Source organism: Paenibacillus sp. FSL M7-0134 (assembly GCF_038007865.1).
Lineage (GTDB): Bacteria > Bacillota > Bacilli > Paenibacillales > Paenibacillaceae > Paenibacillus > Paenibacillus polymyxa_B.
In genome coordinates this window covers 2363357-2421027 of the sequence record NZ_JBBOXV010000002.1, presented here as the reverse complement: position 1 = coordinate 2421027, position 57671 = coordinate 2363357, and the positions used below count along the sequence as shown (strand labels likewise).

At 42.4% G+C, this 57671-nt stretch carries 54 protein-coding genes and 1 riboswitch (2 of these 55 running past the window's edge); of the genes, 12 read left to right on the top strand and 42 right to left on the bottom strand.

From position 1 onward, the window contains the following. The 4 genes in view from NSQ58_RS26295 to nikA are tightly spaced (at most 19 nt apart) and all read right to left on the bottom strand, a layout consistent with a single transcriptional unit that may run on beyond the window. Positions 1-479 carry the 5' portion of an ABC transporter ATP-binding protein gene (locus NSQ58_RS26295; RefSeq protein ID WP_048481501.1) on the bottom strand. It extends 337 nt beyond the left edge of the window, so the window shows 479 of its 816 coding nt (coding positions 1-479); its start codon is at positions 477-479; its stop codon lies beyond the left edge, outside the window. Then, complete coding sequence (gene nikC / locus NSQ58_RS26290; RefSeq protein WP_023988651.1) at positions 442-1323, bottom strand: nickel transporter permease; 882 nt, start codon at positions 1321-1323, stop codon at positions 442-444. Before nikC ends, NSQ58_RS26295 begins: the two co-directional genes overlap by 38 nt. 4 nt (positions 1324-1327) lie before the next feature. Then, positions 1328-2269 (bottom strand): ABC transporter permease subunit, encoded by a 942-nt coding sequence (locus NSQ58_RS26285; protein WP_023988650.1) that lies wholly within the window; start codon positions 2267-2269, stop codon positions 1328-1330. A gap of 19 nt (positions 2270-2288) precedes the next feature. Continuing rightward, complete coding sequence (gene nikA / locus NSQ58_RS26280) at positions 2289-3914, bottom strand: nickel ABC transporter substrate-binding protein (protein ID WP_068938412.1); 1626 nt, start codon at positions 3912-3914, stop codon at positions 2289-2291. A 197-nt stretch (positions 3915-4111) separates the two neighbouring features. On the opposite strand from nikA, the gene NSQ58_RS26275 reads away from it, so the two are divergent. Then, positions 4112-5815: a helix-turn-helix domain-containing protein gene (locus tag NSQ58_RS26275; protein ID WP_341058507.1), complete on the top strand. Its 1704-nt coding sequence runs from the start codon at positions 4112-4114 to the stop codon at positions 5813-5815. Here NSQ58_RS26275 and NSQ58_RS26270 read toward each other — a convergent pair. The 3 genes from NSQ58_RS26270 to NSQ58_RS26260 form a co-directional block, all read right to left on the bottom strand. Beyond that, positions 5812-5982, bottom strand: a complete 171-nt coding sequence (locus NSQ58_RS26270) for a hypothetical protein (protein ID WP_155613676.1) — start codon at positions 5980-5982, stop codon at positions 5812-5814. The genes NSQ58_RS26275 and NSQ58_RS26270 overlap by 4 nt on opposite strands. A 431-nt stretch (positions 5983-6413) precedes the next feature. Further along, complete coding sequence (locus NSQ58_RS26265) at positions 6414-7175, bottom strand: SDR family oxidoreductase (RefSeq protein WP_028541265.1); 762 nt, start codon at positions 7173-7175, stop codon at positions 6414-6416. Between the two features lie 536 nt (positions 7176-7711). Further along, a complete protein-coding gene (locus tag NSQ58_RS26260; protein WP_068938415.1) occupies positions 7712-8677 on the bottom strand; it encodes a flavodoxin family protein in 966 nt (321 codons plus the stop codon). A gap of 311 nt (positions 8678-8988) precedes the next feature. On the opposite strand from NSQ58_RS26260, the gene NSQ58_RS26255 reads away from it, so the two are divergent. Then, positions 8989-10542, top strand: a complete 1554-nt coding sequence (locus NSQ58_RS26255) for a PucR family transcriptional regulator (RefSeq protein WP_338533597.1) — start codon at positions 8989-8991, stop codon at positions 10540-10542. Between the two features lie 155 nt (positions 10543-10697). Here the strand turns inward: NSQ58_RS26255 and NSQ58_RS26250 are convergent, their stop codons facing one another. The 4 genes from NSQ58_RS26250 to NSQ58_RS26235 form a co-directional block, all read right to left on the bottom strand. After that, complete coding sequence (locus tag NSQ58_RS26250) at positions 10698-11012, bottom strand: DMT family transporter (RefSeq protein ID WP_023988641.1); 315 nt, start codon at positions 11010-11012, stop codon at positions 10698-10700. A 3-nt stretch (positions 11013-11015) separates the two neighbouring features. Then, the gene (locus tag NSQ58_RS26245) at positions 11016-11357 is read right to left on the bottom strand and encodes a DMT family transporter (RefSeq protein ID WP_023988640.1); all 342 of its coding nucleotides are present in this window, start codon (positions 11355-11357) and stop codon (positions 11016-11018) included. 94 nt (positions 11358-11451) lie between these two features. After that, positions 11452-11550, bottom strand: a riboswitch (guanidine-I (ykkC/yxkD leader). A gap of 83 nt (positions 11551-11633) precedes the next feature. Beyond that, positions 11634-12152: a GNAT family N-acetyltransferase gene (locus NSQ58_RS26240; protein ID WP_338533596.1), complete on the bottom strand. Its 519-nt coding sequence runs from the start codon at positions 12150-12152 to the stop codon at positions 11634-11636. Positions 12153-12178: 26 nt separating this feature from the next. Next, on the bottom strand, positions 12179-12631 hold the full coding sequence (locus NSQ58_RS26235; protein WP_068938417.1) for a MarR family winged helix-turn-helix transcriptional regulator: 453 nt from the start codon (positions 12629-12631) through the stop codon (positions 12179-12181). Between the two features lie 114 nt (positions 12632-12745). Here NSQ58_RS26235 and NSQ58_RS26230 point away from each other — a divergent pair, with 114 nt between their 5' ends. Next, positions 12746-13390 carry a YczE/YyaS/YitT family protein gene (locus NSQ58_RS26230; RefSeq protein ID WP_340982063.1) on the top strand — a complete coding sequence of 215 codons (645 nt, stop codon included), beginning with the start codon at positions 12746-12748 and terminating at the stop codon, positions 13388-13390. A 207-nt stretch (positions 13391-13597) separates the two neighbouring features. Continuing rightward, positions 13598-14512: a dihydrodipicolinate synthase family protein gene (locus NSQ58_RS26225; protein WP_279833697.1), complete on the top strand. Its 915-nt coding sequence runs from the start codon at positions 13598-13600 to the stop codon at positions 14510-14512. Between the two features lie 350 nt (positions 14513-14862). Here NSQ58_RS26225 and NSQ58_RS26220 read toward each other — a convergent pair whose 3' ends face one another. From NSQ58_RS26220 to NSQ58_RS26210, 3 genes are all read right to left on the bottom strand, one after another. Next, positions 14863-16725, bottom strand: a complete 1863-nt coding sequence (locus NSQ58_RS26220; RefSeq protein ID WP_023988634.1) for a beta-glucoside-specific PTS transporter subunit IIABC — start codon at positions 16723-16725, stop codon at positions 14863-14865. An 86-nt stretch (positions 16726-16811) separates the two neighbouring features. Then, on the bottom strand, positions 16812-18275 hold the full coding sequence (locus NSQ58_RS26215; protein ID WP_340982064.1) for a glycoside hydrolase family 1 protein: 1464 nt from the start codon (positions 18273-18275) through the stop codon (positions 16812-16814). Between the two features lie 21 nt (positions 18276-18296). After that, positions 18297-18737, bottom strand: coding sequence for a DMT family transporter (locus NSQ58_RS26210; RefSeq protein WP_023988632.1), 441 nt, complete (start codon positions 18735-18737; stop codon positions 18297-18299). A gap of 346 nt (positions 18738-19083) precedes the next feature. Here NSQ58_RS26210 and NSQ58_RS26205 point away from each other — a divergent pair, with 346 nt between their 5' ends. Continuing rightward, positions 19084-19977, top strand: a complete 894-nt coding sequence (locus NSQ58_RS26205) for a LysR family transcriptional regulator (RefSeq protein ID WP_023988631.1) — start codon at positions 19084-19086, stop codon at positions 19975-19977. Positions 19978-20957: 980 nt separating this feature from the next. On the opposite strand, the gene NSQ58_RS26200 is transcribed toward NSQ58_RS26205, so the two are convergent. Further along, on the bottom strand, positions 20958-21713 hold the full coding sequence (locus NSQ58_RS26200) for a helix-turn-helix transcriptional regulator (RefSeq protein WP_053325454.1): 756 nt from the start codon (positions 21711-21713) through the stop codon (positions 20958-20960). Between the two features lie 118 nt (positions 21714-21831). Here NSQ58_RS26200 and NSQ58_RS26195 point away from each other — a divergent pair, with 118 nt between their 5' ends. Next, positions 21832-23748 (top strand): right-handed parallel beta-helix repeat-containing protein, encoded by a 1917-nt coding sequence (locus NSQ58_RS26195; protein ID WP_339202181.1) that lies wholly within the window; start codon positions 21832-21834, stop codon positions 23746-23748. A gap of 196 nt (positions 23749-23944) precedes the next feature. On the opposite strand, the gene NSQ58_RS26190 is transcribed toward NSQ58_RS26195, so the two are convergent. From NSQ58_RS26190 to NSQ58_RS26170, 5 genes are read right to left on the bottom strand one after another with little or no spacing between them, the layout of a single operon-like run. After that, on the bottom strand, positions 23945-24910 hold the full coding sequence (locus NSQ58_RS26190) for a zinc-binding alcohol dehydrogenase family protein (RefSeq protein WP_053325452.1): 966 nt from the start codon (positions 24908-24910) through the stop codon (positions 23945-23947). Beyond that, a complete protein-coding gene (locus tag NSQ58_RS26185; protein WP_053325451.1) occupies positions 24907-25542 on the bottom strand; it encodes an ABC transporter permease in 636 nt (211 codons plus the stop codon). Before NSQ58_RS26185 ends, NSQ58_RS26190 begins: the two co-directional genes overlap by 4 nt. Next, on the bottom strand, positions 25539-26309 hold the full coding sequence (locus tag NSQ58_RS26180; protein WP_025723011.1) for an ABC transporter ATP-binding protein: 771 nt from the start codon (positions 26307-26309) through the stop codon (positions 25539-25541). The genes NSQ58_RS26185 and NSQ58_RS26180 overlap by 4 nt, the downstream gene beginning before the upstream one ends. 14 nt (positions 26310-26323) lie before the next feature. Then, positions 26324-27235, bottom strand: a complete 912-nt coding sequence (locus tag NSQ58_RS26175; RefSeq protein ID WP_028541278.1) for a glycine betaine ABC transporter substrate-binding protein — start codon at positions 27233-27235, stop codon at positions 26324-26326. A 9-nt stretch (positions 27236-27244) separates the two neighbouring features. Further along, a complete protein-coding gene (locus tag NSQ58_RS26170; protein WP_023988624.1) occupies positions 27245-27901 on the bottom strand; it encodes an ABC transporter permease in 657 nt (218 codons plus the stop codon). 131 nt (positions 27902-28032) lie between these two features. On the opposite strand from NSQ58_RS26170, the gene NSQ58_RS26165 reads away from it, so the two are divergent. Beyond that, positions 28033-28386 (top strand): winged helix-turn-helix transcriptional regulator, encoded by a 354-nt coding sequence (locus tag NSQ58_RS26165; RefSeq protein ID WP_075154206.1) that lies wholly within the window; start codon positions 28033-28035, stop codon positions 28384-28386. Between the two features lie 182 nt (positions 28387-28568). On the opposite strand, the gene NSQ58_RS26160 is transcribed toward NSQ58_RS26165, so the two are convergent. After that, the gene (locus NSQ58_RS26160; RefSeq protein ID WP_023988622.1) at positions 28569-28901 is read right to left on the bottom strand and encodes a branched-chain amino acid transporter permease; all 333 of its coding nucleotides are present in this window, start codon (positions 28899-28901) and stop codon (positions 28569-28571) included. Then, on the bottom strand, positions 28882-29613 hold the full coding sequence (gene azlC, locus NSQ58_RS26155; protein ID WP_341058504.1) for an azaleucine resistance protein AzlC: 732 nt from the start codon (positions 29611-29613) through the stop codon (positions 28882-28884). The genes NSQ58_RS26160 and azlC overlap by 20 nt, the downstream gene beginning before the upstream one ends. Before the next feature lie 107 nt (positions 29614-29720). Here azlC and NSQ58_RS26150 point away from each other — a divergent pair, with 107 nt between their 5' ends. Next, positions 29721-31112: an aminotransferase-like domain-containing protein gene (locus NSQ58_RS26150; RefSeq protein ID WP_028541279.1), complete on the top strand. Its 1392-nt coding sequence runs from the start codon at positions 29721-29723 to the stop codon at positions 31110-31112. A gap of 224 nt (positions 31113-31336) precedes the next feature. On the opposite strand, the gene NSQ58_RS26145 is transcribed toward NSQ58_RS26150, so the two are convergent. From NSQ58_RS26145 to NSQ58_RS26100, 10 genes are all read right to left on the bottom strand, one after another. After that, entirely contained in the window at positions 31337-31756 is a 420-nt protein-coding gene (locus NSQ58_RS26145) for an ester cyclase (RefSeq protein WP_023988619.1), read from the bottom strand. Between the two features lie 245 nt (positions 31757-32001). Further along, the gene (locus NSQ58_RS26140) at positions 32002-32355 is read right to left on the bottom strand and encodes a beta-xylosidase family glycoside hydrolase (RefSeq protein ID WP_053325447.1); all 354 of its coding nucleotides are present in this window, start codon (positions 32353-32355) and stop codon (positions 32002-32004) included. A gap of 344 nt (positions 32356-32699) precedes the next feature. Further along, the gene (locus NSQ58_RS26135; protein ID WP_025723019.1) at positions 32700-33008 is read right to left on the bottom strand and encodes a hypothetical protein; all 309 of its coding nucleotides are present in this window, start codon (positions 33006-33008) and stop codon (positions 32700-32702) included. A gap of 120 nt (positions 33009-33128) precedes the next feature. After that, positions 33129-34979: an ABC transporter ATP-binding protein gene (locus tag NSQ58_RS26130; protein ID WP_264453775.1), complete on the bottom strand. Its 1851-nt coding sequence runs from the start codon at positions 34977-34979 to the stop codon at positions 33129-33131. Next, complete coding sequence (locus NSQ58_RS26125) at positions 34972-36735, bottom strand: ABC transporter ATP-binding protein (protein WP_023988614.1); 1764 nt, start codon at positions 36733-36735, stop codon at positions 34972-34974. The genes NSQ58_RS26130 and NSQ58_RS26125 overlap by 8 nt, the downstream gene beginning before the upstream one ends. Before the next feature lie 73 nt (positions 36736-36808). Beyond that, complete coding sequence (locus NSQ58_RS26120; RefSeq protein ID WP_160790024.1) at positions 36809-37219, bottom strand: MarR family winged helix-turn-helix transcriptional regulator; 411 nt, start codon at positions 37217-37219, stop codon at positions 36809-36811. A gap of 311 nt (positions 37220-37530) precedes the next feature. Beyond that, complete coding sequence (locus NSQ58_RS26115) at positions 37531-37677, bottom strand: hypothetical protein (RefSeq protein ID WP_258296893.1); 147 nt, start codon at positions 37675-37677, stop codon at positions 37531-37533. 103 nt (positions 37678-37780) lie between these two features. Next, on the bottom strand, positions 37781-38011 hold the full coding sequence (locus tag NSQ58_RS26110; protein WP_023988612.1) for a hypothetical protein: 231 nt from the start codon (positions 38009-38011) through the stop codon (positions 37781-37783). 5 nt (positions 38012-38016) lie between these two features. After that, positions 38017-39240 (bottom strand): Ger(x)C family spore germination protein, encoded by a 1224-nt coding sequence (locus NSQ58_RS26105; RefSeq protein WP_028541284.1) that lies wholly within the window; start codon positions 39238-39240, stop codon positions 38017-38019. Further along, a complete protein-coding gene (locus NSQ58_RS26100) occupies positions 39221-40750 on the bottom strand; it encodes a spore germination protein (protein WP_028541285.1) in 1530 nt (509 codons plus the stop codon). The genes NSQ58_RS26105 and NSQ58_RS26100 overlap by 20 nt, the downstream gene beginning before the upstream one ends. A gap of 178 nt (positions 40751-40928) precedes the next feature. Here NSQ58_RS26100 and NSQ58_RS26095 point away from each other — a divergent pair, with 178 nt between their 5' ends. After that, positions 40929-42041 carry a GerAB/ArcD/ProY family transporter gene (locus NSQ58_RS26095; RefSeq protein WP_023988609.1) on the top strand — a complete coding sequence of 371 codons (1113 nt, stop codon included), beginning with the start codon at positions 40929-40931 and terminating at the stop codon, positions 42039-42041. Positions 42042-42204: 163 nt separating this feature from the next. On the opposite strand, the gene NSQ58_RS26090 is transcribed toward NSQ58_RS26095, so the two are convergent. The 3 genes from NSQ58_RS26090 to NSQ58_RS26080 form a co-directional block, all read right to left on the bottom strand. Then, positions 42205-43230, bottom strand: a complete 1026-nt coding sequence (locus NSQ58_RS26090) for an NADH:flavin oxidoreductase (protein ID WP_445671136.1) — start codon at positions 43228-43230, stop codon at positions 42205-42207. 123 nt (positions 43231-43353) lie between these two features. Next, a complete protein-coding gene (locus NSQ58_RS26085) occupies positions 43354-44376 on the bottom strand; it encodes an NADH:flavin oxidoreductase/NADH oxidase (RefSeq protein ID WP_053325445.1) in 1023 nt (340 codons plus the stop codon). A 669-nt stretch (positions 44377-45045) separates the two neighbouring features. Continuing rightward, entirely contained in the window at positions 45046-45927 is an 882-nt protein-coding gene (locus NSQ58_RS26080; protein WP_371263076.1) for a LysR family transcriptional regulator, read from the bottom strand. Positions 45928-46029: 102 nt separating this feature from the next. Between NSQ58_RS26080 and dapA the strand changes: the two genes are divergently transcribed. Then, complete coding sequence (dapA, locus tag NSQ58_RS26075) at positions 46030-46911, top strand: 4-hydroxy-tetrahydrodipicolinate synthase (protein WP_279833669.1); 882 nt, start codon at positions 46030-46032, stop codon at positions 46909-46911. A 324-nt stretch (positions 46912-47235) separates the two neighbouring features. Here dapA and NSQ58_RS26070 read toward each other — a convergent pair whose 3' ends face one another. From NSQ58_RS26070 to NSQ58_RS26055, 4 genes are all read right to left on the bottom strand, one after another. After that, the gene (locus NSQ58_RS26070) at positions 47236-47340 is read right to left on the bottom strand and encodes a DUF6254 family protein (protein ID WP_023988604.1); all 105 of its coding nucleotides are present in this window, start codon (positions 47338-47340) and stop codon (positions 47236-47238) included. A 541-nt stretch (positions 47341-47881) separates the two neighbouring features. Then, entirely contained in the window at positions 47882-48934 is a 1053-nt protein-coding gene (locus NSQ58_RS26065; RefSeq protein ID WP_071558741.1) for a glycosyl hydrolase, read from the bottom strand. 596 nt (positions 48935-49530) lie between these two features. Further along, positions 49531-50085, bottom strand: coding sequence for a cyclase family protein (locus NSQ58_RS26060; protein ID WP_233903898.1), 555 nt, complete (start codon positions 50083-50085; stop codon positions 49531-49533). A 384-nt stretch (positions 50086-50469) separates the two neighbouring features. Beyond that, complete coding sequence (locus NSQ58_RS26055; protein WP_071558742.1) at positions 50470-51384, bottom strand: arginase family protein; 915 nt, start codon at positions 51382-51384, stop codon at positions 50470-50472. 106 nt (positions 51385-51490) lie between these two features. On the opposite strand from NSQ58_RS26055, the gene NSQ58_RS26050 reads away from it, so the two are divergent. Continuing rightward, positions 51491-51832: a winged helix-turn-helix transcriptional regulator gene (locus tag NSQ58_RS26050; RefSeq protein WP_013310350.1), complete on the top strand. Its 342-nt coding sequence runs from the start codon at positions 51491-51493 to the stop codon at positions 51830-51832. Between the two features lie 364 nt (positions 51833-52196). Here NSQ58_RS26050 and NSQ58_RS26045 read toward each other — a convergent pair whose 3' ends face one another. The 3 genes from NSQ58_RS26045 to NSQ58_RS26035 all read right to left on the bottom strand — a co-directional run bounded on the left by NSQ58_RS26045 (position 52197) and on the right by NSQ58_RS26035 (position 57491). Beyond that, a complete protein-coding gene (locus NSQ58_RS26045) occupies positions 52197-53957 on the bottom strand; it encodes a glycoside hydrolase family 2 protein (RefSeq protein WP_341058502.1) in 1761 nt (586 codons plus the stop codon). A gap of 280 nt (positions 53958-54237) precedes the next feature. Continuing rightward, complete coding sequence (locus NSQ58_RS26040; RefSeq protein ID WP_341058500.1) at positions 54238-55167, bottom strand: ArsR/SmtB family transcription factor; 930 nt, start codon at positions 55165-55167, stop codon at positions 54238-54240. A 263-nt stretch (positions 55168-55430) separates the two neighbouring features. Continuing rightward, the gene (locus tag NSQ58_RS26035) at positions 55431-57491 is read right to left on the bottom strand and encodes a beta-galactosidase (protein WP_341058497.1); all 2061 of its coding nucleotides are present in this window, start codon (positions 57489-57491) and stop codon (positions 55431-55433) included. A 149-nt stretch (positions 57492-57640) separates the two neighbouring features. Here NSQ58_RS26035 and NSQ58_RS26030 point away from each other — a divergent pair, with 149 nt between their 5' ends. Next, a protein-coding gene (locus tag NSQ58_RS26030; RefSeq protein WP_053325439.1) for a helix-turn-helix transcriptional regulator crosses the window boundary here: on the top strand, positions 57641-57671 show its beginning. The gene runs 812 nt beyond the window's last position; only the first 31 of its 843 coding nucleotides appear in the window; it begins with the start codon at positions 57641-57643; its stop codon lies off the right edge, out of view.

Sequence of the window (57671 nt, the reverse complement as noted above, 5' to 3'; positions counted from 1 at the left end):
CGTTTGAGAAGTTCCAGCGGATCAGGCAGCCTTACACTTTCAAGTGCCTGCACAGCCAGTGTCAACGCATCCGTTTTACTACACCGGGCATGTGTGCGGATCGTTTCGACAAACTGGCTTCCGATGGTATGAACAGAAACCAGTGCATTCATTGGATTTTGAACAATATATCCAATATCATTTCCGCGAATGGTGCGTAACTGCTCTTCAGTCATGCCGTTCAGTTCATCACCTCTCAGTCTGATGCTGCCGTTTATGCGGATGGCAGGATCGAGTAGCTGAAGAATCGATCGACAGGTTAGCGTTTTGCCGCTGCCACTCTGTCCTGCAAGACCTACGACGCGTCCAGGCTGCAACGAAAACGAAACATCATGCAGCAATCGTTGAGAAGCGCCGTCTTCGATCACATCGGCACAGACATTATGAAGTGCAAGCAATGGTTCAGGGGTTGCCGATCTGACGTGATGTTCTTCGAACATTGCGGGTGCTCCTCTCCTTCACTTTCTTTACGCCGAGCAGTTGGGAGAGCGACTCCCCCAGTACATTGAACGCGGTGACTACAAGTAAAATACACAATCCCGGATATAGCATTAGGGAAGGGTGTTCGCGCAAATAGCCGCGTCCTTCATTAATCATCGCTCCCCATTCCGCGGTAGGCGGCTGAATGCCGAGTCCCAGGAAGGAAAGAGCTGAAATATCCATGATGGCCCACCCCATCTCTAGCGTACCGATCACCACAATTTGCGGGAAAATATGCGGAAAAACGTGTCTTCTCAGGATCGCTAATCGGCTGGAACCGCAAATGAGGGCAGCCAGCAAATACGGCTCGGAACGCAGATGCAACACCAGACCCCGAGTCATACGTGCATAGTACACCCACTGTACCAGCAGCAGTGCAATAATGACCTGATATATCCCTGGTCCAAGCATACCAACGATGCCAAGCACAAGGACGAGGTTCGGAAATGCAAGCATGCCGTCGCAAATCCGCATTAATAGCTGATCCAGCCAACCGCCTACGTAACCGGATAACATGCCAATCGATACACCAACCAGCACAGATATGGAAAAGACACCCAACACCAGTCCAAACGTAATCCGGACACCATAGATGAGTCTGGACAACACATCCCTGCCCAAATGGTCGGTACCCAGTAAATGCTCAGCCGAGGATGGAACGAGCTTGTCAGCCATTCGTATCTGATTCGGATCATGGGGAGCTATCCATGGAGCAAAGATAGCTGTTACTGCGCAAACACACAAAAAGAACAGGCACAAGCCTACGACCAGCCGCTTGCCAAAAAACAAACTTTTCAATTTCATATTCCTACCTGCTCCTTTCTTGCAAGGAAAGCCTCGGATCAGCAGCCATGTGCAGAAGATCGGTTAGGAGACTTGTACATAAGTAAAGACAGGCAGCAAAAAAAACATAGCCCTGAATGACTGGTAAATCGCGGTTGAAAATGGATTCCACGAAAAACCGCCCCAAACCGGGCCAGGAGAATACTCGTTCTACCACAATCGTTCCCGTGATAAGCCTACCTAGATTCATACCGAATCCGGTAATGATGGGGAGAATGGCCAGTCGAACCACATGTCTGAGCATGATGCTGCGCGGCTTTAATCCTCGTGTATGCGCATAGTCCACGTAAGCCTGCTTCATCTGCTCCAGAATACTCTCGCGAAACAGTCGGGCATAGGTTGCCACAAGTGCCAAAGAGAGAGTCAATGATGGTAAAATCAAATGCTGCCATGTGCCCTTTCCCTCCACGGGAAGCAAGTCCCCGTGGAGGGCAAACAGATAGATCAGTAAGTAACCCAGCATGAATTGCGGTAAGGATGCGCCGATGTAGGAAAGAATGCGCACCGCATAATCTACCCACCGCCCGGCGTGTACGGCCGAGAGATACCCTAGTGTGACAACAGCTACGAAAGCGATCAACATACTGCTCCCCGTCAACTGCAACGTTGCGGGCAACCGTTGCCAAATCTCTCCCCAGACAGACTTGGAGGACAGGTACGACGTCCCGAGGTCTAGCTGTAGCATGCGAACAGCAGATTGAACGTACTGAGACATAAAGGGATCGTCCAGCCCCAGTTCTCCCCTCTTCTCCTGTAGCATTTGCTCGTTAGGCTTGATATGAGCTGCCGAGAAGTACGCCTCGGCCGGATCAACCGGAGAGAGCCTCATTAGCACAAAAGCTACGAAGGTGGCGAACAGCACGAGTGGAACCAGCGTCAGTGCTCTTCTAAAAATATAACCTGCCATGAGTGGCCCTTCCTTTTCTTTATTTTAGGTGAATGCTATTAAATGGATGATCCCATCTGCTCTCCGGAAATGAAACGTTATCCAGTGTTTTCTGGTATACGTTATATTGACGAATATAGGACAGGGGTATAATAACCGATTCTTCCTGAACTTTTTGTAAAATCTGATCATAAAGCTCTTGTCTCTGTTTCTCGTCAACGGAAGCCAGTACTTGCCTGATCTGTTCGTCAAGCTCTGCCTTGCCTTCAATATTGAGATGTGCCTCTGCAACGCCAAAGGTAGGCTCCGCTACCGCATTGACCAATGTATGTGGATCGTAAGGCACTCCGGAGTTGAACCAAAAGTTCATGTCATAGTCTCCCTCACGGAAACGTTTGGTCTGTTCGGTCAGCTCAAGTCCCGTCAACTGAAGTTCAACGCCAAGTCCAGCCCATTCGGCCTGAAGTGTCTCGCCCATCGCTTTCTGGATGCGGTCAGTTGTATCGTACATCAGCTCAAACGACAGCTTCTCGCCATCCTTTTCCCTGGTACCGCCCGATGCCGGAACCTTCCATCCTGCCTCGTCCAGATAAGCTGCTGCTTTGGAGGCATCGTATGCAAATCCAGGGAACGTCTGGCTAACGTAAGGATAATCGGTCGTTAGCACCTGCGTCGCAGGCTGTTCCACGTCAGACGTGATGCCTTTGACCATCGCAGCCTTGTCAAATCCGTGATGCAATGCAAGCCTTACTCGCGTATCTGCCAGCTTTTCATTCTGCGTATTCAGGATTAAGTTTCGCGTGCCCAACGGGCCCGATACTTCCGTTTCGAATGCATCGTTCTTTTGCAGGCGCGTGAATTCGTCAAGGCTAATGGAACCCTCTCCGAAAATGAGATCAAGATCGCCTTTCTCGAAGGCTAGTACCCGAGTTTCGGCATCCGGTATGATGCGGACCGTGATCTTGTCCAGTTCAGGCTGTTCGCCCCAATAGTTCGGGTTTTTCACGAATACGCTGTATTCATCCTGCTTGTATTCTTCAAGCATCCATGGCCCCGTGCCGATGGGAGACTGAATGCTTTCCAGCGTATTGTCCCCTTCCGGGAAGCCTGCATCGGCCAAGAAGCGGAATGGACGCACGGTCGTTAAGTCCTGCAAAACCGGATAGTACGGCTCTGACATGACAAGCTTGACGGTGTACTCGTCAACAAGCTCGAGGTGATCCAGCAATTTGGCCGTTCCCAGCCAGCTATGCGTCGTCTTGTTTTGCAGGATCGCGTCTATGTTACGCTTGACGCTAGCGGCATTGAACGGTGTTCCGTCCGAGTATTGGACGTCCTCCCGAAGATGGAAAGTATATTCTTTGCCGTCCTCGCTAATCTCCCAACTGGTGGCCAAATGAGGCTTGATTTTTCCCCCTTCGCCGTACTCAACCAGCGGTTCGTAAATCATGGATTGTGAGAACAGCTGTGATGGATAGTACGCGTGCGGATTAGATGGACCCAAATCCCTCATCCATGAAACCGTTATTTCTTTAGCTCTTTCCTGTTCCCCGTTAGCTGACGCAGATGGTGCTGCCTCCTCTTTTTTGGAACATGCCGCTGTCACAGCAAGCAGAAGCATAAATAGCATGACAAGTATGCCTTGGAACATTTTTCTCTTTCGCATGGTAAAGCCCCCTAAAACATTAATGAGAATGAAAATCATCTTCAATTTATGTTAAGGAGTTTGGTATGATTGAACAATGGATATATTTCTGATTTTTTATAGCACAAAAAACAGAACCGGGCTTGCGACAATTGACTTGTCTATGCATGTCTTGCTTGGAACCGCGGTTCAAAATACATTTGGTTAAGGAGCACAACATGGAACGTTCAACAATTGACGGAAAAGAAATTTCCTTTTTGCCGAATGAAGGATACGACATATACATCCCTCAAAGCGTGAGCCTTTTCCGCAGGCTGTCCTGCAAACAGCTTATCCCGAGCTCGCCTGGGGCGCATCGCCTCGTCGTGTTTAAGTCGACATCCGGTGTGTTACACTTGAGGAAGCATTTCGTGCAGACCGAAAAAAACGATGTCTTACTGCTTGCACCTGATGCGCAGGCCAGCATTCAATTCGTCGATCCGCACGAAGAAACATTGGGGGCTTCATCGTCCGCCACGCAGCTGAATACCGCGGCGGCCATCGTCATCGTGTTCAGTGTATACCGGCTTGGAGAGTCGAAACCAGCCAATGAATTACTGTCCATGATTCCGTACGAGACGCGCATGAACATTACTGACGAATCAAGGTTACTTGATTTGGTAGGAACGCTCGACCTCTCATTGAAGCGCCCCACTCCCGTCCCCGAAGAGTCGAGATTGAAACAGCAGATTGCGTTGCAGGAACTACTCCTGTTCCTGATGGAAAACATTCGACGGAATACGGAAATATCCGATAACATTCAAGCGGTGAAGCATACTGTCACTTATATCGAATCTCACTATCAGCAAAACATTACGGCCCGCCAGTTGTACAGCATCGCAGGTGTGGCTAAATGGCAATACAGTACCTTATTCAAGTCCATCACAGGAAAAAAACCGTTGGACTACGTGTTGGATATTCGTATGAAACACGCCAAGCGGCTGTTGTTACAGACCGAGGACACGATTGCACAGATTGCCCAAGCCGTGGGATTCAAGGATGAGAGTTACTTTGCGCGCAAGTTTAGACAAACGGAAGGGATCACTCCCCGCCAGTACGAGGAGGCTGCTTCAGTCAGCTCATCTCCCGTGCTCATGCCCGAGGTTCCTTACAAACGGATCGTTGCCGTTGGTTATTCGCTGGGCGATCTATTGTCCTTGGGTATCACGCCGATAGGCGCAGATGTGGAGATCATAGGTAAAAGAGGTCTGTACTGGGATTCCATCAATGGTATTGAGGATATTGGATTACTGGGTGAACCGGGCAAAATACGTAAGCTTCTTCCTGACCTGATCATTCATTCTGGTTTCCGTCAAGATTGGATCGAAGAATTGGCATCCATTGCCCCAACCGTGCTCATCGATCGCTATGAACACGTCTATTCAAGAATCATGCAAACAGCAGAGCTAATGAACCGGCAGAAGCTTGCACAACAATGGATTTATCGGCATCGCGCTGCAAGTAAACAAATGTGGATAGGCCTGGCGAAGCATATGGATGTTAAGCAAACAGCAGCTGTGTTTTCCATCGTTGAGGGCAATCTCTACATCATGAGCATGAAAGGCTTTGCAGTTACTGTATACCACCCTGACGGCATGCAGCCTCCTCCGAAGGTGAAGGAACTAATCCGGGCAGGCATTCCTTTTCAACTGACGCGACCGGAACATGCCTGTAGCTATGAAGCCGATACCCATTTTATTCTCATGGATAACGATCCCCGTACGATCCGGTTATACAGAAGACTGATGCAGTTACCATACTGGAACTCGAAAAGCATCGACCGTATTATTCTTACCGAGAACAAGTACAATTTCGATGATCCGCTCACGATGGACAGATTGTTGCTAGAGCTTCCTCAGATGATTCTGAAGAAAAGTCACTAATGACCACATTGATTTCTCCACGCCAAAAATAGGGATGTAATCAATCGCCTCTTACTACGATTGGTTACATCCCTATCCCCTACAGCGTCATATCCTGCAGCCACTGCAAAACAAGCAATCATACTTCCAATATTACCGACTCCAATAAATCCAATGGTTTTTTTCATATGTCAATGTTCCTCGTCTGATGTTTGTTCACTGTAAGTTTTTTATTGATTATCTTGGCTTGGGACAAGAACTGTACCGATAAAATAAAAAAGCCGATAAAATAGCGACTTTCAATGGGACCTTGTTCTTGTCCCTCGACATCCTTGTAGTATGTATTCAGATAATATTCGCGCAAATCTCGGGGATCTGCGGTGACTAGTGTTTCCTTATTCGATCGCAAAAAACGAGAAAAACGATATGCAGCTCACATTCATGATAATGATATCTAAATATAACTAAAAAATGACGGGATCGTGTGTCAACGCTCCTGTCATTTTATAACATTATTTTTGACATTACATCTCTTTCAATTGAATATTACTTTAACCTTGCAAGGATCTTACTTCGATGATTATATATTTTGAAGCATGTGTGCTCGTTAAACAGTGGATTAGAAGCCTGCCGTCCAACCCGCGTCTGCAGCTATAACAGCCCCGTTCACAAAGCTCGATTCGTCTGATGCCAGGAAAAGGGCTACTTTTGCGATTTCTTCCGCCTGCCCTACGCGAGGAATTACGCCTTGTGTAACCTTCGTTCGGGACGCGCCAAACTCATTTAAGTTATGAATCGTTGAAGTAATGTTTGTGGCTGTCGCTCCTGGCGCAATGGCATTGCATCGGATACCTTTTTGAGCATACATGAACCCCGTGTTTTTCGTAATACCGATTACCGCATGCTTTGAGGCAGTGTAAGCAGCGCCCGCATGCGCGCCGCTGAAGCCGCCCGTAGATGCCGTATTTATAATCACTCCATTCCCTTTATCCAGGAAGATCGGGATAACTTTTCGAATCGAACGCATAACGCTTTTTGTGTTAACATCGAATATAAAATCCCATGTCTCGTCGTCCACATCTCCTACAGGCGCCATGTTATCCATAACGCCCGCATTGTTAACTAAAATATCGAGAGTTCCGAATTCATTAACAGCAGTATCGATCATAGCATGAATATCATTTAAATCAGCAACATTGGTTTTTACTGCGACGGCGGTTCCGCCAGCTGATTTAATTCCTGCTGCAACCGATTCAGCTCCTTCAATGTTCAGGTCTGAAACAATAACACTTGCGCCTTCTTTTGCAAATAATTCTGCAATTGCTTTCCCCATTCCTGATGCTGAGCCTGTAATGACCGCAACTTTTCCTCCCAAACGCATGAAAAATCCCTCCAATGTTTTTTTGAACAACCGTTCATCTGAAGTATGGATCAAATTCTAAATCAAAGTCAATTGTACGAAAGTACACGCCCGAACGGGGGATTCTCAAGAACGAGCACCTCAAAAGGCTGCCTCATGAAAGTCCCTGAAGAACTGTGTAGGTGATTAGTTCACGTATTGGAGCTAGTCTGATGAATCTTTTCGAAGGAGTTTAACGATTAGTGTCAGGTCAATTTTTAGGGATTGATCCAGGTGATGCGGTTAGTTACAGCAACAAAGGATTTATGTTCAGAAACTTATTGCATCTGACTGGTCTTTACATAACTAAGTGATATTCCAGAGTGATACTTTTTGAAGTTTTCCCAACAACTAAATTAATCATTAATGATCTTAGGTCCTATAAACCAAAAGAGTGTATAAGATGAAAAACTGACGCCGTTTAGACCAGCTCCAACCATGCCTACTTCAGCAAGCATCTTACCAGCCAAATTCGCTCTCAGCCTTTCAAAAAAAGAATAAGCACTTTATCCGGAATATCAATTACGAGCAGGTCTGGAATAAGATAAATAGTTTTTGTATTTTTTTAATCTTTCAGGCAATTCTCCAGCCTTGGAATTAGGTTTTAATGAAACTTTATATAATTCATCCGCATGCTCGAATTTCCCAGAGATTAGAACATGAGAATGCGCTCTATCTTCCTCCGCGACATTGAATTTAACTTTGCCTTGTTCAACCTCCAAAGTGCCCTTTACACCGCAAATTCCGCATATTGCAGGATAATTATCATCATGATTTCTGATTTCAACGAGTTTGGAATGACAGATTGGACATAAACCAGATTCGCCAATATATTTCGCTTCCGTATTCGGATTCATTAGTGTTTCAGCCACATGACGACCAGATTGTCTAGCTCTGTTCAATTCATTTTCTTTAAAGACTACTGATCCAGGCAAGCCAACCCAATTAACCAGCATTTTGTCTACAACATTGATTTGCATCGGCAGCGTGAAAAGATGGAGCATCGGCAGAGCAAGTGTGTCCCACTCACTCCCACCTACAGCTATAAGAGAAGCCACTCTTTGTTTAAAGCTTCTTTCATCTGGGCCTTTACCAGTAGTTATTCCTCTTTCTTCGCGTTGCTTCTTGGCAATCATTCGGAAGGCAATATCATGGGAAGGGCCCATCCGGTCATTCAGAGTCTTCAACAGTCCACTCGGACTCTTCTCATAAATGGCTGAGCTCACAATTAACCCGTCGCATTCCATTATTTTTTCTTCAATAAATCCATAATCATCGTTCTTTATCACACAATCTCCTGAGCCACACTTTTCAAGCAGGCTGACTACACAAGCATTACAACCGGTGCAAGGTTTAATTTGCAGGTCATTAAGACGTATAAGCTCTACCTCGGCACCCAGTTCTTCAGCACCCATCAGAGCTTCCTTGACAAGGATTTCTGAATTACTCATCCTTCTACCGCAACTGATCCCTAAAATTTTCATTAATATCCTCCTGCAATTTGTATTTGTTATGCATAGATCCTGAAGCAAATCCATGCGAGAGTTTCAGCTTTCTCCACTAATTTCGCATAAATTTGCTCACATAATTCCAAAACTATTCCCTCACAGAGTTTTGATTTTAAACAATATTACTCATTTTTTGATTAAAGTGTTATTTATTGCAGCGCGTAATAATTTCAGTATATATAATGAAAGCGTTATATCCTATGTGCTGGAATTTAAACCAGGGCCGATATAGTGACGATATTTTGTAATATTGCACAAGGATTAAAAAGCTTTTGGAGGCTGCTCTCGTGAAAATTCAAAAAATAATCAGAAAACTTAGCGACTGTTATCTTTCCTTGCCCGAAGAGGCCATGCAAACAAAAGAAATCAGTGAATTTACTATCCTGCGGTTGAGTTCCGTTTTCCAGGCTGACACCGCTTATATAGGCAATCTTTCGGATTTGCCAAAGGACTTTCCTACAGACACTCCTCTTTTCTGCATTCAGGATTGTGATGCACTTGTAGACTCTTATACTTGCCTTACCCTTCTGCCAAATGGACTGGACCTGCTGGATCTTTCGGGAAAGATTTCATCTATACTTGCTCATGAGAATCGGCTCATTGAGCATATGCACACTCTGATATCCGCACTTTACTCAAACAAAGGTTTGCAATACTTGACAAACGAGGCCTCACGCATCTTTGGTAATCCGGTAATCATTGTCGACGCAGGCTATAAGTTACTCGCTATGTGTCAGGCCCCCATCCCCAGCCGACCTGATATCGAACAGCAGCGAAATTTGGGTTATATTCTTGACAATAATATTGAGAGCATGAAGAAATCCAATCTGTACGAATTAACCCGTATGGCTCTTACTCCTTATTATTCACGCGATCCCGAGACCAACGACTGTTGGATAACAGCTTTTGTGTACGTACATGGTATAGAATTCGCGCAGGTCAGTGTTATGGAACTGGATCGTAAATTTACAGATATTGATTTTGAACTCGTACAATTTCTTTGTGAGTTGGTTTCGGTAGAATTGCAAAAGAACGACTTTTATAATTGCAATCAAGGAATGATGCATAGTTTTTTGCTTTCCGAACTGCTTACAGGCGAGCTCAATGATGCTAATGTCATCGCAATGCGACTGGCTCATCTGGAATGGACGCTTACACCTTACCTGAGAGTGATGACCTTGACAGACCTGAAGAACGGCTTTTTTGACGGGAAAGTTCAGTTGGTTGCACAGCATATGATCCAATTACTTCCGGATAGCCGTTGGATCGTATATCAGGGACGTATTGTATTTCTCATTTCCCTCGTTGATTCATCCTGTAAAATCATTGCTGAAGACAAACGAATTCTGGAATTTCTCCAAGTAAACGGCCTAACTGCTTCGCTGAGTGACTGCTTTAGTCATTTAACCTTTTTGCGAAAATATTATAAGCAATGCCTAACCGCCATCGAGATTGGTTTCCAACTTAATTCTAACAAGCCAGTATATATGTATGAGGACTATCTCTGCGAGCATATTGGAAAGATCATATCGGAACAGAACGATCTCGCTGACTTCTGCCATCCAGTTATCCAAAAGTTAATTGCTTATGACAATGCCCACAAAACAAGTTTGCTACCTACCCTTGAAGCCTATCTTCAATATGTGGACACTCCAAATATTGCTGCTAAAACACTTTTTATTCATAGAAATACTTTGTTCTATCGAATCAACAGGATGCGTGAGCTTTTCGAGATTGATCTAAGCGATGGTGATATTCGTCTGAAACTTCAAATGACTCTTCATTTTCTAAAACTGAAAACACAACGCGGCGATCCTAAAGATCAGAGTATAGAAGGGTAAGCAAATGCAAAAAAACATGCAGACAAAATTTCTTATCGATACTTTGTCTGCACGCTGGTCTTTTCTTTCTATTTTTAAATTTAATGATAGCCCATAAGCATTCAGATAGTTCGCTGCTGTTCTAAGATGACCAGTATGTCTAATTCCATCATTAATCAGCTTACCAGCTTTAAGCCAACTGCTGAACCGAGTACCATCGCAATGAACAGAATTCTCGCGGTATTACGCGGTTCACTGTAAAAGATCATGCCCAATATGGCCCCGCCAGAAGCCCCAATACCGGTCCAGACAGCGTAGGCCGTTCCCATGGGTAGTGTTTCCATGGCCAGGGATAGAAACAAGAAGCTCAATCCAAAGCCTGCAAGCAAGTAAAAAGCAGACAGGAAATTCCGATCTTTATGGAGCTTATTAATCATAAGAACTCCCATCATCTCAAATACGCCTGCCAAAATTAGAAATACCCAGTTCATACGTCAGTGCACCTCTTTTCCTTGTTTCTTCTCTTTGCTCTGTATTTTGAGCCCTACAACTCCGAGCAGAAGCACCCCGATTAGCAACAATTTAGATCCCTGTACCTCAGCATCAAACAACAAAATTTCTGCCAATACAGTGCCGGCCGTTCCCAACCCGACAAACACTGCATACACCGTACCTACCGGAAGCGTACGGGAAGCCATAATCATGAGTATGAAACTTACTAAAATTCCAACTAAAGTACCCCCCCACTCTAACCATCCGCTGGCATGTTTCAGGCCGATGACCCATCCAACTTCAAATAATGCCGCAATTACAACAGATAACCATGTCTTGTTCATTCTGTGCTTCCTCCTTTTTGATAATGCTACAAATGTAGTATGGATTTATAGCAGCAATAAAAAAAGCCTGAGAGAATACTGCATACAGCAGTTTTTCTCCCAGGCTTTTATCCCTCCGTGGCACAGTACGACGACTGTGAGTTTTCTCTCGGACCAGCCGATATTACATCGCGGAACCCTAGAAAACATTTTTGAATTCAATTATAGTTAACATTATACACATTAGTGAATAAATTACAATATAAAATTAATAAGAATTCGTATATCATCCTAAACTTATATTATTGTTTTGGTCATTATGAAATCAATTTGTTCTTCATCACCCATATAAAAAGAGTGCGCGCCAGTTTGAACAAACCCCATTTTCTTATAAAAAGCAATGGCGTTTTCATTTTTTTCCCATACACCGAGCCAGATTTTCTTCTTATTATGTTCCATCGCAATTTCCATAGCTTTATTTAGCAGATATTTACCAAGCCCATGTTTTTGAAATTTATTTTTTATATAAATCCTCTCAATTTCGAGCGACTCATCACCCAGTTTTTCGGATTGGGCGTCATTCATATTTACCTTTAAATATCCAGCCGGTTCTTCATTGAAATAGATGAAAAAGATTTCTGAAGAGACGTTGGACAATTCCTCCTCCAACTGTTTAAAGTTAAATGCTCTTTCCATATAGGCTTTCATATTTTCAGGTGAATTCTGATCTTTAAAAGTATCGTTGAATGTTTCAATACTTATTTCTTGGAGTATTTGTAAATCTTCACGGCTGCACTTTATTATTTTCACAGTCACTTTAATGCATCTCTCCTTCATGTAAATCAATAATTTCTTTTGTTCCCCTTTTTTACAAATTCCCAGTCATCCCCTATATTTTCTCTTACTCTTTGAAGAAGATTGAAAATGGTTTCTACTTCTCTTTCCGAAAATCCCTCTAATGCAATGTTATTGGAATAATCATTTTCTCTTTTTATAAAAGGATAAACATTGTTCCCTTTCTCTGTTGGAAAGAGTTTTTTAATTTTTTGGTTATGGTTATCTTCTTTCTTTTCAATAAAGCCATTAATTACAAGTTTTTTTATAGCACGAGATGCAGTTGTTCGATCTACTTTTATCATCTCGGCTAACTTTTCTTGAATGATTCCTGGGTTTTCACATATTCGCACAAGGTACAAATACTGCCCTTTTGTAAGGTCATATTCTTTAAATTCGATATTACTTATAGAATCTAATGCCCTTGCGATCATTCCAATTTCACGAAGCACTTCCTTCATAGTTAACTCCTTTGCCCCTATTTTATTGCAAATGCAATAAAAATGATATATATTGAATTTACCTTATTTTTATTGCATTTGCAACAAAAAAATATATTAAAGAGGTCGAGTAAAGTGAAATATATTTTTTTTGTATTAGGAATTTTTATATTATCCCTTGGAATTTCGTTCACTATACAATCAGACCTTGGGACTTCACCTTTTGATGCACTTTTGGTAGGACTGTCCATAAATGTGGGGCTTACTGTGGGAAGTTGGGAAATCATAATAGCTATAATATTGATATGTTGTAATTCGCTTTTAAAAAGACAAAGACCAGAAGTTTTGGGGTTGTTAACAGCATTTATAACGGGTATTGGTATTGATATGTGGCTTTTTTTATTACACAATTTGATAGCACCTGAACTATGGTACAGCAAAGTTGTTTGTTTTGGAATTGGTTTAGTTGTTGTAGGATTAGGAACTGCAACATATTTACAGACAAATTTTGCACCAATTCCAGTTGACCGATTAACATTAATCATACAAGAATTAACTAGAACAAATCTATTTTTTTCGAGAACACTCATCTACCTTATATTCTTGATCATAGCAGTCATTTTAAATGGCCCCATTGGCATTGGAACTTTGTTAACCGTTTGTTTAGGGGGGTTAATACTCAATTACTTTATGCCACTTACTGAAAACGTACTTGACCGCATATTAACACACTCTCATACATCACTAAATCATGAGAAAGATAAAAAGCATTCTATATAGAATGCTTTTTATCTTTCTCAACTAACCTGATCTGTTAAAAGATGTAATATCCAAGTTGACACCGAAGCTTCTCTTTGTTTCGATCTTAAGTTTCTCTAGAAGAATTGGTACTGTTATTTGTCTCTCAATTGGTACTTTAATTGTGTCTAATTCATTTTTATAATGTGTTTGTATTTTGAAGGTCAATTAATAAAGGAGTGTAGCTTTATGTTCTGTGGATTATCTGCTTTTCCACTCACGCCAGTTAACGAGACAGGTATTAACGAAAAAGCATTTGTGACACTAATTCAACGATTAGTTGCAGCTGGTGTAGACTCAATTGGTGCATTGGGTTCAACTGGAAATTATGCATATCTTAATCGAGAAGAACGTTTACGTGTGCTTCGACTTGCTGTCCATTCATCTGAGGGGATTCCCGTGATGACAAGTATAAGTGCGATTCGTACTTCTGAAGTACTTCGATTAGCGGAAGATGCACAAAGAGCAGGAGCAAGCGCAGTGCTGTTAGCTCCTGTTTCTTACCAGGCATTAACAAATGAAGAGGTATATTCGTTGTATGAACAGGTGACAAGCTCGCTCTCTATTCCGCTCTGCGTATATGATAATCCGGGGACTACACATTTTCATTTCAGTGATGAGTTGCACGGTCGGATTGCTGAGCTGCCTAACGTTCGTTCTATCAAGATTCCTGGAGTGCCTTCTGATCCTGAAGCAGCCAAGGCACGCATTAGAAAACTGCGAACGGCCATTCCTCCCCATGTAACTATAGGAATAAGTGGAGACTCATCCGCAGTCACTGGCTTGGATGCAGGCTGTGAAGTATGGTACTCAGTTCTTGGTGGTTTGTTTCCAAGGGCGTGCCAAAAAATGACCCGTTTGGCCCAGTCCGGTTTTGCTGAAGAAGCGAAACAACTCTCGGCGCTACTTGAACCGCTTTGGTCGTTATTTCGTCAATATGGCAGCCTTCGCGTTATTTCAGCAGCAGCAGAAATAAGTGGCTTGATCTCAAGTCCCAGTCTTCCTTTGCCCTTACAACCATTGAATCAATCAGCTAGAGAACACTTGAAATTCATACTAAAGGATCTTCAGTCTACAGAAACATTCTGTTCACCATTCGGCTAATACCTTTTCGAAGGGGAGACTACTAAGCACGTTTGCATTAAAATTTTTCGTTATGAGTGTTGGAGGAACAACAGATGTGGTTCACATTTGCAATTGGTGCTGAACGTGTTCTAGAGGCTTTGAATTACATTGTCCTAGAAGCAAACTCATTACCTCTCGAAGTCGATAAGGCTATTTCGAGACCTTATTGTCCAATACTTTGCTGAACTACCCAAGCATTCGTAATTTCTTAATCCTTTTCTTCGTTAGCAACAGAACTATCTACTAAAAACAGCCAGCTATAATAGCTATAGCTGGCTGTTATACGTTTTTTCAATTTACTTCCAAGATCAAATCCATGCTGTCCTGTGTTAAACCAAATTTGAAGATGAAACGCTAGGTTTTGCAGGAATCACATGTAATAACTGTTTTGAATTTGGATCCTCCAGATTCACATGCACTTGATCATAATTAAATGAATTCGTAACAATAACCATTACCGTAGGATCATAACCCGCAGCCTTAATTTGCTCCAAGTTAAACTCAACTAATTTGTCATCAATGCCAATTCTATCATTTTCCTTAACCAATGGTTTAAAGTGTTGTCCCTTTAATTTCACAGTATTAATACCGATATGAATCAAAAGTTCTATACCGGAATCAGATACAATGCCAATCGCATGCCCGGTTTTGTACACGCTGCTTACCGTTCCGTTTACCGGAGCTGTAACAATTCCGCTAATTGGAACAATCCCTGCTCCTTTACCCATCGCTTCAGAAGCAAACACCTCATCGCTTACACTGCTTAAAGGAACAATTTGGCCATTCACAGGTACCACAACCTCGTTTGGATTTGCTTGATCACTCAAATTCGTCACACTCTTATTCGAAACACCGAAGAAATAAGTTAAAATGACGGCTCCAAAGAATGCAATAATCAATCCGATGACTTCTCCAATGAAACCTTGGCCTAAATAAGTTGGAATAGCCAACAAGCTAGGAAATGTAAATGTGGATGCATGTACTTCAAACGATCCAATAACAGCGCCTCCAATACCAGCAGCGATCATTGCACAGTAGAATGGACGCTTTAATTTAAGGGTTACGCCGTAAATTGCCGGTTCAGTGATACCAAAAATGGCTGTGATTGCTGCAGAACCCGATAGGCCTTTGATTTTGGCATCCTTGGTTTTCAAAAATACGCCTAGAGCAGCACCTGCTTGAGAAAGTACGGCTGCACATACAATTGGCAACCATTGGTCGTATCCTTGATTAGCGACATTGTTTATCATCAGCGTAATCAGCGCCCAATGGACTCCGAAAATGACAATCGACTGATGGAACGCTCCTAAAACCAACCCAGCAAGTAATGGGGAGAAACCAAAGATTGCTAACAATACCATGGCGAACAGGTCACTGATCTTTGTGCCTAGAGGGCCGATAACAGCCAAAGTTAAAGGCAACATAATCACTAGAGAAACCAGAGGGGTTAGCATATTACGAATTGATTCCGGAAAGAATTTGTTCAACAAAGGTTCCAAGTAAGAGAGGCCCCAAATCGACAACAGAATGGGAAACACAGACGCCGTATACGTAATTGGTATGATCGGTATGCCAAAGAAATCAATCGTTTGTGAATTGGATACGATCTCTACTAAAGACGGATGAATGAGTGCACCAGCTAACGAAACGGCTACGAATGGGTTGACTTTAAGCTTCTTGGCCGCAGTAAATGCCAAGAAAATCGGCAAAAAATAGAAAATGGCATCACTTGCTGCATTCCATATTTTATACGCACCACTGTCAGTCGATATCCAGTTCATTGTTGTAAATAAAGCTAGAATGCCTTTCAAAATTCCGGATCCAGCCAAGGCTCCCAGAAATGGCGTAAATACGGCCGAAACAAAATCCATCAACTGACTGACAGGATTAAATTTCCCAGTTCGTTTTTCTGAAGCGCTTTCATTGTTGCTAGAAGCATGTAATGCCATTCCAGGTAATGATGTTAGTGCATCATAGACTTGAGCAACGGAATTACCAACAACCACCTGATACTGTCCGGCACTATTGACGACGGTAATGACCCCATCTGTGTTTTCAATCTTTTTGGTATCTGCAGTACTCACATCATTTAATTTAAATCTCAATCTAGTGGCACAATGCCACACCGCATTTACATTCTCTTTTCCTCCTACGCCATCCAGAATATCCTTTGCCAATTTTTGATAACTCATAGTTGTCCCTCCTATTATAAATGCCCGGACCATTTTCCACATACCGTACTACTGAAACGATACAAAATGATCCGGGGGTGCCTTCATCATTTAGTGATTCTCATCCTAATCGTTTGTGTTCTATGAAGATCCTCGCCGTTTGTATCAATAACTTGCTTATACCAGTAAAAACTATCTTTATAATGGAATTGCCCATTTCCATTACCTTCATCATCATAGTCCACATAAATAAAGCCATATCTTTTGCTCATTTCAGCAGTACCTGCACTGATGATGTCGAAAGGCGCCCAGGTACAATAGGCAAAAACATCTGCCCCTTCATGTATTGCCTCTTTCAGTGCTGCAATATGCTCCTGGTGGTATTCGATGCGATAATCGTCATGAACTTTATTGTCCGCTGTTAAAACATCTTTAAATCCAAGACCATTTTCAGCCACCATCATGGGAACATGATACCTGTCCCAATACTTAGACATGCAGAGATATAATCCTGAAGCATTTATAGACCAGCCCCAGCGATTCGCTTTCAAATGGGGATTTTTGACGGTAGAATTAGGGTCCATCGTATTCTCACTAGCTTTAACAGTATTTGACCAGTAATAAGAGACTGCAAGGAAATCGGCTGTATTGTTCCAAAGCAACTCTTTCTCCGATTCCGTAATTTCCAGCTGGATGTCATGGTCTTCGAAATACGTCAATGCATATTCTGGATACTCTCCTCGAATCAGAACATCGCTGTAGAAATATTGCATTCGATTCCGTCTGAAATTCAGTTCGACATCTGCAGGTTCACATGAATAAGGGGCGGTTAACGTATCGGCCAACATCATTCCCATTTGAAGGGATGGATTTAGCTTGTGGCCAAACTCAGTAATCTTTGCAGAAGCTACGAATTGGTGATGAACCGCTTGAAACTGAGACTGCTCGTAATGATCAACTTTATCTTTCAGTATGCCAAGGGAGGCAAATGCCTCTTTGTGGACAAGGTTAATTTGATTGATAATGATCCAATATTTAACGGTTTGATGATATCTTTGCAGGACGGTTTCCCCATACTTCACGAAGAAATCAATCAGTTTCGGGTTTGTCCAACCGCCATATTGCTCAACCAAATTTAAAGGCATTTCATAATGGAAAATCGTGACGATTGGCTCAATATTTTTTTCTTTCATGTACTCAAATAATCGATCATAGAAGGCCAAACCCTGCTCGTTTGGAGCGGTATCATCTCCATTCGGAAAAATCCTGCTCCAAGAAATAGACAACCGCAACGTTTTTACATGCATGTCTGCTAACGCATCGATATACTCACGGTATCGTTCGTAGAAATGTACTCCTTGGCGCTTAGGGAAATAGTATGTCCCATGTTTGTATTTTTCGTATGTTTCTGAATCCATGTTATTAAAATGTAGATCAATAGGATCAGCTCCTGGAATAAACGGCTGAATATCAGCGGTACTTAACCCTCTTCCATCCCTGCGATGTGCACCTTCTACTTGATTAGCAGCAATAGCCCCTCCCCACAGAAAGTCTTTTCTTATTTTGCTCATGTACGTTTCCCCCAAATGTATTTAAAATTTTTGTACGATAAAGACTCCTGCAATAACCAAAAGAGCTCCCAATAATCGAGGAATATTCAAAGTGTGCATACTAGCACCAATTAATCCAAAATGATCAATGATCACCGACACGATTATTTGTCCAGCTAAAACGTATCCAACCGTAGCTGCTACTCCTATTCTGGGCATGAGAATGGTTGTCGCCAATACATAGAAAGCACCCAGTAGTCCTCCTGTCCACATCCACCAGGGAGCTTCAAACCATTCTTTTTTGAACAACGATCCTTTTACAAAAAAAGATATGATTATTAATGAGATGGCACCTACTGTAAAAGAAATGGCCGAAGCAACAATAGGTGATCCCACCACTGTCCTTAGCTGCGCATTAACACTAAATTGTGTAGGCAAGGCCATTCCTGCCAATAATGCGAAAATTATGAATATGATAGCCATGTATTTTCCCCTTTCTCTTACTTTGATCAATTAGCCAATCTGAAATTGAACGAAGTGCTTCAATAAATCGTTTATCCGATTTTAGAACCACGAGAAAAGAAAATACCAAAAGAACGGTTTCAAGTGTGTCCATTGCAAAAGTAATCCCGCCTCACAGTATTATCCCCTCTCAAATTCTGAAGATTGAATATCTCCTACAGATGAGTCAATAATATATCTTAAATATGGGAATACTAGATTGATCACCTTCTCAATTTATCGATTAATCATTGACAACCCGAGTATAATTCACGCAGTATAATAAGTAAAATTAATAATAAGTATAGGAGGTATACTAAATACTTATATGGATATTAATTATGAACTCTATAAGATCTTCTATATCACAGTAAAAGCTGGAAGTATGTCTAATGCGGCAAAGGAACTATTTACATCACAATCGGCAGTTAGTCAGTCCATAAAACTGCTTGAAAATAAGCTAGGTGGACAGTTGTTCCATAGAAGGGCACAAGGAGTGTCCCTTACTGCGGAAGGAGAGATATTATATCAATATGTAGAACAAAGCTATGAGTTATTACAGGCGGCTGAAAGAAAATTTTTGGAATTAAGGAATTTAGATGCTGGCCAACTAAGAATAGCCGTAAGCACAACAGCTTGTAGTAACTTCTTGATGCAATACCTAGAGACATTCTCCTTGGCTTACCCTAATATCGAGATTTATATCAAAGATCAATCTACTCATTCTACAATTAAGCAGCTAGAGTCAGGCGAAGTTGACATAGGAATCATCAATCTGAACGGAAGCAGAGATTCTCTGACGGTGATTGGAAAAATAGAAATACAAGATTGTTTTGTAGTAGGTGAGAGATTTAAAGAAATATGTGATAAACCAATATTCTTAAAAGAACTAGTAGTAAATTACCCGATCATTCTCATGCAGAAAGGACTTAATACAAGAAAATATATTGACAACTTTTTCACTTCATATGGCTTAAAAGTAATACCTAAAATAGAACTGAGTACCATGGAACTGTTAATTGAGTTTGCTAAAAAAGGTTTGGGCATATCGTGTGTAATCGAGGATTTTGTTCGCAGCGATTTGGATCAACAACAGCTATTCATAGTGCCCATCCAAGAAATCATACCTAAAAGGTTTTTAAGTATTGCTATCAAAAAAGACTTGCCCCTTTCTTCAGCAGCTCAGAAGTTTATTGAGCTTTTTCAAAGCTGCACAGTATAAATTTATAAATTGGGTTATCTATTAAAGAATTGTCTAAAAAAAGCTCACTAAGGGCTTCTTATTTGACAGTCAACGAACCTCGCTTCAACCGCTCCAGAATGAGGTCGTCTGCTCCTGCGACAACTGGATGGTCGGTATAGTGAGCATTAAATAGGTAGATATCTAATCGGCAATGGAATAATCAAGTTCTTGTCCTTGGCTCGGAGCATGAACTTGATTTCTTAAAACAAAAAAGCCGTCATTTAGGCGGCTCCTAATGCAACATGGCTTTTGTCATCCGACATTTTTTTATTAACTCAAAGCTCAAGTTTACCAACCAATTTTTTTGAATCAATCTCCTCGTTCCGACATGACGTACCAACCGCAGTGCCCTTCGGCTGTTAAAAGTATAAATTTTTAGAAAATTCATAACTTTGGAACTATTTTTTTTCACAAAATTTAATGAACCGAAAACACAAAATAGCAAGTCTCTAAGTTGCAAGAGACTTGCTATTTTTAAGTTTTGGCGACTTGACCCTTAAGAATGAAGTGAATACTGCCACAGCGAACGTACCGAAAACATTTGTTGTGTGATGTATACTGTGTACGAATCGAATCGTTTTTGTTGCCGAGCGCATCACAACCGAGTGAGCTTCTACCCTGTGACCAGACAGGAAACGAACCCTTTGAAACCACTTACCAGATATTCTGATAAGCCCTCGTAAATCACGGCTTTTAGATGACAAGGGATTGCCGCACCTGTTCACATAACCGATTTAAAATGGTGTGCGTCATGTAGAAAAATTCTTGGTAATTGGATGGCTGCGTTTATGGATTTTCTAATTTATTGCTAGCAAAACTTTGGATTAGAAGGATCGTAAATTATGATCTGAAGATTGTTGAGAATTAATGATTATATTTTCAACATAATCACCAGCTAGTTTAAGCTGAAGGTCAACAAAGTGCTCAACGCATTCACCTTATGCTTATGCCGTTCTTCTTTAGTCCATTGCTCGATATTCTCTAGGCGCTCTCCTGGTTATTTCCTTGAAGTTACGATGAAAGGTTCTTAAATTGTTATAACCACACTTGATTGCAACTTCACCAATCGCCTGCTGGGAATTTTTCAGCAAATAGCATGCCTGTGAAATCCGAAAATGATTTAAGTAGTCTGTGAAGGTGATGTTCATTTGTTGGACAAACAACTTTGATAGATAAGGATAGTCATACTGCAGATATTTTGCAATGTCTTTTAATGTGCAATCAGTAGAATAATTTTCCTCTACATAAAGCAGCATCTTATAGAGCACCTTTGTCTGAGGTGATTGCTTAACTAGGGTAAACGATTTCTGATTTATCAGATCAGCACAAACAGCATATAAAAAACTTTTCTGGCTATAGATTGAATTCAGCTTACTAAAATCAATAGCTCTCTCCAAATGCAATGCACTGTCATTTGGAATTAAGCCTTTTAAATTCATAAAAAAGTCGCCGATCAACTCTGGCGAAAAAAGGATGATTGTAATATTAGAGTAATCGATGGTCTTAAATTCATGCATTTGATTTATAAAGATAAAGACCAGATCATTTTCCTTCAAAAGATACTCTTTTTGATCAATGGATACATATAGCTGTCCATCATTAACATAGATCATTTCATATGCTCGGTGAAAATGAAGGGGAAAGCTATAATTCTTCAAAGGAAAAAAATGAAAGAATTCTTCCCCCTCCATTCCATGTTTTTCAAATAAGACCATACAACTCTCCTTTGCCAGAACACTAATATTGTCTTAAAGTGTACTATATTTTGGATAGAATTAACAAATATTATTTCCTATAATAAAATAAATTGAATTTAAAGGAGGATATAAGACTATGGAGTATCACGTAGCAAAAACTGGTTCAGATCACGGCCAGGGGAGTCAGGAAGATCCATTTCTGACAATCAATAAAGCAGCTTCTGCTGCTGTGGCAGGAGACACGGTTATTGTCCATGGAGGGGTATATCGTGAATGGGTAAAACCAAAATTTAAAGGATTAAGCACCAAGAGAAGAATTACTTATCAAGCTGCAAAAGGTGAAAAAGTAATCATTAAAGGCTCAGAGCATATTCAAAGTTGGCAGCATGCAGAAGAGAATGTTTGGAAGGTTGTATTGCCGAATGAGTTTTTTGGTAACTATAACCCATATGCTCTTGAAGTGTCCGGAGATTGGCTCGTAACAATTGAGGAAACCAAGCATTTAGGAGACGTTTATTTAAACGGTATGTCTTTTTATGAAGTTAGCCGCTTTGAACAACTGATCGATCCGAAGGTTACAACAGAAGTATTGGACCACTGGACAAGAAAAATGGTTCCTGTTCATAATCAGGAACAGACAAAATATGTCTGGTTTGCAGAAGTGAATGCTGATAATACAACCATATATGCGAATTTCCAAGGCGCTGATCCGAACAGAGAATTTGTTGAGGTTAACGTTCGCAGATCTTGTTTCTATCCCCAAGAGACAGGGATTGATTATATTACAGTAAGAGGCTTTGAAATGGCGCAGGCCGCAACACCATGGGCACCTCCGACAGCGGATCAGCCTGGACTGCTTGGCGCCAATTGGAGCAAGGGTTGGATTATTGAAAACAATATCCTTCACGATGCAAAATGCAGCGCCATCAGTATTGGTAAAGAAGCCTCCACCGGGCATAATTATCGCTCCGTCCGGAAAGACAAACCCGGATACCAGTACCAGCTTGAATCTGTCTTTTCTGCTGAACGTAATGGCTGGTGCAAGGAAAAAATCGGCTCCCATATTATCCGTAATAATACGATTTATGATTGCGGTCAAAATGGAATTGTGGGTCACTTGGGCGGTGTCTTTAGTGAAATTCATCACAACCATATATATAAAATTGCTCTGAAACGTGAATTCTACGGTCACGAAATTGCAGGAATCAAGCTCCATGCAGCCATAGATGTCCAGATTCACCATAACCGTATCCATGACTGCTCTTTAGGATTATGGTCAGATTGGCAGACACAGGGAACAAGGATTAGTAAGAATTTATTTTATAGCAATAATCGTGATTTGTTTGTTGAAGTAAGCCATGGGCCATATATCGTTGATCACAATATAATGGCTTCTGAATATTCTCTGGACAATGTGTCACAGGGTGGAGCTTACATAAACAACCTAATCTGCGGTAAGATGAATCATTGGAAAGAAATGACACGTTCTACACAGTATCACCTCCCCCACAGCACCAAAATCGCAGGTTTTTCTTTCATTTACGGCGGTGATGACCGTTTTTATAATAATATTTTCATTGGAGCTGATGGATTAGAAGGTGTCGGAACGTCCCATTATAAAAACCACACGGCTTCTTTAGAAGAGTATATTGAAAACGTACACAAAAATCCCGGAGACGCTGAAATATTTAACTTGGTGGAACAACCTGTTTATATTAATAACAATGCGTATTTGGCCGGAGCAGAACCGTTTGAAAGAGAAAAAGATAAGATAGTTGACAAAAGCTTTCATCCAAACTTCAGAATAGTTGATAAGGGAGAAGAAGTTTATCTTTCCTGTGAATTACCGGAAAATTTCGATGTTTTTCTAGGTGAAGTACATTCAACAGCAACATTAGCACGGGTACGTATCGTTGACGCTGAATTTGAGCGCCCCGATGGTAGTGAAGTGATCCTGGATACTGATTTGTTGGATATGCAGAGAGTAGAAAAGTCTCCAATAGGGCCGATTACACTTTTGAAAAAAGGTAAAAATTATATTAAAGTTTGGTAATCCCTTATAGAAAAAGCCTTACACCTCTATAAATTATGGTGTAAGGCCTCTTTCACTGATATCGCTTGAATATTTTTTCAAATATAAGATTTTTGAATTTAATTTTATTAATGATCTGGCACATTTAGGCTTGCATCACGTTCTAGAGAACATCAACAACGATGTGTCACTACCCTTGAAATCTTAATCTTCTGAACTAATCGTTCAAAATTACGATCTTACCATTCGCATCATTACTCTCCATTAAAAGATGAGCTTCCCGGATTTCTTCTAGCTTGAAAACTTTAGCAATCGGCGGAACAATTCCATGTTCTTTAATATGATAGAACAGGTCGATTAGTACGTTTTCTTTGATAACTTCACTTGTAAATGCCGTAAAATAAACACCTGTCGGTATATCAATTAACGGTTCAAAGGAATCAAGTGTCCATTCATTTCCCAGTATCCCTGACATGCATAAGGTCCCTTGCTCTGAAACCAGTTGCAATGATTCCTTTATTGTGACGGTACCGACCAACTCCAGGACCTTGTCTACGCCATTTGGAGCGATTTTATAAACTTCTTTTGTAAAATACTCATCATCGAGTAAAGCAAAGTCTGCTCCAGCCTGCTGAAGATATGCCAGCTTTCCGCTGTTCCTAGTGGTTGATATGACTGTGACGCCTGTACTTTTTGCTAGCTGAAGGGCAGCCAGACCAACAGAACTCGTCCCACCGCGAATGAGAAGCACTTCGTCAGCAGTTAATTGGAGACATTCGAATAAGGACGCATACGCCGTATAATACATTTCTGGAATTGCAGCGAGCTCAGTCCATTTCATTTCAATTGGAATGGAATAAACCTGTTTTGAAGGAATCAAAACATATTCAGCATAACTTCCATCAAATTCTCGGCCTAATCCCCCCATTAATGAAGCAACACGCTCCCCTTTTTGAAATGTGCTGTCAGATGGATCTTCGATCTGCCCTATGCATTCAATACCAATAATCCGTGGGAATTTGACGGATGAGGAATGTCCCTGTCTTGTAAACATTTCAGAGCGGTTTATTCCAAAAGCTTTGATCTTAACAAGTACCCAATCTGGTTTAACTTTGGGGATTGGAACTTCTTTTATCTTTAGTTCTTCAGGTTTACAGGCCCCTTCCAGTACAACAGCCTTCATAAAAGTGATCTCCCCGATCCAATATAGATTCGTTTTTCAAACTGAATGAATAATGCATTCGTTCCAATAGCGAGACACGCTGACAATACACTTCCCCACAGAATCTTATCTATATTCATGGTTCGTAAGCCATCATTTAATATCGAGCCTAACCCGCCTGCATTTATAAATGCTGCTATAGTCGCCATTCCAATCGTAGATACGGATGCTAGCCTTAATCCTGTAAAAAGAGCTTTGATGGCCAAAGGCACACGAACATGAAGCAATACCTGAATACGGCTCATACCAAGCCCAGTAGCTGCCTCAATAATAGACTGTTCAACATGATTCAAACCTGCAATAAACTGACGTAGTAGGATATATTGGTTATATGCTATGAGCACGGTAATCGCTGTCGTTTTACCCAAACCTGTCACGGGGATCATGATTGCGAACAGGGCCAAGCTGGGAATTGAATAAAGAATCGAAAAGATATAAATGAGTAACCTGGATATCGTTTCTGAAGTCAGGGCTAAAATTGTTAAGAGTACTGTGACGACAATGGAGATCAGCATGATCACAATTAGCATCTCCACATGCTCCAGTAATGCAATTCCTAACTTATCCGGATGCTTAATGGCATATTCGATCACTTTAACCCCTCCCAGAAACGTTCTTGCTCTCTTGAAGATTGAATAAGCGATGCGACAAATTCATCTGCGGGATGAGCAACAATTTCTCTTGGCGTATCAAACTGACAGGCTTTACCTTGATTCATGATTATTACCCTGGTTCCCAGCTTAAATGCTTCATTGATATCATGCGTTACGAATAGGAAGGTTTTCTTAACTCCCCCATGAATCCGCAGAAGTTCATCCTGCAAATTTAGACGAGTCATGGCGTCTATGGCTCCAAAAGGTTCATCCAATAACATTGTATTAGGATTTGTTGCTAAAGCCCTAGCTAGTCCAATTCTCTGTTGCTGACCTCCCGATAGTTGAGAAGGGTAACGATTTAGGTAGTTTACTGGATCTAACCCAACCAAAAGTAACAATTTGTGCACCATTTCATCCACCTTCGTTTTTTCCCATTTCAAAAGCCGGGGCACAGTAGCAATATTTTGTCCAATGGTCATATGAGGAAACAAACCCACTTGCTGAATAACATAGCCAATCCTTCTCCGTAGCGCTACAGGATCAATTTCAGCAATGTCATCACCAAATAGTTTTATCTTCCCTTGGGTAGGTTCAATTAAACGATTTACCATTTTCAATAGTGTGGTTTTTCCTGATCCGGACGAACCCAGTATGGTTATAAATTCGCCTTCCCTAATAGACAGATTGACATGATCAACAGCTAAGTCATTGGAGTTTGCGTATGTTTTGCACACATTTTGGAATTCAATTGCTATAAGACTCATGTTATCCCCCACACTCATTTAATTGAGTCATAAAATTCTTTTGCCACATCTTCATATTCTTTTTTATCCACGTCCACTTTTGCATTCAAGGCGGTTACCGTTTCCGTATCCAGCGCCGCACTCACCTTATTAATAACCTCAGCTATCTCTGGATTTGTATCCAGCACATTATCACGAACAACAGGAGCCAAGTTATACGGAGGCCATACTTGTTTGTCATCTTTCAACAGTGTGAACTGATCTTTATTAACTAGTTGCCCTTCTGTTGTGTAAGCTGGGGCAACATCCGCTTCATTGTTTTTAAGCACTTCATATTTCAAGCTGTTATCATATACTTTAGATGACTTCCAATTGAACTTACCATACACTTTCTCTAGAGCTGGAATTCCGTCTGCACGTTGGTCAACTTCTCCTTGTGAGGCGAATCGAAGCTTACTTACATGTTTTTGTAGATCAGTAATTGTAGTAATTCCTAGATTTTTAGAAACTTCCGAACGAATAACAAGTCCTGCTCCATCATTTGCTTTAGAGTAATCTAGCCAAGTAATTTTAAATTGCTTTTTATATTCTTCCTTAACTTTCTTATAAACCGCGTCAGGATCAGTGAGCATATCTACTTTCAATATGGATAATAAACCGGTACCTGTATATTCTGGATACATATCGATATCGTTGTTAACAATAGATGAATGGATAACGGAGCCCGCAATATTGGGTACTCGCTCTACCTTATATCCCGCACCCTCTAAAGCCAAAGCGTAAAGTTCACCCACAATCAAATTCTCAGTAAAATCTTTCGTACCGATCCGTATCGTTGCTGCTTTATCTTCAGCATTTTCTGTTTTATCACCACATGCACTTAAAATGAGCGACAATACAAGAAAAATTGAAATTGAAAAATACAGTTTTCTCTTGTTTCTAGACATATCTTTTACCTACCTTTTCAAAAATCTATATTTAAACAAAATACGCTCGGACATATCAAGCATTACCCCGACTGTAATTGCTAAAATTCCCACCGAAAACCCACCAATCAAAAGTAAATCCACTCGATTAAGTCCTAAACCAGTAAAGATGATTTCCCCTAATCCACCCGCTCCTATTTTGGCAGCCAGGGTAGCACTCGCAATGACCTCAATGGCAGCTATTTTAATCCCTGTCAGAATCATTGGCGCAGCTAATGGGAATTTGACTCGCCACATTACCTGTTGTTCTGACATACCCACTCCATGAGCAGCTTCAAGTAAAAAAGAGGGAACAGACTCTAAACCGGCTATCATATTCATTAATATAGGAGGAATTCCCAACAGTACCAGGGCAATTAAAGCTGGTTTTGTTCCCGTCCCCATAATAGGGATTAAAAGGAGTAGAACAGCTAAACTAGGCATAATTCTTAGAACTTGGAACAAGGATACGATCCATTTCTCTGTTCGTTTGTACTTACAGGTTACGTAACCCAACACAATTCCAATGGAGGCAGAGCAGAGTAAAGCTAGTAAACTTATTATTATATGCTCTTTCCCAGTAGCTAAAAAAACATGCATGTTATTTGAAAAGTAGGCTGTTAATTGCATCCATAAGCTGTCATTCAAGGTTTCTCCACCTTTCGTTTAATTTGCTTTTTCCTCGACCGCTTTATAATATAAGCAATATAATCGTTTTGAAAGTAGGCACCTTTTTATTAGATAGGAACCAAAAAGTAACTATTGGAGGATTAGACCGAATGATTACAAAAAAAGAGTTGCCTCTTTGTCCGGTGGCGACAACGGTTGGACTTATAGGAAACAAATGGAAGTTGCTGATAATGAGAGACCTTTTGAAAGGAACCAAACGTTTTGGTGAACTTCGTAAAAGTATTCCAGAAATCAGTCAAAAAGTTCTAACAGAAAATTTGCGGTCTATGGAAGAGGATGGTATCGTCATTCGAACCGTGTATGCCGAAGTACCACCTAGAGTCGAATACAGCTTGAGTGATTTAGGGAATACTTTAAGACCCATCATTAATGTTATGGAAACGTGGGGTTTGGAATATCATAAGCTCAATGAGGAGGTTCCTCGTAACATGAAGGATTCTTAAAAAACTGAGCCCGATTAAGTGTTTTGAGGACGAGAATGACAAGCCTTTGAATATTTTAAAAACAACGGAGGACTAAGGTTAACATTAGTCCTCTTGGGTATTGTTCGTGCAACTGATAGTCACTCCAACTATTTTGTGTAAAGTTTCAATAGCTAACCTGCAACAACGGAGATGATCAACTTTTAGAATATAAATTGGACCAGGAACATATAGAGCAGTGTACCGCCAGCGATGGATATCAGCATGTTTCTTCTCCAGAGATGCAGCATAATAATGACGACAATGGAAATCAATTCGGCCACACCATGAGACCCAGAGAAAAAAGTGACATCCTTAACACTGTAAATGACCAGCAGTCCTAAAGCTGCCGAGGGAAGCACTTTGCCGAGATACTGTACATATTTAGGTGTGGGACGTCCCGAAGGGAACAAAATAAATGGAATAAATCGGGTCATTATCGTTCCCAAGACGACCATTCCTATCGTTGTGATGTTTTCAAACAAAGTCATGGACATCGTGTCTCTCACCTGTCATTCTATCTAGTGATTTTCTCATGAAGGAGAGCACGATAAGAAGACCTATCATAGATGGAACGATGAAATTTTCGCTATTAAAAATAAGCAGACAAAGGATCGAAATTCCCAAACCCAACACTGCACTATGATGTGTGCTCTCTTTCATCCATTGTTCAACAAAGATCACAACAAAGAGCGCTGTCATCACAAACTCAAGCCCCTCCATATTAATGCGCACCAGAGATCCGAAAAATCCACCAATGGCAGCGCCAAATACCCAGTAGCTATGATTAAGCAGAGTTACGAAAAACATATACCATCCCTTGTCCACTTCTTTGGGAATGTTTGCAGTGTAATTAATTGAAAACGATTCATCACATAGTCCAAAAATTAGATAGAACTTTTTGAATCCGGTGCCTCTGTATTTTTCAAGCATGGATATGCCATAAAATAAATGCCGGGCGTTCACCATTAAGGTCATTAGCAAGGCACCTAGTGGATTGAACGGACCGAGCAGTAAATGCACTGCAACAAATTCCATGGATCCGGCAAAAATAAATAGGGCCATAAGGATCGCATACCCCGCACCAAAGCCAGATATATTCATAAGAATGCCGTAGGCAATCCCTAGAAACAAGAATCCAGCCAGTATGGGAATTGTGGAAGGGAAAGCTGATTTAAAGGCCAATTGAAGCTTACTTCTGTGTATCATCGTTGCTACATCTCCTTGACAAGATTACATTTCTTCGTTAGTTTAGCAATGCAAATCCATACAATCAATGATACAATTGTATGCATTACAATATTGTGAGGTGTGCTATGCCATTTAATTCGTTTGAACATTATCCGATGTCGTGGAAACCTGACAGGGATAGATTGCAACGACCGCTTTATCGCTCTCTCGCCCTATTGCTGGAACATGACATCAGACATGGCTTTTTGGCTCCGGGTACAAAACTTCCCCCTCAGCGGGAGCTGGCCGATTTTTTGGATGTGAACTTCACAACGATTACACGCGCATACAAGCTTTGCGAGCTTAAAGGATTAATTCATGGTGTGACCGGAAACGGCACCTTTGTTTCAGCCAACGCGGCTCGGTCGGTCACCATTTCAAAAGATCCATCCTCAAACGTACATATTGACCTTGGTTTTGTTGCCTCATTTGAGCAAACCAATGATCTGGTTACTGAGGCCTTAAAGCACGTGGTAGAGAAAAGTTATCTGGAACAGCTATTGAATTACAATGATCCTGCAGGTATCCCGCATCATAAACTGGCTGCTCTCAATTGGATGAAGGCTTTTGGCATCCAGGCCGATACTGAACATATGGCTATCGTTTCAGGAGCCCAAAATGCATTAGCTATTACACTCTTAGCACTGTTTGAACCCGGGGACCGAATTGCGGTTGACCAGTATACGTATGCCAATTTTATTGAAGTATCCAAAATGTTTCGTATCAAACTAGTTCCCATTTCAGGGGATGAGTATGGTATGTTACCTGAAGCTCTGGAAGACCAATGTTCTCAATCGAATTTACATGGTGTGTTTTTAATGCCTTCCTGCGCTAATCCCACGACCATTGTAATTCCGGAAAAGCGAAAAAAAGAATTAGCTCAGGTCATTCAAAAACATCATTTGATCCTGATTGAGGACGACATTCATGCCTTTTTGTCAGCGGACATTATAGATCATTATGGTCAGCCGATGTATCAGCTGCTCCCTGAACAAACGGTTTATATTTGTAGCACCGCCAAATCCATCTGCTCAGGTCTTCGAGTGGCCTATATCGTGTTTAACGAAGCATTCAAAGACACAATGATGAAGGCCATATACAACGTCAACGTCAAAACATCCTCTTTGGACGCAGAGATCGTAACTGAGCTGATTCTGTCAGGAAAAGCAAATATGATTGTTACGAAGAAAAAACAATTGGCCGAGACAGCCAACCAGTTATTTGCTGAATTCTTCCCAAATACTCTCCACGGGGGACATCCACTGAGTTTTTATCGATGGCTACGTTTACCAAAAGTTATGCACGAAGCTTATTCTGAAGGTTTTTTTCTGGAAAAAGGGGTTCGTGTATTTCATTCCAATCGATTTCTGAGCGGTGGGAATGCAGAAGAAAATTATCTAAGAGTAGCGCTTTCATCCACTAGTTCTTTAGAGGAATTAAGAAGAGGATTAGAGATTTTAAGAGAGAGCCTCGAATGAATTGATGTCTTGATGCGTATAGCTACATTCAAAGGCTCAGGCATTATTTTATTTATATTTCATAACAAAGTACGAATGTTCACAGCACAAACAGTGTATGTCTTTTATTCGTCTAAAATGGAAAGCTTCCCTATGTAGCTTCCATTTTAGACGAACATTTGTCCTACTTAGCTACATATCCATCGAACAAAGAACACCATCAGATGTCGTATTGAAATGAACCTCTACGAACTTGGAACAGCGCCAATTTGTTGAAGTAATCCAAGCATATCGGGTTGACCATATTCTTCTACAATTTGCCCATCAGAGAATCGATAAAAATTCATCGCTTGAACCTCGATGGTTTTCCCTGTTGGAGGAAAACCGAAGAAACTGCCTTGGTGCGTACCTCGCATAATGAATCGCGCAGCTACCTTATCGCCTTCAGCAACCATCTCCTTCAGTGTCCATTGGATATCAGGGAAGCCAGTTCGCATCATTTGGATAATTGCAAGATATCCATCCGGTCCCTTCATCGCATCTTCCCGTGCTGGGACATAGAAAATTGCATCTGGGGCAATAAGTTCTTCTGCTTGCTTTACGCTAGCCGTATTTATGAACTCTGTAAACCGGTGCATCTGTTGTTTATTCGCTTCAATTGTCATTCTCAAATTCCTTTCAAAATTTTTTATCCTTTTCGTTTCGTGCCCATCACCATTGAAGTAAAAGGTTCCTGCTTGATCAGTAAATCTCCCTCACACATCAATATCATAATTGATAACTAAAGACTTCAAAGTTACGATATTAATTTAACTTAGGTTTTCAAATTCATAATAAGTTCGCTCGTGTTTTTTGTGAAGTAGGCACCTTAATGTTCTATAGTAACCATTTGGTAACTAATAATACTTATTTATTCATTCATTTCATCAACGTTATATTCGAAAAAATCAAAATCAGCATATTGTTGATGTTTAACACGATCGGCACAGGTCAAGCCAACAAAACTACCTGTAAACTCACCATACTTGCTATATTCATCAGAGAATATCGTGGTATCTAAGCCAATTCCAATAGCTTCATATTCTTTACCGTCATAACTCCTGAGCGACTGAAAATGTGTTCCTGCATAAAAGCGAAGCGTATACGCAATATTGCTGTAGGACGTAATCGGATTGTTCGCTGCCTGGTCCACATCCTGGGAGTTTACCGTCAACGGTTGTTCGCTAATTTTCCAGCTTGAACTGCCTCCCGTAATGAGAAACAACGAAATATCTCTAACATAGCATACGTCCCCCCTTTCGTTGATCCAGCTGTTAAGTCTCTTAGCATCCAGCCAATGAATATGTATTTTGTGGTTATGGATTGTTCTTCCCAGTATATTGACATATCAGGTCTTCCGTCTTCTTCACATCTGCCAATAAGAGGCGATCAGCGGATGAAGTCTACCATTTTGTAGCTTTACTATGTCCACTGCAGTTACGTGGTTAACAAAAATGCTGACATCTATGTAACTCGATGTCAGCAGTCAGAAATCAGCACTGTCCATTGCTGTAAAGATACACTACGAAGTCAATAACCTTCAGCAGAATAAAAATAGTGAGTAGTTCTTCACCCATCCACCACATCTGCTTGCAAATCTGTTGCAATTTCAATCATCTTAGGCACGACAGCCTCATCGGAAATAGCCACATACACATCCCCCATGTAATGGCGAAAAGGTATTTCTACGTCAGCATACTTCCACATGAAAAAATCTCCCTCAATCGACATGGTGCTCTCAGCACCTTGTATAATAAGCACTCGTGAATACGAAAAGTCTGGCTGGGATGCAAAGTAATCTTTGCACTCCTCCAGGGAAATGGATTGCTCCACCGGACTTTCCTGCATGGAACGGGTGATTCGAAAACGCTGGTTCATTGATCTGCCTCCACAATTATGATTAAGAAATTCTGGCTTTCATACCTTATAATGTCCACATGCTGATGTCAATGCTGATGGAACTATATGGATATTTATTATGTTTTCAAGCAGTTACTTTTAGGATGCATGTTCAAACTGACTGTTGTATAGATCAGCATAGAAGCCGCCTTTAGCCAGCAATTCCTCATGGTTACCCATTTCGATAATGTCACCATCCTTCATGACCAGAATCAGATCCGCATTCTTGATCGTCGAAAGTCGGTGAGCAATCACAAAGGAGGTTTTCCCCACAGTCAGCTGGTCCATCGCTTGTTGAATCAGCAATTCCGTACGCGTATCAACCGAGCTTGTGGCCTCATCCAGAATGAGCATGGGTGAATCTTCAATCATCGCTCTTGCAATGGTAATCAATTGCTTTTGACCGGCGGAGAGATTGGCTTTGTCGTCCAGCACTGTATCATAGCCCTGCGGCAGTGTTTTAATGAAGCTGTGCAGCCCCACCGCTCTACTAGCAGCTTCCACCTGCTCATCGGTAACATGATCTTTGGAAAAGACGATATTGTCACGAATCGTTCCTTCGAACAGCCAGGTATCCTGAAGCACCATACAGAATAATTCATGAATATTCTCACGCGTTAATTGACTAATCGGGGTTCCGTCAATGTAGATTTCTCCATCGTTCAGCTCATAAAACCGCATGAGCAAATTCACGAGCGTGGTCTTACCAGCACCTGTCGGACCAACAATGGCAATTTTCTGACCAGCTTCAGCTTTCATGGAAAAGTCCTTGATAATCATACGATCTGTATTATAGCCGAAACGGACATGTTTGAATTCGACATCCCCTTTGGCGGTGTCCATCTTTATGGTCTTGTGACGCTCATCTGCCAATTCTTCTTCACCCAGAAATTCGAATACACGTTCACTGGCGGCAGCCGCCGACTGCAGATTGGTTGCGGCCTGTGCCAGCTGCGACAAGGGCTGTGTAAACAGACGAATATACACCATGAAGGCGACAATAGTTCCGATAGTTATAGTCTGTTGGTTGACCAGCAAAGCTCCCACGACACAAACCGCGACATAACCAAAATTTCCAATGAACATCATGACTGGCATCATCAGACCAGACATGAACTGGGACTTCCATGCATTTGTATATAGGCGGCTGTTAATGCCATGAAACACTTCCTTGGCTGCTTGTTCCCCGTTATATACCTTGACTACGTTATGACCAGCATAGGTTTCTTCGATATGACCGTTGATCTGGCCAAGCTCCGCTTGCTGTGCTACAAAGTATTTCTGTGAATGCTTCATAATCACGCTCATCAGGCAAAAGCCGATCAGCGTAGCTACAATTCCGGTAATGGTCATGATCCAGTTTGTATAAAGCATCATAATCAAGGCGCCCACGAAGGTAGCCAGTGCACCGACAAGCGTGCCGAGACTGTTGTTTAACGTTTGTCCGATGGTATCGACATCGTTGGTTACGCGGCTAAGCACATTACCGTAACTCGTAGAGTCAAAATACTTCAAAGGCATATAATCGATTTTTCGAGACAGCTCTGTCCGCATCTTCTTTGTAAGACGCTGTGAGACGGTTGCTGTAATGAAGCCCTGGAAATAGTTAAAGATAAGACCAAATCCATATAAAAGCGCCAATACAAGAACAATCTTCTGAACAGCACTTACATCAATCCCGGTTACGATTCCTTCCTGAATCAGGTTGGCAATATCACTGAGCTTATCCGGGCCAATCACGTTGAGGGTGGAGCCGACCAGGGCCAGTACCATAGCTAGTACAATCATAGGCACATAGGCCTTGCTGTAGGATACAAGCTGGCTGATGGTCTTTTTAAAATTATTCGCTTTTTCACCAGCACCCTTGCCCCCCGCAGGGCCTTTACCCATGGGACCTCCCTGATTCATTTTCATTTGCTGGCTGTCGACGGTGTGTTCATTCTTATCCATGTATGAGTTCCTCCTTCGAAAGCTGCGAATATGCGATCTCCTGATAGGTGCTGCAGTTCGTCATCAGCTCTTCATGCGTGCCGCTCCCTACAATCTCTCCCTGGTCCAGCACGATAATCCGATCAGCGTCTTTGATCGTACCTATGCGCTGACCAACGATAAGTGTCGTAGCGTGGCCGGTTTCTTTTTTGAGAGCGGAGCGCAGAATCCGGTCTGTTCTGTAGTCTAGTGCCGAGAAGGAATCATCGAAAATATAAATCTCCGGCTGACGGTAGATGGCACGCGCAATGGACAGCCGCTGCTTTTGACCACCGGACACATTCGCTCCACCTTGCGAAATTCTACCCTGATATTGACCATCCATTTTTTCGACAAACTCCGTTCCTTGAGCAATACCAACGGCTTCTTTGACAAGTTTCTCCGAAGCTCCTGCTCTTCCGTTATCACCGTACGAAACGTTGGATACCACCGTACCGTTGAACAGTACAGCTCTCTGAGGAACATACCCGATTTTGTTATGGAGTGCCTGCTGATTATAGTTCCTGACATTCACACCGTCCACGAGTACCTCTCCCTCGGTCACATCATAGAAACGGGGAATCAGATTGATCACGCTGGTTTTGCCACTGCCTGTAGCGCCAATAAAGGCAACCGTCTCGCCTCGTTTCGCCGTGAAGCTGATGTTGCGAAGCACGGCCTCCTCCGCGTCCGGATATTTGAAGCTGACATTACGGAATTCCACTTGCCCCATAACGCTCTCTTCTCCAGTCGTCTCATGCCCATTAACGATGCTGGATTCGGTATTCAAAACCTCCATGATCCGTTTGGCAGAGATCGAGGCGCGAGGCATCAGGATGAATATCATACTTACCATCATAAAGGCCATAACCACCTGCATTGCATAAGAGGAGAATACGACCATATTGGAGAACAGCGTGATGCGGTCTGGTACGGCCGCCCCGTTAATCAGGTAAGCGCCGATCCAATAGATAGAGACACTCAGACCTGACATAATAAAGGTCATACCTGGGCCAATCATCGTCATTAAACGGTTCGCAAACAGGTTTGTATTCGTCAACTCGACGTTAGCCTGCTCGAACTTCTCCTGCTGATACTGATCTGCATTATAAGCGCGTACTACCCGAAGTCCGATCAGATGCTCACGTGTTACCCTGTTCAGATTATCGGTGAGACGCTGGATTCTCTGGAAACTTGGAAGAGCGAAAACAACAATGACACTTAGCATCAGGATCAGAGCAGCCACGGCCGCTCCTGTGGAGGCGGTCCACTGCCAGTTTTTATCCGCAATCTTCACAATGGCCCACACGGCCAGAATCGGTGCCTTGATGATCACCTGCAGCCCCAGCGCAACCACCGTTTGAATCTGCGTAACATCGTTCGTGGAGCGGGTAATGAGGCTTGCCGTCGAAAAGTTATTCATCTCTTCCATTGAAAAGGATAAGGTCTTGTCAAAGACCATCGCACGCAGACGCATAGCCAGCCCTGCAGCCACCTTTGCCGCGAAATATCCCACAATAATAGATGCAATCATACTGCCGACGGCACAAAACAACATGTAACTGCCGGGAATCAGCAGTTCTGACACAGGCGTTCCTTCCGTTTGCAGCTTGGTCGTGATTTCCGCCATATAATCAGGTAGCTTCAGATCAAGCCACACCTGCACAACGATGAAGGCTAGGCTGCAAACCACAAGCATCCATTCATTTTTCTTGAGATATTTGAATATCTTTAGCATTCTGTTGCTCTCCTTTTATCTGATAGTCTTTGATGTTTGGTGAAGTATAGTGCATCCTGCTCTGCATAGAAATTCAGCTTCTAGAGACAATAAGCTTAATGAGTCGGATCAGTTCTTTGGCATCTTCTTCGTCTAACTTTCGAAGAACATTCTCGGTCCATGCGATTCCTTCATTATACCTATCAATCATAAATTGCTTACCTGAATCCGTAATGAATACAATCACTTTACGTTTGTCGTTGACATCAGTACGCCGTACAACTAGTCCTTTCTTCTCCAGGCTCTTCAGTGCCGTTGCCACCCGTCCCGTACTAACGGACAAGTATTCGCTCAAGTGGCCAGAGGTAACCCCGTCCTTATTGAAATTCAGACAAATGAGAATCCCCATTTCGCCACGTGAAAAGTGCCCTCGTTCCTCTAATGCTGGTTTCCGCGATTTGACGATATACTCGAATAGTTCTTTCGCTAATGCTTTATAATCCAATGGTCACAACACCTTCTCCCTAATACCTTATAGTATGAGATAATTAATCTTATAGTATAAGATAATAATAATGTCGGGTTACAAAGTCAATTAGAGAAAATATGGAATACAAAAAAACCTTCGTAACCAGCTTGCATTTTTACCAATTTTTCTACACAAAAGTCCAATGGAAATGACAAAAGAAAACTTGAGGAGCAGTTTGCAACAGATATGGAGAAATCTCATGAATCTTGAAAAGGACCGGATCAGTACGGCTCAAATAATATTACTTGGGCTTTTCTCACTTATCGGGGATATGTAAGAGACTGCTTCTAAAAGTAAAGCAGCAGCTCACTAGGACTTGAAAAATAAAGTCTTAGACTGCTGCTGCTTTTACCAACATTCACTTCTACCATTAAAATCAAAGATACTACTACTATTTTTAAAAGCATTTCTGATAGCAGCATTTCGCTGTTCAAGCAACCATCTCCCGCCACTCAACTGTGACCCATGATATCAACAAGATCAAACTATTAGGAACGGAGCGCTTTCCGAGCTACAAAAGGTGAATTTCCTTACAACCTAATAAAACCAGGATGTAAACAGATTGTTAACCGGTTTATAGATCATCATGACCAGAAGCAATGGGCTCGGCACATTGATTTTGTACAAGGAGCAGACCACTACACCAATGCCCGTGATCCAAAACAAGCCCCAGACCAGAAGGTCACGGCGCCTGCTTCCTCGTGTCAGCAAAGGCACATCGATGACCGCACAAACCGCTGCTGTTGCCAGAAAAAGCAGTAACACCATTGCGCTCACTCCTTGATATCTTCAATAAAAGATTTGTCTGTAATACCAATTCGGTTAATCGACACGCTGGCTTTGTAATGGATAGGTAGCGATTTTAGGTAATTGTCCCCTTTTTTCTGTTGTAGCCTAGCCCAAGCTTGGGGGTTGGCACGGTAGATCAACTGTCCAAAGCCCATAATATCCACATTATAGCGCTCATTAATTTGCTTAACTGCAGTTTTCATCCGCAAGATAATTCGTTCTTCCGATTTCCTTTCCAGCCCTGTAATCACGCGCTCTGCTTCCAGATTATCTTTGCTCATTACCTCTTCAACATTACACAAGGCCTTTACATGGATGTAAATATGTGGTTCACCGTCAATAATCTTGACTTTACGTTTGGTGTCTGTATGAAGTGCTTCAATGACGATGGGCCGTCCGTCGTCTCCTATTACAGAACCTGAGCTTTTGACAACGTTATTGGTGATATAATTGTAGCCAATCGTCTCGTTATCGCTTAACCACCCGATCATCTTATCCTTCCGAAATACGGCTATATTACTGTACTGTAATTTGGCTGTGGGCGAGCTATCTTCCACATTGCTCTTCTTTTCGCCCTCACTAACACTGCCGGACATCTTCACTCCGGTTAGCACCGGATTCTTCCCCTCGTACAACAAATCTTCAATAAATTGGTTCAAAGAAACAGCGACTGTTTTGCCCGATGTCTTATAAGATTTGTCCAGGGAATTATATAATTTACTTGCCGGCAATCTCTCTAGCGGGGTAAGGACCTTCAGAACATCTTCGGCAGTGGTGTCTTTGGCGACCATGGCATAGTAATCATTACGCGGCTCTCGGCTCCGCTTCATCATATCAAGTGCCTCGCTAATTCCTGCCCGGGCAAGCTCCTCTCCAATCACCAGTATACGGATATGTCCATAGTAGCCGGCTCTCGCACTTTCCAGACTGTACTTGCGCTGGGCTTCATAAATCGTTGGGACCGTAAAGGTAGATACAATCACTGGCACCCCGGCACCTCCCGTCCCTCCCGCCGCCTGCGAGGCAATTGCTGAAGGAATAACCACCTGCAGTGTAACCTTATAGCCAGATTCAGCCTTATCTAGCCCCATTCCCAGCACAAAGGCCATTTCATTTAACTCCTGTCTTTCCCAGCACCCGCTGAGCAGCATAGGGACCAAAAGGGTAAGCAGCAGTCGCGAAACAGTTTTACGGTTTTTTGGGCTCATCTGCCGACTCCTTTTGCTTGGTTGTGCTTTGACGGTCAAGATTTTGAATCATACTTTCTGCCGGCCTTGTCTTTAAACGCGGCCAGGTAAAGCGGAAGATGGAATCCTTCAGATCATTTGAACGGTATGGACCGATCGGACTCATATAGGGCATGCCAAAAGAACGCAGACTCGCCAAATGCAGCACGATTAAAAAGATACCGAATAGTATTCCGTATAGTCCAATAAAGCCAGCTAGTCCGATAAGAACAAAGCGAATGATTCTTGCAGCGATCGACATGCCCGTCTCTGGTATCACAAAACTGGATATGGCCGTAATGGATACAATGATAACCATTGCTGATGAGATAAAGCCCGCGGCAACCGCCGCCTGTCCTATTACAAGTGTTCCAACAATGGATATCGCCTGCCCTATATTTTTTGGAATCCTCACTCCCGCCTCCCGCAAAATCTCATACGTTAATTCCATGAGTACTGCCTCCACAAATGCAGGAAAAGGAACGCTTTCTCTCTGTGCGGCAAGGCTGATAACCAGATTGGTAGGGATCATCTCCTGATGATAAGTCGTAACCGCCACATAAAATGAAGGCGCAAGCAACGTAATGAAAAAGGAAAGAAAACGGATGAACCGTAGCAAGGTGGCAATATCGGCCCGCTGATAATAATCTTCGGCAGATTGAAAAAAAGCGACAAAAAAGGTAGGCACCAACAGGACAAAGGGGGTTCCATCCACAAGAATCGCCACTTTGCCTTCCAGGATTCCCGCTGCGATAGTATCCGGCCGGTCGCTGTTATAGATCGTGGGGAACGGCGTAGCAGCCGTATCTTGAATAAACTCCTCAATATATCCGCTCTCCAGGATACTGTCCGTATCTATTTTGGCCAATCTGCGCTTCACCTCCTGCACCAGGTCAGGATTAGCGATGTTGGCGAGATACATAATGGATACACTGGTTTGAGTCACCTTACCAATTTGGAAGGTTTCTAGCCATAGCTGGCTATCTTTAATTTTCCTTCGAATCAGCGCCGTGTTTGTCCGCATATTTTCCGTGAACCCTTCCATCGGCCCACGTACAACTGATTGTGAGCTTGGTTCGCCTACATTGCGGTCCTCCCATCCAGGCAGTCCGATCCGTAGGGCGCTGGATGTTCCGTCAACCAGCACCATGATATTACCGGATAACAGCTCATGAACAAATTGCCCAAGGTCATGCGTGACGGATAGATCCCCCGCAATCAGCATACGTTTTCGCAAAAGCTCAATCTTCTGATTAGCATCAAGATCTCTCATTTGGTCAGGGGTACAACGTTCCTGAAGCGAAAATAATATGGAATTATGCAGAACCTGTGTATCCACAAGACCATCAATATAAAGCAAAGCGATATGCGTAGACTCATCCAATTCCAGCTTTTTAGTGATCAAATCGGTGCTTGTCCCGAGCAGTTGAACCAACTGCACCAAATTGTCCTCCAAGCGGTGTGATAATGTGCCAGTAATTGTATCCTTCATGTCACAACCTCCGCATTCCGTGAGCAAACTACAAATAGTATGACAGAAGAACTTGATAATTATCCCCTTAACATTCCTTTTCGACTATCAATTAATAATTATGTTATAAAATCACATACTAAAGGAAATGACAAAAGAAAACTTGAGGGGCAGTTTGCAGCAGATTTGGAGGAATCTCATGAATCTTGAAAAAGACCGGATCAGTACGGCTCAAATGATGTTACTTGGACTTTTCTCGCTAATCGGGGAAATGGCACTTGTGTATCCTGCAGCAATGGCAACCGGAGCCCACGAGGATGCGTGGATTGCCGCCTTGATTAGTATTCCGCTAGGACTTGCATGCGTAAAGCTGATGATATCTACATCAAATATTGATCCAACTAAAACGATTATTGAGCTTTCATTACAAGTATTAGGAAAATGGGTGGGTGGAGCTGTAGCGTTGAGTTATTTATTCTTTTTCCTGATTGCAGCCTCCACCTATATCAGAGAAATCGAAGATTTCATGTGCACACAGATTTACGAAGGGACACCCGGCGGGGTCATTCGCTTCATGGCGATTTTTCTGTTGGTGTATGGCTTGCGGCTGGGTCTTGAAACGCTGGGCAGAGCAGCCCAGATTTTTTTTCCTTTCTTTGCGTTTTTTCTGATTTGCCTAATCGTTCTCCTGTTCCCCGATGTCAAGATGGAGCGTATCCATCCTATTTTGAATACATCGTTTCCTGACATGCTGCACACCATTATGTTCGGTGTATTTTATCCCTTTGGAGAAATGTGCGTGTTCTTCATGGTGTATCCCTATGTCCAAAAACAAAGCAATACGAGCCGCAATATATTCATTTCTTTGTTGATCGGAGCTGTTGGACTCAACCTCATTTTGTTTCTCTCCCTAACAGTACTCGGGGCATATTTCTCAGAACACGAATTTTACGCTGCCTATATTCTTGCCCAGAGAATCAACATTGCCAATTTTTTGCAGCGGATTGAGGCTTTAATGGCCACCACGTGGATCATTAGCACCTATTTCAAAACAGCGCTTTTCTTTTACGCATTTGTTTTGGGGACAGCTCAGCTACTAAAGCTAAAATCCTATCGGCCATTGATCTTTCCAGTGGCATTTCTGATTTACGGACTGTCGCATCTGATTGCAAAAAATATTATTTTCTACGTCAAGGAGATCCCCGCCTACTGGGTAGATTGGGATTTCACCCATGCCATCGCTTTCCCGTTAATCCTGCTCGTTGTTTATCATATCAGGAAACGTATCAGTCACAACAACCAGCTAACGTAACTTTCGGGGCATATTCGGCAATCTTACGCACTTCTCCCTCCACAATTGCAAACCTTCTTCCATCTTCCATGCTCTCCGTGATCGCAGAGTTCATTCAATTAGACCTTTTGTAGAGTACCTTGATAGAGTACTTTACAGAAGGTCTAAAGGACGTACTTTTTTCTTAATCGACCAATTCAAAGTCCTTTATCGTTGCATTCGGTCTTAAAATCTTTTCCTGGTCAAATATAGCTAGCAGTTCATCATTTTTAACTTTGACAGGCCAATTATGATTAGCAAGAGCTCCTTTGCCCAAAGTAATAATATCGGCTGTACAATTTTCGACCATCTGACTTGCTTTAGATGGATCTTCCAGGTGTCCATTAGCCATCACTGTAATGTTTCCATACTTCTTGGCAAGCTCAGCAAGAGATTGTCTACTACTGTCTGGAAAGGCTGGTTGCCAAGCCTCATATTCCGTGACATGGATATAATCAAGCCCCGACTGTCCTAACTGTTGGAAAATCACTTTTGCCTCTTCTTCTTTACCAGCCCACTTATGCTCATAATCATTTACTTTCCCTTGGGAGATTCGAATCCCAACTATAAAGTTTTCTCCTACGGCTTGCCGAACTGCACTCGATACCTCAACCAATAAACGAACACGATTGCTGAGGGAACCTCCGTATTCATCCGTTCCCTGGTTTGTATAGTCCGTAAGAAACTCATCCAGTAAATAACCATTTGCACCGTGAATTTCTACGCCGTCAAATCCAGCTGATTTGGCACGAACAGCAGCATTCACAAATCCCTGAATTACGTTTTCAATATCTTTCTTCGTTGCTTCCACAGGCATCGGAAAAGCTCCTTCACCGCCATAAAACGCAAGTTGCTCTCCTTGTGGTTGCACTGCTGATGGAGCCAATATATTTGATTCGAATCGGTTACCTTGAGATAAAGCACCCGCGTGTTCTAACTGAACAATAATTGCTCCGCCAGCCTTATGAACAGCTTCCACCACCTTTTCCCACGATTTAGCCTGTTCGTCAGTGGCCATCCCGGGCTGGTTGAAGTAACACTGACTAAACAGCTCATCTGTATAGGTTCCCTCAACAATAATCAAACCAAATCCGCCATGTGCAAATGAAGCATAGTATTGTGCCATTTGATCCGTTGCAAAGCCTTCTGGAGAAGCACTCGTGCGTGTCATAGGTGCAACACCTAATCGATTTTTCAGCACTATTTTTTAGTTCTACAAAATTAAATCGTCCAATCTTCCGTCCCGAATTTTGCTGACCCAAGCAGGATCAACCAATAATGCATACAGTCGATCTTAGAACCCTGTAGTATACTGTGTAGGGATTGCAGTTTCTTTTTTCAATTTTGAAGCGGCTTCCAGTGACCAATAAGGATTTCTCAACATCCCTCTACCCACAGCAACCAGATCGGCCTCTTCATTTCCGATAACTGCATTCGCCAAAATTGGATCTTCTAGTCTTCCAACGGCCATCACCGGAATATCCAGAGCTTCTTTGATTTCTTTTGCCAAGGGGACTTGATACGCTGCGTGAGTTCCTGGTCTGCCCCATGCAGCTATAGGTCCCTCACCGCCAGATGAAATATCAAACATATCTACTCCTGCCTTTTGATATTCCTTGGCAAAAGCAATGCTTTCCTTAATACCATATCCACCTTCTACGTATTCTTTGGCAGAAATACGCATCAAGAGCGGCATATCTTCCGGCATCTCACCCTTCGCTGCCTGAATGATCTCCCGACCAAAAAGGGTAAGATCTTTACCGTATCTATCTTCCCGTTTGTTCGTAAGCGGCGAATGAAATTGATGAATCAAATAGCCATGTGCACCATGAATTTCAATGGTGTCGAATCCAGCCTTGACAGCGCGAGCTACAGCAGCACGAAATTTCTCAACTAGTCCTTTAACCTCTTCTGTTGTAAGCGCGCGAGGTTGTTTTGAATTTTCATCAAATGCAATGGCAGATGGCGCTACAGGAACTTCAGCATCTTCCGCCTTGCGTCCGGCATGCGCGATCTGGATTCCCACTTTGGCACCGTAGCTGTGACAAGCATCTACAATCCGTTTGAGAGCAGGAATCTGCTCATCTGACCATAAACCAAGATCAAAATCGGAGATACGACCATCCGGCTCTACATCTGTCATTTCAATCATGATAAAACCAGCTCCGCCTACCGCTCGGCTAACGTAGTGTATATAATGCCAATCTGTGGCGATCCCATCCTTTTTGTCAACCGAATATTGGCACATTGGAGGCATAACTACGCGATTTTTCAATTCCAAACCTTTAATTGTATAGGGACTAAATAAATCTTTCATGTGAGAAAGACTCCTCTCTGAGGTATATTATGAAATATATCAATCAAATGCATGCACACGCATATATATTAACACGTTTGTTTCATTTGTCAACTTTAGGTATGATTTCAAAACTTCAAAGTAAAATACGCCATTTACTCGTTGGTCCTCATCTTCAGATTTTTTGCAATGCATCAACAACTGAATCGTCACCAGTAATCAGATCAAAAGCTCGCTTGTATGTGTTCTTCTCATCTAAAGCTGCCACAATGGCATGGGCTACATCCTTACGAGGGATACTGCCATAGGTGATATTCTCCGCAGCAGCCTGCGCAATTAATTAATGTATCTGCACGGCCCAAATGGTCTATGGTGAAATTCACCAATGACTGAACTTCTGCATTGACATCTTGTTCTAATTAAATATTAAGTAACCGAATGGTTTAGCACATTACCAAAATAAAAAACATGCGCATGCATTTAATTTAGTGAAAAAATTACTTGCTGTCAAGTTTTGAATGCAAATATGGATTGCTTATTTTTCAAAAAAATACGTGGATGATTTGAATAAACTTTGCTTTCTCTTTTCATTCTAAGTTCTCATCCTCTTCGGCACGTTAAACTGTGAGCGCTTCTGGTATCCACTAGGAAGCGCTCGTACTGTATATTAATTTTGATGTGGAGGAAAATCTACATTCTCATGCTCTCCATAAAAAAGCTCAATGCATTGGACACCCACTTCTTGGGATGAAGAACAAGCTGAATTTCCAGCTTGAGCTCAGCATGCTCAAAGGGTAACACCTTCAACTCTTCCCGTTCAATCTCCTCCAGTGCAGCCATTAGAGGTAGAATGGATATACCCTCTCCAGTTTTGATGCTCCGTTTGATCGCTTCCGGATTACCCAGCTCCAGGCTCACGCGATAGGTGATTCCATTTGCTCGAAGCACTCTCTCCAACAGTTGTCTGTAGTTGCACGTATGCTCGGGCATAATCCACTCCGCATCTACCAGATCATCCAGGCTGATTCGCTCTTTAGCGATAAGCGGATGGTTTGGATGGACAATCAGCACAAGCGGTTCTTCTCGAATCGTAATCCACTGCAAGGCCGGATTGCTTGAATCGTCCGCGAGGATCAGCCCGACATCGGCCTCCCCTTCCCTGACCTGGTGCAAAATCATCTCTTCGCGATCCGTATGCAATCGTATGTTCAGATCAGGGTATTCTTTGCGAGTCGCCTGCATATACGGCGGCAGAAAATACGAAGCGATGGAATCCATAGTACCGATCGTCATGGAGCCCCCACCCTGCTTAGCCAATTTTTCTTTCGATTGCTCAAAAAGCTCCAGCATTTGTCCGGCAAGCTTGAATAGCTCTTCCCCGGCGGAGGTAAGACGAATCTTGTTGTTGCTGTAGCGCTCGAACAATTTGACTTGATACGTTTTCTCCAGCTTTTGAATCTGGGTCGTGACGCTGGATTGTGCGTAACCGAGCACTTCTGCTGCTCTTGTAAAGCTTTCACGAATGGCAACTTCCCGAAATGTTTGAAGATAAATGAAATCCAATCTGGCCACCCCATCGGAAATTTTGATTAGAATCATCGTTTATTATAGATAACTCTGATGCTGTCTCCTATGTTACATTAGATTTAATTCAACGGGAAGGGATAACTGATGATGATGAACGAACAACATATTCATGGGATTTTCATACCGCTGATTACACCTTTTACGCGTGACTATAAGTTGGACATCGATTCGTACCGGAAGTATGTTACCTATCTTGCAGGCCATGACATCCAGGGTCTGGTCGTTAACGGTACGACAGGAGAGTCGCCAACCGTATCCTGGGATGAAGTGAAGCAAATGGTTCAGGTGACGCAGGATGTTTTGAAGAGCATGAACAAAAACATTCCGATCGTCATTGGCACGGGAACGAACGATACTTATTCAACGGTGCATCGGACGGAAATGGCGGCTGAATTAGGAGCGGATGCAGCCATGGTGGTCACTCCGTATTACAACCGGCCGACGCAGGAAGGAATCTTGGAGCATTTCCGTGTCGTATCTCGTGTAGGCCTGCCTGTGCTTGTATATGAGATTCCTGTTCGCACGGGCAGTCGCATGACAATAGATACAATACGCAAAGTGCTGGACCTGGATGGCGTAATTGGGCTCAAGGACAGCACGGGCGGTCTTGATCTGCTTTTAAAATTGACCCAGTACGAGACCAAACCTGTCCTCTGCGGAGAGGATGCCTATTTCCATGCCATGCTATGCCAGGGAGCTGCCGGCGGTATGCTTGCATCCGCTCATCTCAATATCCAGAAGTATGTGGATATATACCAACGTTTTGTGGCTGGCGACATGAACGGGTCGCGAGACAATTTCATGCTACTGGAATCGGTGATCCAGCATGTATTTGCAGAGCCAGCCCCGGCCGCGATCAAGTGGTGGCTTACCCAGCAAGAGATTATTGCCGCCGAGCAATTGCGTCTGCCACTTATGCCACTGTCGGATCAGGTGAAGCAGGGTCTCCTGAATTCAATCGTATCCTGATAAATCAGCTTATCTCAGACTACCCAATCATAACGTAGAAGAAGCATCTCCTGGACAGGAGATGCTTCAATTTTTAGCCGGAACTGACAACCTTCAGAAAAACGAATTTAAGAAGATACTCTCTATGGTAGAACGCTGTATCGGTGTTTTCATCCTAATGAGGTCCGCAATCTGAAAAGCTTACAAGCAATAGCTAGATGGTTGTTAGTAAATCCAGTTGCAGCATTAAGGGAATTCTTTATGTAAGCGAAATTATTGCAAAAAGAAGGCTGCCGGTGAATTTCACCGACAGTCCTTCTCTTCCAAGCAGTATACTCCTCACTCCTATTCGCTGGACAGCTCCTTGAGCGATTTGACTTTACCATGGGGATGCTGTTCTTGCTTTCGTGACTTCCAGGCTGCTTCTTTCCTTTTCTTCTGGTGAGCCATAACAGATATCCTCCTTTGGAAATTGTGATGTATACTACTTTCTTAAGTTGTCATTTCTCAGCTCTGTTCATTCATAAAACTAAATTCGTTGGATTTTTGTAATAATTCAGGGGTTCCAAACCGTTTCAAAGGAATAGCTGGGAGCATGGCTTCATGTATTCTGGGTTTGCTGGAGATTGCATTAATTGAGCAAACGGCGCTAACTCAAGCGCTGCACTGGGAACAATTTTTAAAAAAACAGCCGATTTCTCCTTAACATACTAGAAATCGGCCTTTGCCTTCCGAAAAGAGGATTTAGTACATATAATACAACACAAATAATCAGAAATATCGGTGATGCGCCCGAAAGATTGGAAGGTGTGTAAGAAGGCTACTTATCGGCTGAACCGCTAGTTTCCGAGAAATAGTTATGTAAGTGATATAAAAAATATTATCATGTTCATACATTAGCTGTTATTGTAACTCCCTAAAGGACATGTTTTTTAAGAGACTATGAAGAACTTGCATTCTTCATAATCCTGTTTAATGAACTAATGATCAATTATTCAGCAAATGATGCAAGTGAACTGCCTTCCCACATTTCCCCCTTATTCAGTGTCCAACCATCATTATAAAGATTGTAGGCACCTTTATTAGCTGCGGGGCTCCATCCCTCATCCCAAGCTAAGAAATAAATGGTTTTCGGATATTTTTCTTTGATGGCATTGATAAATAAAGAATAATCCATACTACCATTGGTTGCCTGCGGACCGACTTCTGTGAAAGCAAAAGGCTTATCAAGAGCTGTTAACTCGTCATATCCTTGAATCGAATAAGGATCTGAGAAATAAGCGTCTAATCCAACAATATCAACATATGAAGATCCAGGGTAAAAGTCTGTCTTAAAGTTTCGGTTGGCGTCAGGTGCGTATACCCATATCAGGTTGTCCAATCCTCTTGTATCGGTCATATAATGATAGACTTTTTTATAAAGCTGTTGATATAAAGTGATACGTTCGCTATCCTCTTGGTTATAGTCGGTGAGTCCCCACCAGAACCATTCTCCATTCATTTCGTGAAGAGGTCTGAAAAGAACAGGAACACCTTCATCTTCTAACTGCTGAAGGCCATCGGCAATTTTGCTTAACATAGCGTCTAATCGCTGGCCCTCTTCAGTTGATGAGTCTAGGATTCTTTCATACTGACTGTTTGAGATTGGGGTTTTATAATTTCCAGAGTTAAACGCAGGGTTAGCCAGATGCATACTGATCTGAGGTATACCTCCGTTCTTCCAATGAGAGATTAAATCGGTGTTACAACTATAATCGATCGAATCGGCAATATTAGAAGTCTCCATCCATCCTCTTGAATAATCACAGCCATACACGGCAGGGGACTGTCCTGTTGCATTTTCAATTCGATTAGCTTCGGTCATAGAAAATGACGCATTTGTGTACCCGCCGAATGCTCCTGACACTACGCGATTTTCCGATGACAGATTAGCGAGCCAGTTCATCACTTCCTTGGTTGTGGCTTGTCCATTAGGATTCACCGTATGTGCAGATGCTGTCTGTGAGAAAGTCGAAGCGATTAACAGAATCCCCAATATTCTTATGTACCACCTCCTCTCTAAAGGAACGGCTGGTCGATTTCTACCATCGTATTCATTTAATTGATTTCACTGTGATATTTCTCCCTATGACACTTCTGATTGCAAGCTACATTATTTTTCATTCTAGCGAGTTGATACCAACTCCTTATAAAAATTTGATTTTTACGAATAAAAGTACCTCAATTATATCGACCTCAAATGAATAGATTAAAATAGTTCTAAAAGAGTAAAAAATAATTCTTATAACAACTATCATTCAACTTCATAAAGAATATTAGAGATAAGATTATGCTTAAAGTAATATTTTCCTTTTCATTCTTATGAAAATATTCTTTTCAAATTATTGTTATTATGTGCTATATAGAAGACTTTATGCCCGCACATTTGACACGCCATGTTATAAAAATCAAAAGAAATAAATAGCGGCTAACCAACGTCTATCAAAATAAGTTGATTACATCTGAAGGCTTAGCGTAGATTTTCGCTAAAACAAAAAAGCCGCCAAAATGGCGACTTCTTATGCGTATATGTTGTTGTCTCTCCTTGCAGTGCTGAAGTCTGCACCTGTGTTCCATCAACTTATTGTTCCTCGTTAGCTTTTATTCTTCAACTTCAACAATGATGTTAACCATAGATGCATCGTGATTTTTAATGCGAAGTGGTGCTGTGAAAGCAGATAATATCTTTTTACCAATTAATGGTGCAGGGTTTATGTCTTCGTAAATGAGCATTGTCGGCTCTTCATATTTTTCATGGTCTAAGAAGGCATGGTGAACAAAATAGCCGTTTCTTTTGGCTTCTTCCAGATTTTCAATGCTCATGGTATCAATGGCCACAGCTTTGCAGTTCGGCAAATTTTTACGGATGAATTCCGCTGCTTTGGGAGAGACGGCTGGGAAATTATTAGCGTATTTCTCAAAATCCGTATCTCTGTGTTTCCAATAGCTTGTATTAAAGATGAGAATATCCGCTTCATGCAGCTCTTCATATTCCTGAAGCATTTCAATGGTAATAAAGCCGTTCGGATCAAGAGGACAATCAATTAACAGCGGTTTTCGATAGATGAATTCTTCAATCGGAACAGCATCTATTCCCTTACCGTTATTTAAATGATGCCACGGTGCATCGACATGGGTGCCGACATGAAGATACATACTTAACACACTTCCATTTCAGGCATCCCCTTTGTCCAAACGCTCTCTAGGCTCTAACTTCACTTCTGGCAATCCTGGATAAACAGGCATTCCTTCATATATTGGGTAACCGATTTCAACGTATTTTGACATACTAAGACGCTCCTGTAATTTTAGTTTTAAGAATCCATTATTATAGGGATATTCGCCTAATGTGTAGCTTCCGAAAAGTATAAGCGGAGTACAAACAGACAAACTGATAAAAAGACCATACCCCTACAGGTCAACTCCCTCATTTTAATTTATATTTTATATTCAATCGCCCTATCTTTCCTGAAATCGTACGACCACTTCTCCTTGATTGTCCTTTTAAGAAAGATAATATAAAAATAATAAACGATTATCCTAAGATATTAAAATAGGTATCTCTCCAAGCAGATTCTTTAAGTTAATAGAATCCCACGGCATATGCTCCGTTATACCTAATCCAACTACATCTGTTTCTTCAGATAGTTCTTTAATCAGATTAAGTAGCTGAGGCATTTGCATTGTTCCCGCAGGAGAAAAATTATAAGGTGCTTCAGGGTTGGCGAATAATAAAGAACGAAATGCTTTTGGGTCAAGCACATCTAAATCAAGGTGAATAGCTAGGTGCTTAATGCCACTTTCTTTAATCCACTCTCTTATAGATTCAGTACTATTCGTTAACTCTTTGGTTCCTGCAGTTTTAATTCCTAGTCTTTGAATCATTTCTGTGTCTGATTCTACAGGAGCTATATCTAGTCTTTGAAACGCTTCTGAAATGACTTCTGATTCTTGTTCTGTAGGAGCCGCTAATCCCGCGATAAAGACATTTTCAGGTTTTAGTGGGATTTTCACATGTTTTGTGAACTCCTCATCTCCTTCTCCCAAAAGATTTCCGAGCGGTAATGTATGACCGTTATCATAGCCCACATATCTAACTAAATCACTGTGAGCATCGATCCAAATTAAACCTAATTCCCCACCGTATCGTTCGTTCAAATAGGCAAATGGAGCTTGTTCCACTAAGCAGTCACCACCAAACATTACAATGCGATCTGGCTTATGAGCATCAATGATATGCTGAGCAGCCTCTAACTGTTCAAGTAGCTGTTTTCTCCCATTCATACCGTTTTCGTTTTCAAGCGGAGTACCCTTATAAGCTTGAACTGGAACATGAATAAGAGGTTGTTCATTATCCGGAGCTAGCCAAGCAAGCAGTTCGGCTCCAAAAGAGTAATTAGGATTGTTTCCCCCTTGCCATTGTGGCATTAACAGGCGTATTGTTTTTTTAGTCATGTTTTTCTCTCCTTTACTTCAAAAGTAAGGTTAGTATAAACTGAACACAAATAAAAACGTAGTACGCACTATTTTGATAGGTACTACCCGAAAGGATAGTGTAAACATGAGTATGGCTGAATTTAAAGGTAAAGTTAAAAATATTCAAGATACACCTTTTGGTTATACAGTTTCATTGATTGGTGGTAAATGGAAAATGGTTATTATTTATCTCCTAGCCGAAAACCGAACAGTTCGCTTTAATGATCTGAAAAGACAGATAGGGGCTATTACTTATAAAACATTGAGTTCACAACTAAAAGAACTGGAAGCGGATGGTCTGGTGAATCGAAAAGAATATCCTCAAGTCCCCCCTAAAGTCGAGTACAGTCTCACAGATAAAGCAGAAACGCTATTACCTGTTTTGGAAGGGTTATGTGAGTGGGGAACAAAAAACCAAAATAATTAAATCCAGTGTTCTACTAAAAATCCTGTATGCGAAAAATTGTCCTGTTTTCCAACACTGCTATCCCAAGTTAAACTCTATGGTTAACAGCAGTGACACTTTGTTTATTTAGCTCTAAATGCTGAAGATGCCGTATTCATATACTTCCTCTTATTCTCCAACCGAAGAGGAAAGGCGGCCTTCCATAATGGCTCTGATTTGTTCGGTCGGCATCTTCGGGTGTCTATCGTGCGTCAGCAGAACGTTGATTCCCTGTTCCACGTCCGTCAGCTGTGTGTAACAAAAACCTTGTACGACAGGTGAATGCAGCAATGACTGGACATCAGCATGCAGCCGTTCTAGAAATTCTATTATCTTAATTATCGCTTCAAGCCAGATTTATCTCCCGAATCACTTCAAGCGGAACCTTCGGTTTTCGGTCTTCCGTCAACAATCCGTTGACTTCCTGCTGTACATCGGTTACCTGTGTATAGCAATAGCCCGAGAGATAGGAGGTCGCTTTAATTGCTCCGGTGACTGCACGGAAACGTTCGATAAAAGCTTCGACTGAATTCACCTGGTTTCCGTATCCCCAGCCCATGTCCGTCTGGAAGGCAATGCCGCCGAATTCGCTTATGATAATTGGTTGTCCCCGGTAGGCATATCCTTCTGCAAAGGCATATTTCCAATTGTTAAAGGAGATGCTGTTGTTTACAATGCTTTCCTTGTCCTGATATCGCTCCAAAAACTCTTCGCCCGTCTCCACATAATCATGAAGGGTTAAAATATCCGAGACTGTATGCTCCCATCCGTCATTGGTAATCACCGGACGATACGGATCAATCGTCTTCGTCAGATGATAGATGGTTTGCGTGAACTGCTGCTGCCTTACATCATGTCCAATGGTCGATATGCCCCACGATTCATTGAACGGGACCCAAGTTATGATGCTTGGATGATTGTACTGCTGCGGCACGATTTCCAGCCATTCCTTCGTAAAGCGGCTAACCGCCTGATCATTGAACTCAAAGGTCGACGCCATTTCTGACCAGACGAGCATGCCTTTCACATCACACCAATATAAAAAGCGAGGGTCTTCCAACTTCATATGTTTACGAACCCCGTTATATCCCATCGCAGCTATTTTATCGATATCTTCGATAAGAGCTTCTTCAGAAGGGGGAGTCAGATGAGTTTCCGGCCAGTAGCCCTGATCTAGAATCAGCCGCTGGTAAAGAGGGCCATTATTCAATAGAATCCGTCCGTTTTCAATCGATATTTTCCGCATGCCAAAATAGGAATACACCCTGTCACTCTCTTTCTCATCCTCATACAGAGCAAACTCTACATCGAACAAGTTGGGCGATTCCGGTGACCACAAGCACTGCTTCCATGGACCACCCGCTTCATGAAATACATGGGCCTCCACCGTTATCCAGGGCCTGTCGGCAGATAAGCTGACCTTTTTCACATGCTGTCCTTTCAGCGCAATCCGTGTCTCCAGGCGTAAATTATCTTTAGCCTCAATACCCATGAGCTGAAAGTCAAAGCGGATCATATGACGGTCGATATCCGGTGTTATCTTGACTTCATTGATTCTTACCTCATTCACATATTCAATCCACACACTTTTCCAGATTCCGGTGCTCTGTACATAAAAGCATTCAAAGTTTTGATCCACCCAGCGCTGCTTTCCCCGGGGCTGCGTGCAGCTCTGACTATCCTCCACTTTAAGTACGATGCTATTCTCCGAGTCGTAAGTGATATAGGGTGTGATGTCGAAAGAAAACGCAGCATAACCTCCTTCATGCTCACCAACCATAATTCCGTTCACCCAGCATTTCGCTTTATAATCTACACCCTGAAAATGTAGAATTGTCCTTTTCGCTATTGCCTCCTGTGGGACCTGCACGCTCCTGCAGTACCAGACCACCGGATGGAAGGTCTCGACCCCGATCCCGCTTGCCTTGGTTTCATAAGTAAAAGGTACGAGGATTTTGGCTCCCTTCGGAAAATGATGATACCATTGCTCGCTTTCACCCATTTTGCCGTCGTCGAAGGCGAAATCCCACTCCCCATTCAAATCCAGCCACTCTTTGCGGACAAATTGCGGCCTTGGATAATTTTTGATATAAGCGTTTGTAGTCATACAGTTTCCACCTATCCTTTGATATATAATTAGTCACCTTAGCCTGATGACTTTACAGTGTATTGTTATCATCTGTAGGTCCGATCGTCATCCTTTACTTCCGCTTTGAAATACAAACAATAAAATCAATTTGTTACACTATTTTTGTATCTTTAGGGGATTATATAGCGATGCGTTTTTAATGTCAACGCTTTCATTTTAATTTTATGTAACTAATAAACTGAATAAGGCTTTAGCTACAGAACACCTGCAACTAAAGCCTATCTACCTCACCCATATCTCAATTCATGACATAATTCACAGTCATTTTAATATTCTGATCATAATCTCCAAATTGCTTTCCGAACAGGTTGAGCCCACCTTGATGCACCGCATCTGGCTTAATTCCGATCCGTAGATGCAACTTGTGGCTGTTTTGCAGGTTGAGCTGATCCAGTGTAACCGAGGAAACCTTCTCCATATCCAGCGCAGTCTTCTCTTTATCTACTCGCCAGGTCTTGAGCAAACCATACTGGGTAGACCACTCATACCACCAGGCAGGATTCAGCTTGCCGCGCCTGTCTCCAAAATCACCGGGACACGTCCACATACCAATCTCCACGCCATTAATCCACAAGGAAATATCGGAAGGCCAATTGTTGTCATAGTTCGGTGCTTCTGAGCACATTTCCATCGATAGCTCAAGCGATTCTATTCGCGCTCCTGCTGGTATTTCGAGCGGCATTAAATACTCGACATAGCCCTTGCGGAACCATATCATCTGGGCTCCGATATGCTTCGGGTGAAAAAAACTCGCCGGTTCGTCCTCACGTATGATCATCCCGTCGGCATTGGCCATACCACACGTCGGTGAAACCTCACAATCGCTATAATGACCGATCGGCATGTCCACTTCGTAGATCTGTACATCCCCTTTGGGTACTGCTTTTTCAAGATTTAGCACAATATGAATGTCATCATAATTGCGGCTGCACATCTTCATCGCGCCGCGAGAGGCAGGCAGAAGCTCTGTATTAATCAGTCTAGCTGCCTCCAGAACCTTGATATTGTTGGCTACTGTAGATACCGGAAGTTGAAGTGCTTCCGCTATTTCTACAATATTAAGGTTTTTGGAAATCAAGAGGCGGAGAATATCAACTCGGGAACGGGTGGATAAAGCATGCGTAACCGTTACCAGCTTGTCCGGATCATCAAAACTAAGCTCAAGCATTGCATCACTCATCTCATTTTACTGTGATTATATTACAGTAAGTTTACTTGTATGCTTTGAAATAGTCAATAATATTGTATTAAATCATTATTTTTGTATTAAATACCGATCATGTTCGATTTTTCTGGTTCAAGAACCCATAAGAAAGACAACGATTATTGAGCCGAACCCTGTACACAAAAGCAACACGTTATTCCCTTGCTTTATGCAATAAAAAGCCACTGATCTTCGAACTAAGATCAGCGGCTGATGCTCTAATCATTTTAAACTTTCTTTAATACCCATACTCCATACGGTTCCAATGGTGCGGTACCAGTAAGCCTGCTACCGGAAAGGAGTTCCTCCGTCTCAACTTTCAGTTTAATCATAGCCGTTTCTCCGCTGTAATTCAGTAGAATTACCAGCTCTTCTTGTACATCCGCACGAATAGCGACTTCTACCATCGAAGGAGCTTGGCACCACCCCGCAAGCGGAGATGTCACCGGCAGCTGTCTTAGGAGCTCAGCCGCTAACGCTAAGTCAAAAGCTGCACCCCAATAGTAGACCAGTCCCTCACCGACACGGTTGACAGTCAAGGCCGGTTTCCCTTCATAGTAGCTTGATGCGTACTCTGCGAGTACTTCTACCGTATCAGCATGAACATTCAATATATCGTTGAAGCCTGGAGCCCAAAAATCAAGTTCTTGATCCTTAAATCGCACCGATACAGGTGATGCCGTCCCATTTATCATCGTAAAGTCTTCTACGTGAACGCCGCTCATTGCGGCTGCAGGGCCTGGGAGTGGCTGCATACGGCAGTGACCGAACTCGTTCTTATAACCGGTGCGGCAGCCGAAGATCAGGGTGCCTCCATTCTCTACATATTTCTGTAACATAGCTGCCGTACTGTCTCGTAGGATCGCCGGATGCGTGTATACCAGCACCTTGTAATTAGCCAGTTCCCGCAGCTGTTCTGATTCCATACCCGGACGGATTGTAACTATATCCGAAGGTATATGTCCATACTGCAGTGCCTTGTACCAGCCGAGCTCACTTTGCTTTGTCAAGGGACCATACCATTTATCCAACTCGCCATCCCACTCGTTATCATAGTCACGAAGTAGAGCAACCTCTGCCACATAGCGTTTGCCAAGAATCCGCCCTCCAACCTTTTGCAGCTCCTTTCCGACGCGGCCTGCTTCTGCGACCCGACGATTCGGCTGATTGTGATAATCATTAATTCCATGCCAGTACATTTCCGTACCAAACGTTGCCGTTCTCCAGCGGAAATACAAAATCATGTCTGCCCCGTGAGCAATGCTTTGGTAGGTCCACAATCGCATCTGCCCCGGGCGCGGAGATGGCATCTCCATCCTGTTCACCCATCCTCCCGGACCGGATTGCTGCTCCATCACGCAGAAATTTGGTGACATCCCTCTAACGTTACTTAAAGAAAGTCCCCACTTGCGATCCAGCAATGGCTTCTCCCCGTGGTCTGGATAAATGGTACTGAATTGAGGGTAAGAATCGTACGAGAAAAAATCAAGCAGTTGATCCGTCATCCTATGGCTATCCAAATGCCCGAATACACCGTTGGTTGTCACCCACTGATTAGGCGCCACTGACCGAAGTATGTCCACTTGTAGCTTGGCAAACGAAATGGTGTTATCGGATATAAATCGTTTCTCGTCCAAAGCCTGATGAGGATTCGTTGACCCAGATACGGTCGGACGAGTTAGATGGACCTGCTTCCAGCTGTCATAAGTTTGATTCCAGAATACAGCACCCCAGGCCTTGTTGAGCTGCTCCAACGTACCGTATTTTGCCTCTAGCCAGCGCCGGAAAGCCTGATGATCTGCCTCGGCATAGAAGACGTTTATCTCGCAGTTCAGCTCATTATCAATTTGCCACCCAATGATGGCCGGATGATCTTTGTAATGTTGTGCCATCTCTCTTGTAATACGTGCGCAAAGCTCTAAATAAATGGGACTACTGTAGTTATAATGCCGACGCTGACCATGTTGGAACGTGACCCCCTCCATAGATACGTTCAGCACCTCGGGATACTTATAAGTAAGCCATGCTGGTGGCGTAGCTGTTGGTGTGCCCATGATCACTTGAATCCCGTTCGCATCTGCCTGCTCCAAGAAACGGTCAAACAGCGTGAATTCGAACTTTCCTTCCTCCGGCTCGAAGATCGACCAAGCAAATTCTCCAATCCGAATGATGCTGAAGCCTAGTTCCTTCATTCTTATGAGATCGTCCGACCACAACGATTCGTCCCAGTGTTCAGGATAATAACAAGCTCCCAAATGAAAGCGATCTAAAGATAAGGATTTCGGCATGCTCCAATTCTCCTTCAGTAGAAGTGATAGTACGAAAATGTGATTCTCTGGTAACCGTATCTATTGTAATATAGGAATAAAAGGATTAGAATAACTCGATTTTGCTAATTGAATTACTTTTTTGCTAACTTACTCAAGGAGATGGACACATGATTAAAATAGATTGTTATCTTCCTTCGC

Coding starts and splice junctions, on each gene's coding strand:
- NSQ58_RS26265 (WP_028541265.1), bottom strand. CDS start 7,175: ATGCGTTTGGGAGGAAAAGTTGCGGTCATTACAGGCTCAGCATCAGGA.
- NSQ58_RS26165 (WP_075154206.1), top strand. CDS start 28,033: ATGATTACAAAAAAAGAGTTGCCTCTTTGTCCGGTGGCGACAACGGTT.
- NSQ58_RS26110 (WP_023988612.1), bottom strand. CDS start 38,011: ATGGTGTTACTGCTTTTTCTGGCAACAGCAGCGGTTTGTGCGGTCATC.
- NSQ58_RS26130 (WP_264453775.1), bottom strand. CDS start 34,979: ATGGATAAGAATGAACACACCGTCGACAGCCAGCAAATGAAAATGAAT.
- NSQ58_RS26145 (WP_023988619.1), bottom strand. CDS start 31,756: ATGACAATTGAAGCGAATAAACAACAGATGCACCGGTTTACAGAGTTC.
- NSQ58_RS26045 (WP_341058502.1), bottom strand. CDS start 53,957: ATGACTACAAACGCTTATATCAAAAATTATCCAAGGCCGCAATTTGTC.
- azlC (WP_341058504.1), bottom strand. CDS start 29,613: ATGATACACAGAAGTAAGCTTCAATTGGCCTTTAAATCAGCTTTCCCT.
- NSQ58_RS26195 (WP_339202181.1), top strand. CDS start 21,832: ATGGAGTATCACGTAGCAAAAACTGGTTCAGATCACGGCCAGGGGAGT.
- NSQ58_RS26235 (WP_068938417.1), bottom strand. CDS start 12,631: ATGAAGGAAGTGCTTCGTGAAATTGGAATGATCGCAAGGGCATTAGAT.
- NSQ58_RS26100 (WP_028541285.1), bottom strand. CDS start 40,750: ATGAAGGATACAATTACTGGCACATTATCACACCGCTTGGAGGACAAT.
- NSQ58_RS26105 (WP_028541284.1), bottom strand. CDS start 39,240: ATGAGCCCAAAAAACCGTAAAACTGTTTCGCGACTGCTGCTTACCCTT.
- NSQ58_RS26160 (WP_023988622.1), bottom strand. CDS start 28,901: ATGTCCATGACTTTGTTTGAAAACATCACAACGATAGGAATGGTCGTC.
- NSQ58_RS26270 (WP_155613676.1), bottom strand. CDS start 5,982: ATGAAAAAAACCATTGGATTTATTGGAGTCGGTAATATTGGAAGTATG.
- NSQ58_RS26285 (WP_023988650.1), bottom strand. CDS start 2,269: ATGGCAGGTTATATTTTTAGAAGAGCACTGACGCTGGTTCCACTCGTG.
- NSQ58_RS26060 (WP_233903898.1), bottom strand. CDS start 50,085: ATGTATCTTCATGTCGGCACCCATGTCGATGCACCGTGGCATCATTTA.
- NSQ58_RS26225 (WP_279833697.1), top strand. CDS start 13,598: ATGTTCTGTGGATTATCTGCTTTTCCACTCACGCCAGTTAACGAGACA.
- NSQ58_RS26250 (WP_023988641.1), bottom strand. CDS start 11,012: ATGAACTGGGTATTTCTAATTTTGGCAGGCGTATTTGAGATGATGGGA.
- NSQ58_RS26180 (WP_025723011.1), bottom strand. CDS start 26,309: ATGAGTCTTATAGCAATTGAATTCCAAAATGTGTGCAAAACATACGCA.
- NSQ58_RS26200 (WP_053325454.1), bottom strand. CDS start 21,713: ATGGTCTTATTTGAAAAACATGGAATGGAGGGGGAAGAATTCTTTCAT.
- NSQ58_RS26050 (WP_013310350.1), top strand. CDS start 51,491: ATGAGTATGGCTGAATTTAAAGGTAAAGTTAAAAATATTCAAGATACA.
- NSQ58_RS26210 (WP_023988632.1), bottom strand. CDS start 18,737: ATGGCTATCATATTCATAATTTTCGCATTATTGGCAGGAATGGCCTTG.
- NSQ58_RS26070 (WP_023988604.1), bottom strand. CDS start 47,340: ATGGCTCACCAGAAGAAAAGGAAAGAAGCAGCCTGGAAGTCACGAAAG.
- nikA (WP_068938412.1), bottom strand. CDS start 3,914: ATGCGAAAGAGAAAAATGTTCCAAGGCATACTTGTCATGCTATTTATG.
- NSQ58_RS26190 (WP_053325452.1), bottom strand. CDS start 24,910: ATGAAGGCTGTTGTACTGGAAGGGGCCTGTAAACCTGAAGAACTAAAG.
- NSQ58_RS26175 (WP_028541278.1), bottom strand. CDS start 27,235: ATGTCTAGAAACAAGAGAAAACTGTATTTTTCAATTTCAATTTTTCTT.
- NSQ58_RS26260 (WP_068938415.1), bottom strand. CDS start 8,677: ATGAAAATTTTAGGGATCAGTTGCGGTAGAAGGATGAGTAATTCAGAA.
- NSQ58_RS26150 (WP_028541279.1), top strand. CDS start 29,721: ATGCCATTTAATTCGTTTGAACATTATCCGATGTCGTGGAAACCTGAC.
- NSQ58_RS26275 (WP_341058507.1), top strand. CDS start 4,112: ATGGAACGTTCAACAATTGACGGAAAAGAAATTTCCTTTTTGCCGAAT.
- nikC (WP_023988651.1), bottom strand. CDS start 1,323: ATGAAATTGAAAAGTTTGTTTTTTGGCAAGCGGCTGGTCGTAGGCTTG.
- NSQ58_RS26135 (WP_025723019.1), bottom strand. CDS start 33,008: ATGAACCAGCGTTTTCGAATCACCCGTTCCATGCAGGAAAGTCCGGTG.
- NSQ58_RS26205 (WP_023988631.1), top strand. CDS start 19,084: ATGGATATTAATTATGAACTCTATAAGATCTTCTATATCACAGTAAAA.
- NSQ58_RS26055 (WP_071558742.1), bottom strand. CDS start 51,384: ATGACTAAAAAAACAATACGCCTGTTAATGCCACAATGGCAAGGGGGA.
- NSQ58_RS26215 (WP_340982064.1), bottom strand. CDS start 18,275: ATGAGCAAAATAAGAAAAGACTTTCTGTGGGGAGGGGCTATTGCTGCT.
- NSQ58_RS26220 (WP_023988634.1), bottom strand. CDS start 16,725: ATGAGTTATCAAAAATTGGCAAAGGATATTCTGGATGGCGTAGGAGGA.
- NSQ58_RS26040 (WP_341058500.1), bottom strand. CDS start 55,167: ATGCTTGAGCTTAGTTTTGATGATCCGGACAAGCTGGTAACGGTTACG.
- NSQ58_RS26090 (WP_445671136.1), bottom strand. CDS start 43,230: ATGACACGCACGAGTGCTTCTCCAGAAGGCTTTGCAACGGATCAAATG.
- dapA (WP_279833669.1), top strand. CDS start 46,030: ATGATGAACGAACAACATATTCATGGGATTTTCATACCGCTGATTACA.
- NSQ58_RS26035 (WP_341058497.1), bottom strand. CDS start 57,491: ATGCCGAAATCCTTATCTTTAGATCGCTTTCATTTGGGAGCTTGTTAT.
- NSQ58_RS26095 (WP_023988609.1), top strand. CDS start 40,929: ATGAATCTTGAAAAAGACCGGATCAGTACGGCTCAAATGATGTTACTT.
- NSQ58_RS26245 (WP_023988640.1), bottom strand. CDS start 11,357: ATGAACAAGACATGGTTATCTGTTGTAATTGCGGCATTATTTGAAGTT.
- NSQ58_RS26085 (WP_053325445.1), bottom strand. CDS start 44,376: ATGAAAGATTTATTTAGTCCCTATACAATTAAAGGTTTGGAATTGAAA.
- NSQ58_RS26125 (WP_023988614.1), bottom strand. CDS start 36,735: ATGCTAAAGATATTCAAATATCTCAAGAAAAATGAATGGATGCTTGTG.